Genomic DNA, 57,671 nt, shown 5'->3' with positions numbered 1-57,671 from the left:
ATCTACCAACCTAGTTTAATAATAAATCAGATCCTCTCCACCCCTTCAGCTTTACTTTAAATAGGCTCTGTTATTAGCTCGGCCACAATAACGCATTATGAGATCGAACAAAAAACAACCCTTCATGGTTTTTCTTGTCTGTAGACACAATATTTCTTTCACCGAACAAGAATAAAGGTTGAAGCTGTCCGTATGACAGGTAATATGTTCAATCGATTTAGAAAGTATATACAACTCAATGTTTCGGCCAATAATTGTTCATTATTTATATTAATTTGAGGCCATGCTAATAACATTGAGTTGAATTTGTCCCTCAATGGAGAATGAAATCAACATGACTTACGCGCCTGTAACAGACGTACTTGGCGGCAAGCTAGCGGTAGACAGTGAAGTAACTGTTCGTGGCTGGATCCGTTCACGTCGTGATTCCAAAGCTGGAATCTCTTTCCTTGCCATTTATGACGGCTCTTGTTTCGACCCGATTCAGGCCGTGGTTCCTAATAATCTGAATAATTACGAAGACGAAGTATTAAAGCTAACAACTGGCTGCTCTGTTGAAGTAACGGGTAAGATTGTTGAGTCTCCTGCGAAAGGTCAAGACTTCGAGCTAGCAGCAACTGACGTTAAAGTTGTAGGCTGGGTTGAAGACGCTGACACTTACCCAATGGCTAAGACACGTCACTCTATCGAATACCTTCGTGAAGTTGCTCACCTACGTCCACGTACTAACGTGATCGGCGCAGTAGCACGTGTACGTAACTGTCTATCTCAAGCGATTCACCGTTTCTACCACGAGCAAGGTTTCTTCTGGACGTCTGCTCCGCTTATCACTGCATCTGATGCAGAAGGCGCTGGTGAAATGTTCCGCGTATCTACGCTAGACATGGAAAACCTACCTCGCACTGACGAAGGCAAAGTTGACTTCAACGAAGATTTCTTCGGTAAAGAAACTTTCCTAACAGTATCTGGCCAACTTAATGCTGAAGCTTACGCTTGTGCACTAAGCAAAGTTTACACGTTCGGTCCTACGTTCCGTGCTGAAAACTCAAACACAAGCCGCCACCTAGCTGAGTTCTGGATGGTTGAGCCTGAAGTTGCGTTTGCAGACCTTGACGATGTAGCGAAACTGGCTGAAGACATGCTTAAGTACGTTTTCGCTGCTGTTCTTGAAGAGCGCCGTGACGACCTTGAGTTCTTCGCTTCTCGCATCGACAAAGAAGCAATCACTCGTCTAGAGCAATTCGTAGACGCTGATTTCGCACAAGTTGACTACACTGACGCAATCCAAATCCTACTAGACTCTGGTAAGAAGTTTGAATTTGACGTTGAGTGGGGCATCGACATGTCTTCTGAGCATGAGCGTTATCTAGCTGAAGAGCACTTTAAAGCACCAGTTATCGTTAAGAACTACCCGAAAGACATCAAAGCTTTCTACATGCGCTTAAACGACGACGGCAAAACAGTTGCAGCAATGGACGTACTTGCACCAGGCATCGGTGAAATCATCGGTGGTGCACAACGTGAAGAGCGTCTAGACATTCTAGACGAGCGCATGGTTGGTATGGGTATCGACCCTGAGCACATGAGCTGGTACCGCGACCTACGTAAATACGGCACAGTGCCTCACGCTGGTTTCGGTCTTGGCTTTGAACGTCTAGTGTCTTACGTAACAGGTATGGGCAACGTTCGTGACGTTATCCCGTTCCCACGTACGCCACGCTCTGCAAACTTCTAATTCGAACCTTAATCGAAGTTAAAAGTTAAGAACAAATAAGAACCTCCGCTCTTGCGGAGGTTTTTTTATATTCAAAATAAGACGAGACGACGGATACTTCAGCGTATCACCAACAAGAATTACTTATTCGCAGGCTAATCGACATCTTGGTCGATAGCGTATTTTATCGCGAGACCGCAAATAGCCATCATAACAAATGGGATTGCGGCAGTGGTGTATTCTGTCCAGGCCATATCAGCGAATGCTTTTGCCAACAATACGTGGCCGAGAATAAGCAGAAGAGCACATACAATCGCAACGATAATCAGCTTAGCTTCGTTTCCCATAGTCATTTTCAACATAACGGTATCTCCAGTATTTAATCTACCGTTATTGAATCACAACTCTCTATTTTATAAGGCGTACAATTACACCACAAACAACCCGTACAGTTACAAGCGCTACCTCTTATATCAGTACGTCATCTGATGCGCGATCTTACCAAGTAGAATAAGTGCCTGTTCTTTCTCTTCGGTAAGCTCGTAAGAGAAATTCAACCGAATCGCGTTGTCTACCCTGCCCTCCTCACTAAACAAATATCCCGATGCGACACTGATGCCTTGGGCAATCGCTAATTGATGGAATTGCTGGCTGTCAAAGTCAGGAGAGAAACGAACCCATACAAAGTAACCACCAGCAGGCTCTTCAATCTTGATGGAATGCGGGAAGTACTGTTTGATGACGCTAATAAAACGCTCTTTTCTAACCAAAAGGTTTTTGCGCAGTTTACGCAGGTGGTTATCGTAGCTTTCATGAGTGAGAAAGTGTGCAACCCCGAGTTGGACAGGCGCACTGCTTGATAGCGTAGAAAGAAGTTGAAGCTTTTGAATCGCGTCATTGAAACGTGAGTTCACGACCCAACCGACACGATAGCCGGGGCACAGGCTTTTCGAATACGACCCACAAAGCAAAACAGAATCGGTATTATCAAAGGCTTTTAGTGGCTTAGGTTTGTGCCCCTCATAATAAAGGTCTCCATACACGTCATCTTCAATAATGTAGGCTTCATGTAGTTCTGCAATTTTTACCACAAGGCGCTTCGCCTCTTCAGACAAGCTAGTTCCCGTTGGGTTTTGAAAGGTTGTCATCAGCCAACACGCTTTTACATCTTGGTTTTTTAAGGCACGTTCAAACTGTTCAATGTTCAGTCCGTTAATTGGACAAACATCCACTTCAATCGGGTTAAGCCCTAACCTCTCAACAGCCTGCAAAGCCCCGTAGAATGCAGGCGACTCAATCACCACGTTGTCGCCCGACTTAGTAACCGTTTGTAGGCTTAAATTTAGCGCTTCCATCGCGCCTGACGTAATCACAATATCTTGATGGTTAACCGTTATACCTTGCTGTAGATAACGCTGTGCGATTTGCCTTCTTAGGGACTCACTCCCAGGTGGCAGGTTGTTAATCACACTGGCGCCGGTCATCTTCCTGCCAGCACTGGCAAGGTTTCGAGTCAAAGTCGGTAATGGGAAAAGGTCAGGGTCTGGGAATGCGGAGCCAAAAGGAATAACACCCTCTGCAGAGCTAGATTTCAAGAAATCGAATAGGCGGTCGTTGATCGCTTTCTTTTCGCGCACGAATGGCAGTTTATAATCAATGCCATCCACTCGTGGCGCGACAAAATAGCCAGACTGAGGCTTAGCAATGAGCCACCCCTCACTTTCGAGCAATTGATAAGCTTGTAAGACAGTACTGTTGCTGACGTTATAATTACGGCAACTCACGCGTACAGAAGGAATTTTTTCCCCAGTTCGCCAAGTGTTATTAGCAATCTGAGTTCGAATATCCTTTGCAAGCTCTTCATAACGCGCCATCTAATTGTACTACCTAGAGAAATTCTGTGGGCCCAGATTTTATCACTAACGTTAACAACTATTGCTGCTATCCAAGTGATTACTCCTGATTTCTATAATTGTGTGAAATAGTTCACAGATAACTTTGTAAGCTTTGATAGTTTTGTACTCAAGGCGCGAGCTAAGGTCGCTCTTCGCCTCAATGATTTGATGTAACCCAAAAAACATGCGAGACAATAATGAAAAAAATAGAAGCAGACCAACTAAGTTACAAAGGAGAGTCAAACGGTGTTCATAGTTGGATAACGCCGAGTGGACAGCCATATTACTGGCACCCAGACTGGCTCCATATCGCTGAAGATGCGACAGGTTCACATCCAAAGCAGAAACTCGACGTCGAGCAAAACCAAGCACCAACTGAAAAACACGCGGTGTCGGCCATTCTTAAGCACTTAAACCAATGGGCTGCGGATAAGCTGGCGTCTCATCCTGATATTGAAACAGGCTCAGTTGAAGCTGAAATCAATCTGAAAAAGTAATTTGTTTTAAAATCATTAATTTCTTACACCCTATAGGTAATCCGTAGGGTGTTTTGTTATCAAATACCCTCTTTAGTCAATAAATCTGATTGAAATGGATTTTTTTTGGTCTTTCTGTTCACTTCGTATTGTCATAAAAATTCCATACAGGTATAAATACCCATAGATACTATCCCCTCTCAATTGACATGGATGAAGATTATGTTTGAAAAAGTGTTAGCTGCTCCCGCCGATCCTATCCTCGGCCTTACTGAAGAGTTTAAAAAAGACTCTCGTGCAGAGAAAATCAACCTTGGTGTTGGCATCTACAAAAATGAAGATGGTCAAACACCTGTGCTTAAAACAGTAAAGAAAGCAGAAGCTGCACTTCTTGAAAGCGAAAAAACCAAATCTTACCTAACAATTGAAGGTACAGCTGAATACGGTCTAGCGGTTCAGAAACTTCTTTTCGGTTCAGATGCAGAGATCGTAACGTCTCAACGCGCCAAAACAGCACAAGCTCCAGGCGGTACAGGTGCACTTCGCGTAGCGGGTGAATTCATCAAGCGCCAACTGGGTGACGTGAAAATCTGGATCAGTAACCCAACTTGGGCTAACCACAACGGTGTTTTCGCTGCTGCAGGTATCGAGACAGCCCAATACAGCTACTACAACGCTGAAACCAAAGACAAAGACTTCGCAGGTATGGTAGCTGACTTAGAGAAAGCTTCAGAAGGTGATATCGTTCTTCTTCACGGCTGCTGTCATAACCCAACAGGTATCGACCCAACAACTGAAGAGTGGGAAGTACTGGCTAAGCTAGTTGCTGAGAAGAAACTGCTTCCTCTTTTCGATTTTGCTTACCAAGGTTTTGCAAAAGGCGTTGAAGAAGATGCGGCTGGCCTGCGTATTTTTTCTCAATACAACAAAGAGATCCTTGTTGCTAGCTCATTCTCTAAGAACTTCGGCTTGTACAACGAGCGTGTGGGTGCATTCACTCTAGTTGCTGAATCTGCAGACGTAGCAACGACAGCATTCTCTCAAGTTAAGAGCATTATCCGCTCTATCTACTCTAACCCACCAGCCCACGGCAGTGCTGTAGTGACTCACATCCTTGGCGATGCTGATCTACGTGCTGAATGGGAAGCAGAAGTAGCAGAAATGCGTGACCGTATCCAAGAAATGCGTGAGCTATTCGTAACAACACTGAAATCTGAAGGTGTAGACGCAGATTTCACATTCATCGAACGTCAAAACGGTATGTTCTCTTTCTCTGGCCTAAGCAAAGAGCAAGTGACTCGCCTAAAAGACGAATTCGCTATCTACATTGTTGGTTCTGGCCGTATCAGTGTTGCTGGTATGACTAAGTCAAACATGGGGCCTCTATGTAAAGGTATCGCTGCGGTTCTTTAATCGTAAAGCGAAACCTGTATTTGTAGACCTATAGATATGCAAAAAGCCAGCGACTAAGCTGGCTTTGTTGTGTCTGTCTTCTTATTTATGAGCGGTTAAGACACATAATCTTTGCGTTACTAACACTAAGTCTCTGTGTTACTAGTTAGTACTCAAGGAAAAACTCTACACCTAGCTCATTCGTCCTCTCGCTTCCACCTTTACTCCCCTCACCATCTCGGTGCTGGTAAGAGCCGCCAATCGCAAACTTATTGGTCACTAGATAGCGCAAACCTAGGTGATAGATCTCTTCATCGAACAAATCACTGCGTTTTACTTGCACACTACCGTTTGCAATCCATCGTTTAGCAAAACCATAATTAAGCTCAGCTTCTACCCCTTGGATAAACTCGGTATCTGACTCTAATGTTTTATTACTGCCGTTAAGTTCACTTTCTCCCTTAGTAATACCAAGTAGATAAGAAGCCACAATATCGAGGTCTTTCTTAATGCTGTAACGATAGCCAACACCCGGCATTAAAGTATCAATTCGAGTGGTACTTTTATCAGGGTGGATGAAACGTGCATTATAGTCGGCCAACAACAACCAATCATCAGTCACCGCATAACTGGCACCCAATCCAAACGACGAAGCGTTGTTATTTCCACCAGCATCTTCATTTAAGCTCCCTGAATGCGCCGTGGCATAGATATGGTTATAATCAAGAATGTTCACACTATGAGTTTCTGCCCACAAACTTGGAGAAAACACAAAAACGGTAGATACCAAACTAAGCTTCCACTTCGACATTCCTATTACCCTTAAACTAAAACTCCATTAGTTGAAAGATTAGCCTATCCATAAGACTTCAAAAAGGTTTTACCTCACAGATTGATTTGTGACGGCAAATTATTATGAAATGTTGTACCATGAAATCATACAAACTAATGGATGATCATTATGGATGCTGAGTTATTAGAGATTCAAAACTTTCTGGCACAATACCCTCCTTTCACCGATCTCCCTGAAGAGATGTTGGCGAAAGTCACCAGTAGTGTGGAAATTTCTTATTATCGCCAAGACACACCAATCATTCACTTTGGTGACCAAATTCACGACCTTTACATCGTGCGAAGCGGTGAGGTTGAGGTGTATCGTCGTAAGGGTGAGCTCTATAATCGCCTTGATGAAGGTCACCTATTCGGCCAAATGGGTCTACTGACTAACAACAAAGTTCGCTTCCCTGTTAAAGCAATAGAAGACACTCTGCTCTACTGTGTCCCAGAGGCAATTTTTCAAGAACTTTATGACAACTATGACTCTTTTGCTGATTTTGTCGAAGTGGAAGACAATGCGCGATTACGCCAAGCAAACTCCAATAATAACGATGCCAACGATCTATCGACATCAAAGGTAAAAACGCTGCTCACCGGCGAAGCGCCAATGATAGAGAAAACGTGTACCATCCAACAAGCCGCCACCATGATGGCAGAAGACAACGTCTCTTCTTTACTGATCATCGACCCAGATATTGTTGAGGATGATGAGGACGATTCAACCCCTGTGATCGGTATTATCACCGACCGTGACTTGTGTACACGTGTACTTGCAGAGGGCCTAGAGCCATCAAATGAAGTTTCAAGTGTCATGACGCCGGAAGTTATCTCACTCGACCATAATGCTTACGTATACGAAGCCATGATGACCATGCTTCGCTATAACGTACACCACCTGCCCGTGCTAAAGGATAAGAAGCCGATAGGCATTATCGAAGCGACTGATATCGTACGGTATGAATCTCAAAATTCTCTGCTACTGGTAAGCAGTATCTTCCAGCAACAAAGTATCGAAGACCTTAAAGTGCTCTCGGAGCAGGTGAAAGATAGCTTTGTACGCTTGGTTAACGAAGATGCCAATGCTCACATGGTCGGCACCGCGATGTCAGTAATTGGCCGTAGCTTCAAACAACGTATTATTGAATTAGGGGAAGAGCAATTGGGTACAGCGCCCATTCCTTATTGCTTCCTAGCTCTCGGCTCTATGGGGCGTGATGAACAGCTGCTTGTGACCGACCAAGACAACGCCATCATTCTTGACGATACCTACGATGAGCAAAAGCACGGTAAGTACTTTGAAGAACTATCAACCTTCATTTGTGATGGTTTAGACCAATGTGGCTATGTTTACTGTACCGGAGACATCATGGCAACCAACCCAACTTGGCGTATGACGCGCAGAGAATGGGAAGAGTGCTTTGCGGACTGGATTGATGATCCAAATCCGAAAGCCTTGCTGAATGCTTCTATCTTCTTCGACTTAGATGGTGTCTATGGCCGTTTGAAATGGGCTGAACAGTTGAACAGTTTCATCGTAAGACGCGCACGCAAGAACAACCGCTTCCTAGCGTGTCTTGCTCGTAACGCACTCAACCGAACACCACCTCTGGGCTTCTTCAAAGATTTCGTTATGGAGAAAGATGGCCGCCATAACAACTCAATCAACCTTAAGCGTCGTGGTACTGCACCGTTGGCGGATCTGATTCGTGTTCACTCTTTGGCGGTGGCCTCTCGTTCGAAGAACTCATTTGAACGATTGGATGACATTATCGACGCAGGTATTTTGCCAAAAGGCAGAGCACAAGACCTGAAAGACGCTATGGAGTTCATCTCTTTGGTTCGTATTCGTCACCAAGCGCACGACGTTGATAACAACATTGAGCCTGATAACAACATTGAACCAGAGAATCTATCGGACTTCGAACGACGTAACCTAAAGGACGCATTCCAAATCTTAAGTAATGCGCAAAACTTCCTTAAGTTCCGTTACCAAGCTAGCAATAAGTTTAAGTAGGGCCTATGAACAAACTATTTAGATCACCTGCGGTCGATTGGCCTTTTAAATTTGCTCAAAAACTAGAGCGTTCAAAGGACAAGCGTTTAAAGAAGTTCTACAGTGAGCCACTTCCCGATCCAGACACTCCGCTGTCTGAGGTGACCTTTTTAGCTGTGGATTTTGAAACCACAGGCTTAAATTCGGCGAAGGATGGCATTATTACCATTGGACTAGTACCTTTTACGCTCAATCGTATTTATCTAAAACAAGCAAGGCATTGGACGCTAAGGCCTAAGCAAAAACTGGAAGAAGAATCTGTCGTTATTCACGGTATCACACACAATGACATCATCGATGCACCGGACTTAAACGAGGTGCTTGATGAGATTTTGGACGCAATGGCCGGACATATTCCTGTTGTTCACTACCGCCGTATTGAGCGTGAGTTCTTAGACAACGCGTTGAAAGTAAGGTTAGGGGAAGGTATTGAATTTCCAGTATTAGATACACTAGAAATCGAATCTCAAATTCAGAACAAATTGGTTGGTGGCTTCTGGCATAGACTAAAAGGTAAGAAACCCGCATCAATAAGGCTTGGACAAAGCCGACGTCGCTACCATTTACCAGATTACACCCCACACCACGCTTTGACTGACGCCATTGCAACAGCAGAACTACTCCAAGCACAGATTGCGCACCATTACAGCTCTGACATGCTTTTAAAAGATTTCTGGCTGTAGATGCTGGACATATTAATCGTAGTAAATAACGGGGCACCCTAGCTTGTTAAAACGCTCGATAACTGCGTTGAAATTTTGATTATAGAATAACTATTTATCGAAAAATCCGCTCTTGTTCTCAAGTCTTTTTCTTGCGCTATTTCGGAATGCTCACTGTAATTGGTATTAATTACCATAAGAAGTAGCAGAAGAACTACGATAAATATTTGAAACATATAAAAACGCCGCTTACGCGGCATTTTTATTCTTTTCACTTAAATAAATTAAGCATATTTACCTTCAAAATCTTTCATGAAGCTCACCAATACTTGGACACCTTCCAATGTCATTGCGTTGTATAGTGATGCTCTCATTCCGCCTACGGCTCTGTGCCCTTTTAGCGATTTCAAACCAGCAGCATCGGCCAGTTCTAAGAACTTACTGTCTAACTCAGGCTTAGCCAGTTGGAATGGTACATTCATTCTTGAACGGTTAGCCGGGTGAACGTCGTTCTTGTAGAAGTTAGACTCATCGATTGCATTGTAAAGCAGCGCTGCTTTCTCTTTGTTCACCAATTCAATAGCTTCAACGCCACCTTGATCTTTCAACCACTTGAAAACAAGGCCAGACAAATACCAAGCGTACGTCGGCGGTGTGTTGAACATAGAGCCTTTTTCAGCAAGCACTTTGTAGTTAAGAATACTTGGCAATACTTCGTTTGCGAGTTCAAGAAGATCATCACGCACGATAGCAATGCAGATCCCCGCAGGGCCAATGTTCTTTTGAGCACCCGCGTAGATAACACCATACTGTGACACATCAATCTTACGAGACAGAATGTTAGACGACATATCAGCAACGATAGGTTTATCGGTTTTCGGAAGCTCGCTGATTTCAATGCCATCGATGGTTTCATTTGGACAAAAGTGCACGTATGCCGCTTCTGGGTCAATTTGCCAATCTTTAGCCGGAACAACAGCCGCTTTACCATCAATCGATGTCTTGGCATTAAATACATCAATTTCACAATACTTACTTGCTTCAGTCACAGCACTTTCAGCCCAATAACCCGCATCAATGTAAGTCGCCTTCGTCGCGTCTCCTAATAGGTTTAGAGGCACAGCTGCGAACTGAGCACGAGCGCCCCCCTGACAGAAAAGCACTTTATAGTTGTCTGGAATATTCAGAAGATCACGTAGGTCTTGCTCCGACTCATCAGCAACTTGAATAAATTGCTTGCTGCGATGGCTGATTTCCATAACGGAAGTCCCTAAACCATTCCAATCAATAAAATCAGCCTGCGCCTGTTTCATTACCGGTTTAGGAAGTGCCGCTGGACCAGCACTAAAATTGAATACGTTATCTAATGTAAGTTCCATGGGGATGATTGCTCCTGCTAAATAATAACTAAGCAATTAATACCATGTTTTCTCCAACATAAAAACAACAAAAGAGGTCTTAAGACCTCTTTTGTTTCGTACATTATCAAATGTTTAACTTAACCCGCTAGATCACCCACCAGTAATAAGCTCAACTGTTTTTATTGAACAAAAACTGGCATAAGAAGTGCGATTAATGGGATTTCTTGTCCATTTTCAAACACTAGATTTCCATTTTCTAATTCAGCGCTGATTTCATAGCCACTATCGGTTTCCTTGATCATTTCCATCACAATCAATTCATCGATACCCTCACGGATGAATGGGTACTCTTCAACCAGTTCATATGAGAAGCTCGAGTGAATATTTCCCGTCAATGCTGGCAGAATTGTCGAAGGGTTATTGCTAATGTTCTCTGTCCCTTCAGGTACGCTAACCAACCAGTTTGATTGAAAATCCCCCTTGCCTAGAGCTAATGACATATTATTCATTGAGAGGTCGAAACCTTTAGCAAACAATATATCGATAAATGGAATGATCTTCGAAACGTCTTCTTGAGTCAAAACAGGACTCGATTGGTAGATCTCAAAAATTTTCTCAAACGACTGACTATCCAGTTTCGACATTTCAAAATCGACGTTTAAGTTATTGACTTGCCCATCATTGGTTTCAAGATTCTCGACACCCAACTTCAAGTTACTGCGCAGTCGCTTAGTCTCTTCATCTAAATGAGATTCAAAGTCGTACTGTGAGTTTTCGATGGTCATGAACGGTTGCATGGTTGAATCTGAAACCAAAAATCGCTCTACAGTAAAGCTCTGTGAACCCAACCAGTAACCTTGAGCTTGTTGGCCAGAGCCAGTGCCCTTGAGATTTGACAGTGTCGCTTCTTCACCTGTTTCAAAATCAATTTGAACAGAAGGAACAGAAAGCGTGTAATCAACCTGACCTAACACGGTAGCATGGCCAGATAACGTAGACTTAGTGACGGATACAGACGTACCATTTTCACCAGAACCTTGGTGGTTGAACTGGTCTAATTCAAAATTAAAATCTGTATTGCCGTTGAGCTCAGTGCTAGTCGTCAGAGTTAGAGGCAAGGTTTCTAAGTTCTCAAACGTCGACAACGCATTCAGACTCACTAAACCGTGGCTAACCGAACTGTTGACCACGAACTCACTCGGCAGTCCATCAAGCGCTAGTTGCTGCTTCAGGTTATCATCGGTCACTGTTAGACGAGTCTTAACATTAGAAGACAAGTATCCCCTATCGTATTCGACGATTTCAGCCTGAATACTTGAATTGTTAAGTTTTGCGACACCATCAGTAATAGCATTCTGCCCAATTTGCCCAACCGCCAGCGGCCAACAAAGTGCCAATGAGATTGCTCCGCCAATTGCACCAATTTTTCTTAACTGTTTCATGAGTTCTCTTCTACGCTAGTCTGTTTTTTTTCAGTCTAACCCATCAGTAGCCAACAAGGAACATTGAGTTAAATCAGTCTATTGCTAGATACCTCAACTCCCTCAACAAATTAACGTCTAGCTCTCATCCTTATTCAATAGTTCTTGTTAAGCTAAAAGCATCACTACTACAAAGGTTGAGCTGTGAATCAATACGCTGTTATTTGTTTGGACAATAATCCCGTTAGCATTGAAAGAATACATTCGGAGTTAGCTCCGCTGTCTTCGGTATTCGACATTTATACTGCCGAGAACATAGAAGATGCGTATCATGCATTACAAGATATCGGTGACAATCACCAGACAGTTGCCCTAGTTATTACTCATCATCACTCTCATTTTAATGGCGTACAATTTCTTATTGAAATTGAGCAACTGCCTCACAGTAGTATCGCAAGAACAATATTAATCAGTGCTTCGTCAGAGATTCAATCAATTCTGACCGCGGTGAATGAAGGTCGGCTCAACCACTGCCTGACCAAACCAGTTCAAGATAAAGTTCTATTCAAATCAGCACAAAAAGAGCTGACTTCTTTTGTAATCCAATACGACTCCGAAAACCTCCTATCCTACAGCGACACGTTAGACCAACAGCGTTTATTGAGAGCTCACATCGAACAAAATTTTCATTCGTTCCAATCCGGATTTATCCACGATTATCATCAGCTTTCAGACAATGCCCTAGCAGAGCGCGTCGTCAGTGCCTTGCAAGATATATTCTCTATCGAGGATAAAACCAAAGCTATTCGGGAGTACTCGCCGGAACATTTACTTACTGTAGAAGGTGAAGACAATTGCTTTTTATGGTTGATCATTGAAGGTCAAGCAGCGCTCTACAAAAAGGATGAGTTAGGCCAACAACGAGAAGTAGTACGACACTCCAAAGGCAATATTGTCGGAGGTATGTCTTTTGTGACTGGTGAACCTTCGTTCTCTACAGCGATAACCCTAACCCAAACACGAGTGATTAAGCTTGATAAAGATAGCTTTGCTCAGGTTATGCACTCAAATAATACCCTACTGCCGTTATTTACCAACCTGCTGTTGCGTCACTTCAATCGACGCTTACAACGAAGCATCACTAATAAGATCAAGCTACAGCAAACGTTGGAGTCACTGGAATCTGCCCACCAGCAATTGATTGAAAAAGAGAAGATGGCGATGCTGGGACAACTTGTCGCAGGTGTTGCTCATGAGTTGAATAACCCGATTGCAGCGATCTTGCGAAGTATTGAAACTCTGTCGGAACATCTCGACCATATACTCGAAAATTCATCACTTCCAGAGTCAAATAGAGGTACTGATGTATTAACGTATTCAAAGCTAGCGAAGCCACTATCTACGGCGCAAGAAAGGCTGCTTGTAAAACACCTTACATCGACTATCAATGATCGCGCTTTGGCAAAAAAAGCCGTGAGGCTCAACCTAAGTCAAGACTTTACGTTTTTAGACACTCTGAAAGACGCCCCTATTGCAGGTAAAGAGCTACTTAATGACTTAGAGCACTACCACTATGTTGGGAATTCTATTCGCTCCATCCAAGTGTGTAGTAAACGTATTGCCGATATGGTGAAAAGCTTAAAAAGTTATGCCCGCGAAGATAATGAAATTCATCACTACGCGGATATCCATGAAGGGCTTGAAGATACGTTAGTGATTTTTGAAAACCGACTCAAGCATCACAAACTCGAAAAGCACTACGATACAGACTTACCACCTTTGTTATGCCAATCGCTTGCGCTGCAACAAGTGTGGACTAACCTAATCTCCAACGCGCTCGATGCCCTTTCTGGCACTGGTAAAATTACCATTACCACTTCTCGACAGGAAAAAGGCGATGATAGCTTTTTAGTGGTTAGAATATCGGATACCGGGCACGGTATCGCCAAAGAAGACATCAATACTATTTTCACCCCAAACTTCACCACCAAAAAAGAAGGCAACTTTGGTTTAGGGATTGGGTTGTCCATTTCACAACAAATCGTTTCGGCTCATCAAGGATTTATGTTGGTGGAGTCTGAGGTAGGAAGCCATACCACCATGCAAGTGTGGCTTCCGTTCAAACAAAAAGGAGCACCTCATGAATAAGTACCTAATTTTATGTGTCGATGATGAACCAGAAGTCCTCAATAGTGTCCTTCAAGATCTGGCTATGTTTGAAGAAAACTTTATCGTTGAAGGTGCTGAATCGGTAGATGAAGCCAAGCAAGTGATTGAAGAAATGGCTCAAGACGGCATTAAACTCGCCTTAATCTTGTGTGACCACATCATGCCAGAAAAAACCGGAATCGACTTTCTCATAGAACTCAACCACCAAGATTCAACTAAGACTACACTAAAGCTTTTGCTCACAGGGCAAGCAGGCCTTGAAGATACGGTGACGGCTATCAATAATGCGGCGCTTGATTTCTATATCTCTAAACCTTGGCAAGGTGATCAACTCAGAGACACCATTACTCAGCAACTAACCGATTTTGTAATCAAAAACGACGAACAACTGTTAAACTGGACTTCCATCTTAGATACAGAACGTATACTCACCTCAATGTCGGATAAACGCACAAGTTTTGGTGAATAGCATTTAGAATTTGATGGTTAGCTTTCAAATTAAAGAGAATAACACCATAAATATGAGATCTCAGTAGCAGAGTATCACTAAAAGTGATTGTTTTTTATTCGAATAACAAATGATTGGCATTTTTATGGATTACTTTTCCGTGAGTTAGATTAAACTGTCTTGATGTTTATGGTTTGCCTGATTTTTCTCAAACCAAAGGAATTAACACTAATAAAGGTTTACGATCGTTATGCGCAAAATACTACTTACTACCGCTATGCTATTGGCTTCTAGTCAAGCGCTAGCTGTCGATGAACAACCACAAGTAATGAGCAACTTCAGCTACGATTACTTCGAAGCACGTATCGGTGCTAGCCCAGTTACATTTGGTGGTGCGTTCAGTAAGTCAATCCATCCGAATGCTCACGCTGTAGCGCGTATCGATTCAGAATTTGAAGGCGATTACGACTCTGCGGTAGGTCTTGGTTTCCACGCACCAATCAACAACTGGGCAGATCTAACAGGTGAAATGCTAGCGCGCATCGTTCAGCCTGAAAACTCAAGTTCTACTGATATCGGTATGGAGATCAACGTTGGTGTTCGCCAATGGCTTGGTCCACAACTAGAGGTTGGTGGTAAAGGTGGTTACGTTTCTATCGATGACAACGATGATTGGACAGGTTCTGTTTACGCACGTTTCCACTCTACAGAACTATTCTCTATCGGTGCTGAAGCGCGTATCAACGACTTCTACGGTGATCAGCTAATGTTCACTACTCGTTTCAAGTTCTAAGACTTAACGAGACAGCTCCTATGAGCACTTACTTTTCTTATTAGGAAGATTAAGACAGAAACAAAAAAACCGAGGACATTCCTCGGTTTTTATTTATTTACAGTAATCTTAAGCATATAAGGAGGGTTTCTTTAATGGCAACTCTTTAATAATTGCTGCTTGCGTGGCTCTTGCAACAGTTTCCAATGGATACCATCAATTGCACCCGCAAATTTCCAAAGTAGTTTTAAGTCAACATCATTTCCGTACGCTTTGCGAACCTTATTAAATACTTCAGGCGCCCCCAACCGCATAAACATTGAAACATCATCCACACCAGCCTTTTTCACCATACGTTCTAGTGTAAGTTGCATGTTAGGCAGATCTCTTAACCTGCGGCTCGCTGAAGATTTTTTGAAACTACGTTGCTGTATTGAATTATCGATTGAAGTACGAATAATGCTATCCAATTCAGGATGTTCACATGTAAACAGGTCAGTAATATCGTAATAATTTACCGTTGCTATTGTCTGTTTTTTTACATGGCGATATTTTTCACAATCAAGGTCCGTCAGTTTTTTATCTAATGAACTACCGCCTCTAATGAATAAACAACCTCCTGTTAACAAAGCGAACATAGCGTCATTTTGAAAAAGGCCAATACCTCCAAACATAGAACGTTTTTGATGTTCGCCAAATTGATTCACGTAATTAATAAATGCTGTCTCTGTCATTTCTGTTGATCCTTAATCAAATAACCCCGATTAGGTTGATCACCAGACAAGCAGCTTTTTATGCGAAAAATTTAAATCTATCTATTATAGTTAGGTGAATATTATAGTTGCGTTTTCCACCTTTAAATAAATGATACTTTGAAAAGAAAAATAAGTCTGGACCTAGTTCACATCAATCCATTATGCATTCGCTTTAATCATGATTGACATCACAATAATTTATCAAGCTAAGCTTGAATCTTGACGTTCGGTGATACATCGGTTCAAGTTTCTGGAGTTTATATGATCCAATCAGTATTGCCTCGCAGCATCGCGGCTTGTAAAATGGTATGACATACATATGGTTACTTCTTATATGAATCATTTATCGTTTTTCTGGCTACCACAAAATAAGGCTCTTCTCTTAAAGGGTCTGGAATCAGAGTTTGCTCAACTTGTTGGACATTCTATCTCAGCGGGAAAAATAACACTTCCTCCTATCCCTAACGTTGTACTGAAGATTCAAAAGCTGTGTACCCTTGAATCAACGGGGATTAGCGAAGTTGCCGAGTGCTTACTTGAAGACCCAGGCCTCACTGCTATCGTGATTCGTGTTGCTAACTCAGTCGTCTTTAACCGACGCAACATTACTTGCGTCGATATCATGACGGCGGTATCGCGTTTTGGCATATTAAGAGTACGAGACATCGTTACCGCACAGGCTATTGAACAACTCAAGCATTCCGTGGATCTAAGTAAAGAGTGTAATCAGTTGTTGGTTCAGAGTGCTTCTGTATCCAAAGAGCTAGGCGCCACTATGGTACTGGTGACTAACGGATTCAAAGCTATCTCGCCTGTTGAATATGGCTACCTTGAGCACGAGAAATCATTGCTTGTTGGGTTACTGGCCGACATCGGCTTGTTCTGCTTGGTTAATGAATACCACCTATATCTCGAAAACGGCAACTACCTAGACCATGATATTGCCCTACAGATCTTCCAAGGCCAATGCTCTGCAACCAGTAAACTGGTACTTAATCGTTGGGGTTTTGACAGTGATTTCATCGATGTGTGCAGTAATACAATCAATCAACAAGAAGCACGTGAAGTCTCTTACTTAGATATCGCGCGAATCGCAAGCCACTTGCTGATGTTCAGAAATAAGGATGAGAACATCGATGATCACGAGGTTGAACTGAACGTGACGGGTGCAGAAGTGCTTTATCAGTTAAGCAACTTGAGTAAACATGATTTTAATGCAAAGCTAAACGGCGTTATCAACACTAGCGGCTTCTAAGTGACTAGTAATTGCTAAATAAGTGCAAGATGAAGTAAATGCAATGGGGAAAGCATGTTTACAGGGATGATCTTTATATTTGCGCCACTTGTCGTGGGGTATCTGTTTTCTATTTCAAACGCTCAAACGCTAGAATTTATTAACCGCTCAACATCACGTTTGATCTACGTGATTCTGGCGTTAATGGGACTAAGCTTAGCCGCCCTTGATAACCTAGGCAGTAACCTGCAGACAATTCTTCTTTATACTGTCACTTTCTTTGCCTGCTTAAGTGTTTGTAACCTAATGGCACTGCCCGCTATTGATAAGTTGCTGCCACTCAAAACCGACAGTAGCAAGCAGAAGCTTCCCCTCTCTTCTATGGCGATGGAGTCGGCCAAGCTGATCTTGGTAGTGGGCTCAGGTCTTATTACAGGTTTAGTACTGCCTATCGGCCTTGATTGGGTAGATACAGCAAGTGAGTGGATTTTGTTTGTACTGCTGTTCTTTATTGGCATTCAGTTGCGCAATAGTGGACTAACACTTCGACAGATCTTACTCAATAAACACGGTATGGTCATCGCTGTTACAATCATCATCACCTCAATGTTAGGCGGTGTTATTGCGGCTTACCTATTGGATATTCCACTGTTCAAAGCTTTAGCGATGTCTTCTGGCTTTGGTTGGTACTCTCTGGCGGGAATCTTAATGGGTGACGCGTTTGGCCCTGTTTATGGCGGAGCGTCGTTCATGCTAGAGCTATTGAGAGAGTTGGTTGCGTTAGTGTTGATTCCAGTATTGATTCGCAGTTACCCATGCACCTCTATTGGCTATGCAGGCGCGACAGCAATGGACTTCACCTTACCTGTAATTCAAACAACGGGTGGCGTTCGATGCGTCCCTATCGCAATTGTCAGTGGCTTTATATTAAGCTTACTTGTCCCTGTTTTGATGTTGTTCTTTGTATCTCTTGCTAACTAGATCGCAGGAATAGCGTTTGTTTTAGATTAGAATGCGTCTCGAATACCGATGCCCAAGACACCATTACAGTTACCGAAATAAAAAGACACTAAGTGTCATTGTTCAACAAATAACGTTCACGGTACTCTGTAACGACAAAGTTATAAAAAGAATAAACTCACAAAAGGAACCACTATGAAACGCCTTTGCGTCGCATTACTGCTAGCTACAACTTCTACTTTATCTTTTGCAGCAGATTCAATGTCTGAGACAAATCAATGCCAAGCAAAAAAATATGATGCATACATCGATGCTTCTTTAGGTTGGTATGCTGATCTTGCTGCATTAACTTCTGAGCAATACCCAGAACTAACAGAAGTAAGTGAGTGGTTCCTAGAAGGTCGTAAGCACCACTTTGAACTTAACCGTGCTGCGGTAAATTATTATCTCGTGAATGATTCAAGCAAAGTAGCAACCGCACAGCCTGTTGAAGGTTGGTTGCAACTCGAACAGCATGACATAAAGACGCTCTCAAAACGTGATGATGAGCTTGGCCAAATTGCGAAAACGACGTTCGACGACCGCCAATCAACGCCTCATGCTCAAAACTACGAGCTACGATCAGCATTTGCAGAACTGCTTAGCCACCCTAAGCAAATCGACACAGCACTTCAACGCTACAACCAGTCGATTGCTGAGCTTGAAGCGATTAAGTGTAAATAGCCCCTCACCCAATAGGCTCTTGTGAGAAGTTGGATTTCATAATTAAGACGGGACATTGTTCCCGTTTTCGTTTAGATTATTCCGCTCGCGTCAATATTAGAAAAATAACTCGCTTGCTATGGTTACGGAACAAAAAACAGCAGATGTTAGCTTCGACAGTCTTCTACGTATCTTCACGGTACCGGAAGGCCCAGATTCAACACTCACTCAAATTGAAGACAAACTTTCACGAAACCTGAATCAATTCTTACGTGAACATATTGTGGCTGAAGAAAAGCCGCTGCGTGAAATTGAGAAAGATTTTTCAAATGCTCATATCCCAGAGCAACCTGAGTTTGTTTCAGAACATACTGAGCATCTCCTAGATTCTCTCGTATCTCATTCGGTACATACGTCGTCGCCAAGTTTTATTGGCCACATGACGTCTGCGTTGCCGTACTTCCTGATGCCGCTTTCTAAAATCATGATTGCGTTAAATCAAAACCTAGTAAAAATAGAGACCTCCAAAGCTTTCACTCCCTTAGAGCGTCAAGTTCTGGGTATGCTACATCGCTTAATCTATCAAGATAACGACCAGTTTTATTCCCATTGGATGCACAGTGCAAACCACTCTTTAGGTGCGTTTTGCTCTGGTGGTACCATCGCGAACATTACTGCGCTTTGGGTTGCACGGAATAATGCTTTGAAAGCTCAAGGTTCGTTCAAAGGTGTCGAAAAAGAAGGCTTGTTCAAAGCCATGAAGCACTACGACTATGAAGGCCTAGCCATCTTAGTCTCCGAACGTGGTCACTACTCTCTGAAGAAAGCTGCAGATGTGCTTGGTATTGGCCAAGAAGGTTTGGTATCGGTTAAAACGGATAACGACAACCGTATTTGCACTGACGATTTGAGACTCAAGATCGAGCAACTTAAGCAGAACAAGATTAAACCCTTCGCCGTGATCGGTGTGGCAGGTACAACCGAAACAGGCAATATCGACCCACTCAAAGATATCGCTGAGGTGTGTGCTGAATCAGGTTGCCACTTCCACGTGGATGCGGCTTGGGGCGGTGCGACCTTGATGTCTAACAATCATCGCCACCTGCTTGATGGTATTGAACTTGCTGACTCAGTCACGATCGATGCTCATAAGCAACTTTATATCCCTATGGGAGCAGGCATGGTTTTGTTTAAGAAGCCAGATGCGATGACGGCGATTGAGCATCACGCGCAATATATCTTGCGTAAGGGTTCTAAAGACCTAGGTAGCCATACTCTAGAAGGCTCTCGATCCGGTATGGCGATGCTAGTATATGCTTCAATGCACATTATTAGTCGACCTGGTTATGAGCTACTTATCGATCAAAGCATCAACAAAGCACGCTACTTCGCCGACCTGATTAAAAAACAAAGCGATTTCGAGTTGGTATCAGAACCAGAGCTTTGCCTACTAACTTATCGCTACATACCTGAATCAGTAAAAACTGCACTGCTTAAAGCGGAACCAGAACAACGCGTAGCACTGAATGAGTTGCTTAATGAACTCACCAAGTTTATTCAAAAGAAGCAACGTGAAACTGGCAAATCTTTTGTATCTCGAACTCGCTTAAACCCTGAAGTTTGGGCACATCAACCGATCATCGTTTTTCGCGTAGTGTTAGCGAACCCATTAACGGGCAAGGAGATTCTTTCTTCCGTGCTTGAAGAACAGCGTGAAATCTCTAAACTAGCGCCTAACTTAATGGGCAAAATCACTAAGCTCACCATGCAAATAAACGCATAGCCATTCAATTTTAGTTGCATCAAATTGAAAATTTCTTTCTTTTTGATGTAACTAAGCTGTCAGTTCATACTCAAATTGCATTCTTTTTGCTCAAACTCTCTTCCAATTCTGTAGTTTTCTAAAATTTTGTTGAGGTTTGTCATATTCTTAAGCATTCGTGCCGTGTTTTTGTATTAGTAAATAGTATGTTGGGTTTATACTGACTCTACGGTGCTAGTTAGCTTGATATCTATTTGATGCAGCAGTATTTACAATACCAAATATAAGTCTGGTTTTGTCATTACTGATATTTGTTTCAGCCATACCCCCTGGTAAAAGATATTAACTGGCAAGTTGTTCTCTATACCCTTGTGAACACTATGAATACATTAGAAAAAATACAAAAAAACCTGGAAAATTTCAGCAAGTCTGAGCGTAAGGTAGCCGAAGTAATCATGGCTTCCCCTCAAACTGCAATTCATTCTAGCATTGCTACCTTAGCTAAAATGGCTGACGTGAGTGAGCCTACAGTTAACCGCTTCTGTCGTCGTTTAGACACAAAGGGTTTCCCTGACTTCAAACTTCACCTCGCTCAAAGCTTGGCGAACGGTACACCTTACGTGAACCGTAATGTTGAGGAAGATGATGGCCCAGATGCTTATACCCATAAGATTTTCGAATCGACGATGGCTTGTCTGGACGTAGCTAAAAACAGTCTAGATGCGATGCAAGTGAACCGTGCGGTTGACTTGTTAACTCAAGCAAAACGAATTTCGTTTTTTGGCTTGGGTGCCTCTTCTGCCGTCGCGAAAGATGCTCAAAACAAGTTTATTCGTTTCAATATCCCCATTACGTGTTTTGAAGATATAGTGATGCAACGAATGAGCTGCATTAACTGCAGTGACAACGACGTCATCGTACTTATCTCTCATACTGGCCGTACAAAGAGCCAAGTTGAGATCGCGAATCTAGCTCGTGAAAACGGTGCAACCGTTATTGCTATCACAGCAAAAGATTCTCCTTTAGACAAAGCAAGCTCGCTTTCGATTTGTCTGGATGTTCCAGAAGACACTGACGTTTATATGCCAATGGCAAGCCGTGTTGTCCAAATGACGGTTATTGATGTGTTAGCGACAGGCTTTACGCTTCGTCGTGGCTCTGGTTTTAGAGAGAACCTAAAACGCGTTAAAGAGTCACTGCGTGATTCACGTTACGAGAAATACTCTCAGTTCTAAACGGCTAAGACAGGAACTGAACACAAGTTGAACTAAATAACGGAGCCTAGCGCTCCGTTTTTATTGGTTTTAATAGCGCTTACACGAGATGAATCAACTTTATACAATTAGGTAGTCGAACTGTAACCCTTCACAGTCACAAGCGCTCTAATGTAAAACCAGTAACCAATAGCACTTTGCAGCCATATTGATTAAACAGAGACAATGCTGATCCATCTCCAAAAATAACCTTTGTTGATGGAGCATCATTCATGGAAAACAACCACAATCTTTTTTATGAACATTATTTGCTCTGATAGACAAAACCTATTGTATTAAGAGGCAATTCCATCTTTATTTCCCTAATGCATTAAGGCATAGTTGGATTCAAGAATTTTGAGTCATATTCATTTAAGAATAGTTGACGTATTTTAGGTTAACGAGCCTCATTCCGTATTTAGGAGAAATGAAATGTTTGTAGTTATTTTTGGTCGCCCTGCTTGCCCATTTTGTGTCCGCGCAAAAGAGCATGCTGAAACTCTTAAAGCTAAGCGTGATGACTTCAACTATCGTTATGTTGATATTCATGCTGAAGGCATCAGTAAAGCAGACCTAGAAAAAACAGTAGGTAAGCCAGTAGACACAGTGCCACAAATCTTCATCGATCAAGACCACATTGGTGGTTGCACAGAATTTGAAGCATACGCAAAAGAAAACCTGGGTCTTTTCGATTAAGACTCTGTTTAGTTATAACTAGTTTTCTAGCATATTTCTCAGCCCGCAATTGTTTGCGGGCTGTTTTATTTCTGACCCAAGCTAAGTAGAAGTAAATTTAAAGTAAAAAGGCAAAATACCGCTTATAATTTATTTATATTTAGATACAATTCACCTCTGTAACTTACCCCTGTGTTCCACGCCAATTATTGAGCGACCACTGTGAATATCGACGTTGTTTTTTTGCTAGAACAAAACCCTATCCTTCTCATCTTTGTTGTTTTGTCGATTGGCCTTGCCATTGGCAAAATTCGGTTTGGTAGCCTCCAACTTGGCAACTCTATAGGTGTGCTTATAACTTCCCTGATCATGGGGCACCTTGGTTTTTCCTTTAACGCAGACGCTCTCACCATAGGTTTTATGCTCTTTATCTATTGTGTAGGTATTGAAGCAGGACCAAACTTCTTCGGTATATTCTTCAGAGACGGTAAACATTATCTCATTCTAAGCCTCGTGGTGCTTTCTACCGCGATCGCCTTAACCTACTTCAGCAGCCACTACCTTGGTCTTGGGTTTGGTTTATCTGCAGGTATGATGGCGGGAGCCTTGACTGCAACACCAATCTTAGTAGGAGCTCAAGACGCTCTGAATTCCGGGCTTGCAGAAATACCAAGGAACATGGATTTAGGCCTGATCATTGAAAACCTTTCTGTCGGTTACGCAATGGCTTACTTGGTTGGCTTGATCAGTATGATTATGTTCGCCCGTTTAATTCCAAAGCTTCAGAAAGTAAACCTGCACGATTCAGCAGAGCAAATAGCTCAAGAGCGTGGCCTGGGTTCTTCAGGGCAACGTAAGGTTTACCTTCCAATTATTCGTGCTTACCGTGTGGGACCAGAACTTGTTTCGTGGACAGGCGGTAAGAACCTGCGTGAGCTGGGTATCTATCGTCAAACTGGCTGTTACATCGAGCGTATTCGCCGTAATGGTATTCTTGCCCACCCTGATGGTGATGCCATTCTGCAAGAAGGTGATGAAATTGCTTTGGTTGGTTTCCCAGACAGCCACGCGCGTCTTGACCCGAGCTTTCGTAACGGTAAAGAAGTTTTCGACCGTAACCTTCTTGATCTTCGTATCGTAGAAGAAGAGATCGTCGTTAAGAGTGACAGTATCGCGGGTAAACGACTGTCGGACCTGAATTTGTCTGAGTATGGCTGTTTCTTAAACCGAGTAGTGAGAGCTCAGATTGAGATGCCAATGGACTTAAACATAGTGCTTTCCAAGGGTGATGTATTACAAGTCAGTGGTGAGAAAAGTCGAGTCCATGGCTTAGCGGAGCAAATCGGCTTCATCTCTATCCATAGCCAAATGGCAGACTTGATGGCTTTCTGTAGCTTCTTCATTCTGGGCATTTTATTCGGCTTAATCACAATGACATTCGGTCAGGTTTCATTTGGGTTAGGTAATGCTGTAGGCCTCCTTCTATCCGGTATCATGCTTGGCTTTTTAAGAGCTAACCACCCTACTTTTGGTTACGTTCCTCAAGGGGCGTTAAACATGGTCAAAGATCTTGGCTTGATGTTCTTTATGGTTGGTATTGGCTTAAGTGCTGGTGGAAAGATGTTTGAGCACATAACTCAAGTAGGCCCTCAGGTGATCGGTATCGCACTCATAGTGAGTGTACTGCCAGTTTTCTTCGCTTACTTAGTTGGCGCTTACGTCTTGAAGATGAACCGTGCTCTGCTATTTGGAGCCATCATTGGCGCACGAACCTGCGCTCCGGCTATGGACATCGTAAATGGCCACGCTCGTTCAACCATTCCAGCACTAGGTTACGCAGGGACTTACGCGATAGCGAATATTTTGATGACCCTAGCAGGTACTTTCATCATCATCATTAGCTAGCGCCTACTGCTTTAAAAACAGCCCAGCTTAGATATTTCAAATGCACTAATTCATATTTGGATTAGTGCATTTTTTATGACTAGTTTCTCTCACTTGATCTTAGAGCTCTTCGCAACTCGAATTCCCCATCTGATCTTTACCTCTTTACTCAAACAACAGACAAAAAAATAGGCGCTCAATGAGCGCCTATTTCATTTGAATCGATTGTTGGAATTAGATGTCAGCTACATCAAATTCAACCGCTGGGTTGACGTCAGCTTCGTAATCAACACCTTCAACACCGAAACCAAATAGCTTCAAGAACTCTTCTTTGTACTCTACGTAGTCAGTCAGCTCTTTTAGGTTTTCAGTTGTGATTTGAGGCCATAGGTTACGACAATGCTCTTGAATGTCGTCACGAAGTTCTAGGTCATCTAAACGTAGACGGTTCACTTCATCCACTTCTGGCGCGCTGCCGTCTTCTTTGTATAGACGCTGGCTGAACATACGGAAGATCTGTTCCATACAACCTTCGTGAATACCTTCTTCACGCATCTTCTTGAACACCATAGCGATGTAAAGAGGCATAACAGGGATTGCAGAACTTGCTTGAGTCACAACAGACTTAAGAACAGCAACGTTAGCAGTACCGCCAGTTTGGCCTAGTTTCTCATTCAGCGCTGATGCTGCACGGTCTAGATCCATCTTAGCTTTACCTAGCGCGCCATCCCAGTAGATTGGCCACGTTAGTTCAGTACCGATGTAGCTGTAAGCAACTGTCTTACAACCGTCAGCTAGAACACCCGCTTCAGAAAGAGCGTTGATCCAAAGTTCCCAATCTTCACCGCCCATTACAGTAACAGTGTCTTTGATCTCTTCTTCAGATGCAGGCTCAACACTTGCTTCAATGATCGCATCTTTGTTGGTATCAACCGCTGTTGATGTGTACGTTTCGCCGATAGGTTTTAGAGCTGAACGAATCACTTCGCCAGTCTCTGGCATTTTACGTACTGGAGATGCCAGTGAGTACACAACCATATCGATTTGACCTAGATCTTCTTTGATCAGATCAATTGTTTTCTGTTTCGCTTCGTTAGAGAAAGCATCGCCGTTAAGGCTTTTTGAATACAGGCCTTCTTCTTTAGCTAACTTGTCGAACGCTGCTGAGTTGTAAAAACCAGCTGTGCCAGGTTTTTTCTCAGTACCGGCTTTCTCGAAGAAAACACCGATAGTTGAAGCGCCGCCACCAAATGCAGCCGCAATACGTGAAGACAAGCCGTAGCCACTTGAAGAGCCAACAACGAGTACACGTTTAGGTGCGTTTGCGATTGGGCCTTGAGCTTTTGTGTAAGCTATTTGTTCTTTTACATTAGCTTCACAACCGACTGGATGTGTTGTAGTACAGATGAATCCGCGAATTCGAGGTTTGATGATCATATTCAACTTCCTTAAAAAATCAGGTTAAGGATAAGAGTTTCGTGCGCAAATGGCATCTAATTTCTGTAAAAATGTGGTGAAAATGCAAGTGGTTGGATCACTCAGCTCATATTTGCTGACTAAGTCACCATTTGTTAACGCGTCTATTGCGATTTCTACGACAAAAACAAAAAAGGCACCTTATTAGGTGCCTTTTATCATTTCTTTCTCTAAGCAACGCTATTTAGCTTAGGTTTTAACTCTTTTCGCGTCAAAGTTTCACTAAAGTCATGACTGAAGTGGTCAACTTGAATTGCTGTATAACGTAGTTTATCAGCAGCAACAATTTGGTCGACTTCTTCTTGAGTAAGTACACCTGCTGCAAGTGCTTGAGCCAGTTTGTCTGCCAGCAAGCCTTTACGAGCCACTTTGCCCTCTTTCACTGCTTTGAAGATCTTACGCTCTAGAGGCTTAATGCTGTACATCGCATTGAAAGCATTCTCCATAAGGCCAACACTATCATCCTCTTCCTTGCCGATGTAGCAAAGGTGAGTTAGACGTTCACGGTGTGCACCAGGAGTCATCAAGCTTTCAGCCAGTTGTACCGTTAGGTTATCACTTGGTTTTTCAAAGTGGTTGCCCACAGGGAAAACGAGACCTTTCAGCACTTTCCCAACCATCTTGTTCGGGAAGTTTCTGTACGCTTCTTGTAGAGATTTAGCCGCGTTGTGGAAACAGTGTTGAACCGCGTAATGTACGTAGTCTAGGTCAGCTTGTTGACGACCTTCGTCTTCATACTTCTTAAGCGCAGCAGACGCCATGTATAAGTAACTTAGACCATCACCCAAACGTGCAGAGATAAGCTCTTTACGTTTCAGTTCGCCACCTAGTGTCAGCATTGCGAAATCCGCACTTACAGCAAGCGCACGGCTTAAACGAGTCAGATCTTGGTAGTAAGGCTTCGTTGGGCCACTCATGTCGGCTTTAATGAACTTAGAGCCCGTTAATGCCGCACCAAAAGCACCGAACGTGTTTTTAGTTGCGTGTGAGATGTGCTTGAACAACAATTTATCGAAATCCTTCGCACCTTGCTTCTCATCAGGGTTCGCTGCTGCTTCCATTTCGCTCAATACGTATGGGTGACAACGTGTCGCACCTTGACCGAAGATCATCAGATTACGAGTTAGGATGTTCGCACCTTCTACTGTGATAGCAACTGGAATACCTAGGTAAGGCGCAGCCAAGTAGTTCATTGGTCCATCTTGAATTGCACGACCCGAGTGAATATCCATTGAATCATTCAGAATCGTACGCGCCATCTCTGTCATGTGGTATTTAGCGATAGCCGTTACGATACCCGGCTTCTCTTTCATATCGAGTGAAGTAGTTGTCAGCGTACGAGTTGCTTCTAGTAGATACGTTAAACCACCAATACGGCCTAGGCTCTCAGCAACACCTTCGAACTTACCAATCGACATGCCGAACTGCTTACGAACATAAGCGTATGCGCCGGTCGTTTTCGCTGTTAGGTGGCCCATCGCCGTGCCCAGTGCGGGTAATGAGATACCACGACCTGCAGACAAACATTCCACCAGCATACGCCAGCCTTTACCTGCGTAATCTGCGCCACCGATTAGCCATTCCATTGGGATGAATACATCGTGACCGCGTGTTGGACCATTCATAAACGCAAGGCCAAGTGGATCATGACGCTCGCCAATCACAACGCCTTCATGCTCTGCCGGGATTAGCGCACAAGTGATACCGATGTCTTCCTTGTCGCCAAGCAGCTTCTCTGGATCGTGCAGTTTGAAAGCCAGACCAAGTACCGTCGCCACTGGTGCTAGCGTAATGTATCGCTTATTCCAGCTAAGCTTGATGCCTAGTGTCTCTTTGCCTTCGTGCATTCCCATACATACCGTACCGACATCAGGGATACCACCCGCATCAGAACCTGCTTCAGGGCCGGTTAATGCGAAACATGGAATATCTGTACCGTCAGCAAGACGCGGTAGCCAGTAGTCTTTCTGATCTTGAGTACCGTAGTGAGACAACAGCTCACCAGGACCAAGAGAGTTTGGAACCATGACTGAAACCGCAGTACTGATACTGCGAGTCGCAATCTTAGTTACGATAGTCGAGTTGGCGTGTGCTGAAAATTCACGACCGCCGTACTCTTTCGCAATAATTAGCGAGAAGAAACGCTCTTTGCGTAAGAAGTTCCACACCTCCTCAGGAAGGTCTCGATCTTCTTTTACGATTTGGTGGTCATCGAGCATAGCAAGCAACGTTTCAAGTTCATTATCCATGAACGATTGCTCTTCTGCTGTCAGCTGAGGTTTTGGATATTGGTGCAGCTTAGTGAAATCTGGTTTACCAGAAAACAGCTCTCCATCCCACCAAACACTACCCGCTTCCATCGCTTCTTTCTCGGTGCTAGATAGTGGTGGTAGTACTTTTTTAAAGAGTTTAAAAGCTGGGTCACTTACCCATTTTTGTCTTAGAGAGCTCATAGTTCAGATCCTTTTGTTCACTATTTTGGTTGTGAATGTTTCGCTTTTTATTGTTTTATTCTTCTGCTGACATGCCAGCGGCCAAGTATGGAATAAGAATATCGACCACTGCTTTGGCATCTATTCGCTTACCGTAATCATTCTCTGCAATTTCAACGAGAGCCTGACTGGAAGCCATGGTGAAAACACAAGTCCCTAGGGTGAAGTGCAATCGCCAAAATAACTGTTCTTGAGTGAGGCTCGGGTTAGCTTTCATTACTGAGCTGGTAAACAGAGTCAGTACTTCGCTGTAGCGAGTTGTAATGAACCAACGCAAGTGCCCTTGCACATCCGTATAGCCTCTGCCGATAAGTAACATAAATCGACTTGTGCCATTAGGCCTAACATCATTAAGGGCTCTTAGTGGTTGCCTTAAAGACTCAAACACATCATTCATAGAATACGTTTCGTCCAAGTTTAAGTTCACCAAAGCGTCTTGCAGTGCTGGCATAAATGCCTCTAAATAACGATTGAGAACTGCACGAACCAGAGTTTTCTTATCGCCAAAGTGGTAATTGACCGAAGCTAAATTGACATTGGCTTTACCTGTAATAGTGCGTAAAGAGGTGTCATTGAAACCGTGCTCAGCAAATAAGCCTTCAGCTACATCTAAGATTTTGTCTTTGGTTGTACTTCTTGGTGCCATTTCAATCACTCGTATTAAACAACTGTTTGAAATATACGCCCAGTACATTTATTTAACAAGCAAGCAACATCACATTTTCACAAATTGGTCGTACCAGTTGGTAAGGTTCAACACTAACCAATTGAATAAACGTGTTTTTACAAAAAAAGAAAAAATTAATGAATTTTCGTGGAACTGAAATCGAAATGGAAGGTCATAATTATATAGAAAACAGAGTATTTAGAAGTTTAACAGGCCGTCAAACTTGCTTCTCCCTGGTTTCTTAATTACTGCATTTTCCTTATTAACTCCTATACTTGTATCCGCCCAAACCACGTTGGTTTGGGCTTTTTTTTTGCCTATAATTCAGGCGATTTTTGTTCGGCTACTCCTGAACGCAAAAAAGCCCCCGAAACCGAGGGCTTTCATTACGTCAAGCCATAGAACATTCCACGTGCCTATTAGGCTGCATCGTTTTTGATAAGTTCACTTAGCGCAGAAAGGCTATCAAAGTTGTTATCAACAACATAGTCGCTTAATTGATCCTTTACAGATTCTAAAACGATAGTTTGGTCGCCACTATCATGCTCAATGCTCATAACCAAGTTATCACCTTGTAGAGCGACATCTATTTCCGGAATCAGCTCATGAATAGAGTCATTGCCTGTAGCATCTAAAATATCACGAAGCTCAAGCAAGTCTTCACCGACACTGAACTCTTTGACCACATCGACGCTGTTGTCGAGAGCTGAGTCTAACCACTCGAAAACATTTTCTTCATCATTTCCAATCAAGATATCGTTGCCCAAGTTAGCAGCAAAATCTGACGATTCAGGATCGCTAATCACTTGGTGAGGGGCCGCACCTTCGACATTGAGCGTTACAGTCTCAACGCTACTTACCTCACCTGTCGAATCAATGACTTGATAGTCAAAGCTATCTTTTGTGACTTCTAAATCACCACCAATGTATCTAAGCTCCCAGCTTCCTTTAGGATTTGAGAACTCGACTTTCTCTATTGCCTGATTAGGAGACGAGTGCGTGAACTCGTAGAACAAGCGATCAACACCAAGCTCCCCGGGTTCTTTCTCATACTCTACCGTTTCATAGCCCCCTTCAACAAAGTGGAAAGTGGCTCTCACAATGTTAGGATTATCTTCCTCAAATACAGGGCCTAATCCATCCAGACCAAATCGAACTTGAGAAATCGGGTTTTCTGAAAAATCTAAGGTAAGAATCTCACCTTTATTAACACCACGACCATCACTATCTCCAATCCCATACCCTACATGGCTCTCTTCTGCGTTGTATTGTTTTAGCGGTTTGTCATCAGGGTTATTAATCTCAACAAAGATGGAGTTGCCATTAGTAAGTTCGACTTCTCGTCTCATGCCACCAGAACCTACCACTTCTCCTCCCCAGTTATAAAAACCATCTTCAGACACAGGAGTATCCGCGGTTGGTTCATCTTTTATACCCAGTAGGAAGTCAGCTCCTGCCCCCGCTACATAACTGATACCGGTATGATCAAATTGAGTGACACCGACATCGCTTTCCACCACCTCACGAGTGACACCATTACTACTTGTATAGAGAAGCGTTCCTGTCATAGGAAGATCTTTAACTATGATGTGTAGATCAATACCATTGTAATCATCCTCAACATCAGAAATTCGATCTTGATAAGCTATCGCTGAATTGAAGGTAATGTTCGTCTCGACACCACAATAATCAATAACATCTTCATTATTGTCATAACCACCTACCGACGTGTCTACAACTCCTCCATCCACTTTATCCTCACAGACCTGACCGCTTCCAGGTGTATCAATACTGAAGCTTGTCGCCTCAGGTGCATCATTAGTACCGTTGATAGTGATTTCTATAACGTGCTCAATACCATCAGTTGAAGTGACAGTGAACAGCTCTGTAATTGTTTCTCCTGTGTTGAGGAATTGAACTAAATCATTTTTAACGGAATACGTCCAATCACCACAGGCTGTAATGGTCAAAGTACCGAGCGCACTACCACTTGTAGAGCCAACAGGTTTAAATTCACCGGTTGGATTAAAAACAGGATTATCATTAGTGTCTGGGTCACTAATAGTCAGCGACCCCGTCGTGTCAAGAACGTTCAACTCTTCATCCACCACACCCACGTCTTCAGTGACGCTGCCCATGTCACTGTTTCCTTCTCCTACAGTGATTTCGGATGGATCTTCAGCTCCGTTAATAGTGATCGTCACTTCGCTTGTCGTGCCGTCTTCAGCTGTCACCGTGTATACTTCAGTGACAAACTCATCATCGTCTAGGTGTTGCACGTCATCATTATTAACAGCATAGGTCCAGCTGCCGTCAGGTTCGATGGATAACGCACCGAATTGCGATACATTAGTCGAGCCCTCAAGCTTAAATTCACCATCAGGTAAAAAGGTAGGAGAGTCACTGTCTACATCGGTAATCGTAACCTGACCAGACGTCACCAGTTGGTTGGTAATTTCATCAACATTAATGTCCTCGGTAACACAGCCCAACCCACCAGTCGCAACAGCAGCATCATCGGTACCAATAATGGTAACAGTAATAATTTGTTCACCTCCATCAGAGGTTTGTACTGTGGTCGTATCTTGTATCTGTGCCCCATTTCCAAGCGCATTGAATGGACGGTCAGCAACGAATACCCAAGTACCGTCCTCGTTAACGGTAAAAGTACCGAACCCGCTGTCACCTGTAACCTCTTTTTCGGCGAAAGATACACCCGGTTGGTTAAGCGTTAGTGACCCACCAGTTTCTATAGGTTCATCTTGTTCAAACTCAATCGCATTGGTATCTCCCGATATTAGAGCCAACGCAATAATGTCAAACAACGCGAGACTTTGGGTCTCTGATAACCCTTGAGACTCAAAACCTTCTGTTTCAAAGTTAGTTTGAGCGAGAGTCTCGGTACCAGTTCGTTCTATTCTTCCGCTGTTGGTTAAACTCGAACCTTGCTCACCGGCTGCGGTATCAAACTCCTCTCCTAACTCAGTTGGGTCAAACCCCTCTCCAATCGCACGTTGAACCTGTGCAATTGCGTCATCAATATCTAAATCGTTCTGTTGTTCTTGAGCATCAAAAAATCGAGCTGAAACACTTGGCACACTTGTATCGTCAGTACCTAGGCTTATGACAACATCACTCGTAGCTGGTTGTTCACCCGGAGCCAATCGACGTAATTTTCCTTGTGCGTCAAGCACAACACTTACGTTGGCAAGGCCTAGAATATTTAGGTTGATATTTCCCATATCTAAATTCCTACTTCTACCCAGAACATACCAAACGCGGGTCCAACCCCACTTTTCATTATGGCTGTCTCGTACTGTAAATTTAGTACCCCCACTATTGATAATCCACTCATTAGTCAAACAAAGTTCGCAAGTTTTAAATTAATCAATAACCATAGCGACTTACATTCAAAAATAAATCAGCAAACTTCGCATTTTTTTTCACATGTCCTAAGCTTCGTTTATACAGCCTGTCTCTCAACGAAGCAGAAAATACTGCTCCGAGAATGGTCAAAACATATAAAAGTAGAAGGAGAGCTACTTTGAAATTGTTTAAACTATCCATCATGTGTTGCTTAGTTGCTACAACACCGCTTGCCGCTCAAACTCTAGAACAGTCTGTTGCGATCACCTTGGCAACGAATCCAGAGATAAAAAGTATATTCAATGAGTATGTGAGCGTAAAAAAACAAAATGACGCCTCTGGTGGCGCTTATAAGCCTAGTATCGACTTAGATGGAGGTATCGGTTACGAAGGTATAAACCCAGCACCAAATAACGGACCTGATACGGATCTAACCAGAAAGGAAGCAACGATATCCCTAACTCAATTATTATGGGATGGTTCCGCGACTCTATACGACATTGATCGCACCGCCGCTGAAGCCGAATCGGTTCGCTTACAATTGCTCGCAGACGCCGAAGACAAAGCACTTGAGGTGACCCAAATCTATCTAGATGCAGTGAAAGCGACTGAGGTATTAGCCCTATCGGAAAGTAACCTAGCCATACACAAAAAAATCTATAAAGACATCAAAAAACGAGCTAATTCTGGTATAGGCTCAACGGCAGACGTTTCCCAAGTAGAAGCTAGGATCGCAAAAGCTCACGGTAATTTATTGGCTGCGCAAAATAATTTGATTGATACCCATACCCAATTTAGACGAATTGTGGGTCAAGAACCGCTAGGCTTAGTTTACCCGAGAGCTGATATCTCTATGCTCCCTTTGTCATTAACAGACGCCATCGTTGACGCTTTGGATAAGCACCCAGTCATCAAAGTCGCTTCTGCAGATGTTGATTCAGCATACTTCCAATACAAGCAGTCGAAGGGAGTGAATTACCCAACTTTCTCTATTGAAGCATCTCAATCATGGCGTGATGACGCTGGTGGGGATGAAGGTTCGAGCCAAGAAACACTGGCAATGTTAAGAATGCGATACAACCTCTATAATGGTGGTACTGACAGTGCGAACTCTGAATCGGCAGCTTACCAACTGAACAAAGCCAAAGATCTAAGAGACCGTGCTTATCGACAAGTAGAGGAAGGCCTTCGCCTATCTTGGAGTGCATTGGACCTGACGTTGCAACAAAAAAACTTCTTATCTGACCATGTAGATTCAGCTTCAGAAACCGTTATCGCTTATGAGAAACAGTATCGAATTGGCAAACGTACGCTCCTTGATCTGCTTAACACCGAAAACGAATTATTTGAAGCCCGTAAAGATTACTTAGATGCCCATTACTCTGAACAGTACGCTAAATATCGTGTAATGAACGCTACCGGTTCTCTATTGAATGCTCTACTGGTCGATATACCAGACGAGTGGACAACGGCCGTGGAGTATTAATGATGAAGACACCTTACTTATTACTTTCTGCTTTAACATTAACGTTATGCGCATGCTCTAACCAAAATGAAGAGACCTACATAGAAACGCCGGAAGCAGAACAGATTTCCGACCTGCAAGACGATGATAACGATGGCGTAGTTAATGCTCGAGACACTTGCCCTGGCACACCTGAAACGTCACTCGTTGATAATGAAGGTTGTGGAGAGACAGTTCGCTCTCAAGATGTCAGACAGTTGAGAATCCTGTTTGCCAATGATTCGTTTGAAGTTAACCCGGTCTTCTCTGATCAAATCACGACCATGGCTGAATTCTTAGAAACCTATCAAAGTGCGTCTATTGAGATTCAAGGTTACGCCAGCAAAGTGGGGGCTAGTGAATACAACTTAGAGTTATCGAAAAAACGCGCTCACCAAGTTGAAGATGAATTGCTATCAAATGGTGTCGACCCGAGTCGAGTGAGAGTTATTGGTTACGGTGAAGAGCGTTTAGAAAAAGACGGTGATGACCCTATGTCTCACGCACTAAATCGAAAAGTAACGGCGACGGTAGTGGGGCTAAGTGAACAAATCGTCGAGGAGTGGACAATATTTACCACACTAGAAAAGTAGCGAGACACTCTAGCCTCTAAATATTGTGGACTTGGTTTTAAGACCAACAGCACCAAGCCAAAAATGCCTGACACAACTAAATGCTAGAGAACTCATTGCTAAAGAATAAGATAAAAAGCCGTGATAGGGTTACCCTACACGGCTTTTTTGTTTGTTGTCACATGAATCATCGTGAGACTCGGTTCTTGTTACTCGGTGAACCGATTAAATTCCCACTTGCTGTTGGTTTGTTTTCGGTAGAGAAAAACGCAGTAAGATATAACCCAAAATCGCAGCAGTCGTTGACCCCATCAAGATACCGAGTCGAGCAAACGTATCAAACTCCGCGTTCGTTGGACCAAACGCCAGTGAAGAGATAAAGATTGACATTGTAAAACCAATACCGCACAACACAGATACTGCGAAGATATTCGTAAAGTTCACACCTTCAGGAAGCTTAGCGATACCAAGTTTCACCGCGCCCCAGCTAAATGCAAAGATGCCAAGAGGCTTACCAATCAATAGACCCATAGCGATACCTAGAGGCAACATACTTGTTAGGCTTGAGATTGAGATGCCTTCCAAAGAAATACCTGCATTTGCAAATGCAAAAATTGGCAAGATCGCGAAAGCTACATATGGGTGCAATGCATGCTCTAAATGTTTCAGTGGAGAATGCTCCCCTTTGTTACCTTTCAGCGGGATCGCAAAACCAATGACTACACCTGCCAATGTTGCGTGAACCCCAGACTTCAGTACTGCGAACCAAAGAATTGCCCCAACAATTAAATACACACTCAGCTTAGTTACATGTTTGTTGTTTAACATGAACAGCACGCCAGTTGCGATAAAACCAATAGTTAGTGCAAGTGTTGATAGGTCGCTTGAATAAAACAGTGCAATAATGACAACAACACCCAAGTCATCAATTATTGCCAACGCAAGTAAGAATACCTTCAAGCTTACTGGCACACGGTTGCCTAGTAGAGCCATGATACCCAATGCGAATGCGATATCAGTTGCTGCTGGGATAGCCCAACCCTGTAATGCTTCTGGATTACCAGAATTGAATAACACGTAGATAAGTGCAGGAGCTAGCATACCACCCACAGCTGCGATAGCTGGGAAGATTGCTGTTTCTTTAGACTTTAATGCGCCTTCTAAAAGTTCGCGCTTCACTTCTAAACCGATGAGAAGGAAAAACACAGCCATTAAGCCATCGTTAATCCAGTGAGACATAGACATACCAAGAACGTAACTGTGAAGTACACCTTGGTACATGTCGTTCAGTGGTGAGTTTGCTACAAACATTGCGATCGCCGCAGCGATGACTAGTATGATGCCGCCAGCAGATTCCATTTTAAAGAAGTCACGAATGACGTCGGTCATGATTTCGCCCTTATATTTATTATTTAAATAAACGAATAACAAAGAATAGCTATGAGTTTATATCCAAGCTTTAACGATAGATAATCACTTCTCCGGATGTTTAACTTCGGTTTTTCCTACAAATACTAAACAATACGTCGTATATTCCATAATGTTATTATTCCCCATTAAATAAGTATAGATGAGATAAACGAAGCTGTATTCACAATTTTTTACGCCGGACGGAAATCATTAACATAAAAAAAGGCTATCAAATGATAGCCTTAGGTGTTTTCTAGTAGCCGGTTAACTGCATAAAGCCTTTCGCTTCATGGCTGCCACTCGCCATTATTGGTCCTTCCCAATAAGGTATAACAAAAGGTAACCACATATCTCTGCGTTGGATACGTGTCGTAAGGTTGATATCGTACTGTGGCACGTTGATTATCCACTGTAATGGCATTCTTCTGCCATTCAATAACGTCGTGTTCTGCAGAGGCTTAATAGAAATATCAGAATCCGTTAATTGGTAGACTTTACCTGAACGTGTGGCTAATGTTCCAAATACATAAGGTAACTGTTGGTTATGGCGATAGCGGCTAATACTCAGTGCTGTACCATCATCAAGGTTGAAAACAAACCAGTCCCAGCCTTGCTGCCCGACGCCGAGCAAGCCACTGCCCCACTCTTTGTGTACCCATGCCGTACCTTTAACTTCCTTGGTAACACCATCTAGGTTCAACACCCCATTCAATGATAAAAAGGGGGCACTAAAGTTGTAAGACGCAACAGGCAGTAAGTCGTGTTTTTTCTGATACCCATGCTCATCATTGAGCACATAAGGCCCTTTTGCCACGGTATCCAATTCAAGACCAAATGTATCCGTTTTGACTTGAAGACGACCAGGGAATGGTGTGTTCCCCAGTGAACGCCAGTTCCAGTTATCAATCCAGATTCTAAACGGGCGATTGGTCATTCCAGCTTGGCCAATACCACCTCGCGCCAAACGCTGCTCTTTCCAGACTTTAGATTCAGAAGAGATCACTACATTTGAAATATAGATCTGTGGGCTTTGCCATCCCGGAGTCTCGCGTTCATCTGTTGCTATACGAAAGAAACTCCATTGAACCGAGTACTTTTTACCATCTTCCCCTATCAACGATGCAAAGTAGTGCCACCATTCGTGTTGAAAATCTGGATGAAATGAGAAATCTCGCGGTAAAGAAACGTCTCTATCTGGCAGCACTGGCTCAAATACATTGAAGTACTCACTAACCAGCACCGAATTGACTTCATTGACTCCCTTTTCACCGGCATCAACAAAATATGAGTAATAGGCCCAAATACCGACAAGAGCACCGAAAAAACTGACTAATAAAAGAGAAGAGACAACTCGATGTCTTAGTTTAGTGGTGCGATTCCGTTGAGACATATTAAAGCGCATCCCTAAGTGATTTCATCGGCGTGTTCCGAATCATTCTCATAACAGGTAAAGCTCCAGCAAGCATTAATGCTGTCATTGCCCACGCAAATGTCACCAAATAATCCCATGGAATCACTTGCAGCTCGAGTGACCAACCAAAAGATTGCTTAATAACAATATCAACAATCAAACTTGCTAAAGCCAAACCAAGCGGAACGGCTATCAAAGAGGAAATGAGTCCAAATACAAACAATTGTAAGCTACCAGTTAAAATCAGTTCTTTTGCAGATACACCTAAGCACCGCTGTAAAGAAATGTGCCTTTGACGCGACACCTCCCCTGCGACAGTAGCAAAAAAGATCCCGAAAACCGCAATAACTAAAGTAATGTTACCTAATGTGTCGGCAATCGCGAACGTTCTATCAAACACTCGCATGGCTTGGCTGTGGATATTGTTATTGTCGAAAATACGTTCTGAGCCTAATCGAAATATACTCTCTAATCGGCTACGTAAACCTACAGAATTCACATCATCTTCTAATATAACGCCAAGCCCTACATTGCCTCTGCCTGCAAATCCATACAACCAGTTTCGATGTGACATCATTACCTGATGATAAGGATTGCCATAATCGTAATACACACCAACAACCTGCCAACCGGAACCTAGGCTGTCATAAAGGTCAATGTAGTCACCAGGACGAATGCCCAACTTTAAAGACATCGACTCGCTGATCAACACGCCTCTAGAATGGTGTAAATGGTACCAATAATTTGGTATACCTAACTTAATCGTCAGTGCTTCCAGTTCACCCTCAGAGGAGCCAGTACTCACCATTTGAATACTACCGACAGGTGAAGCGAGATCTTTCTCCCAGCGCCACCACACAGACTCTACTTCAGGTTGTTCTGACAACCAACTACTCATACGAGCTGCTGCATTGTTGGTTGGGTAGATATATAAATCCGCCGCCAAACGTTGTGTTAACCATTTGTCGGTGGTGTCCCTAAAGCTTCCAACCATGGTCTCAACACCAATATTGGCCGTTAATGCCAACATAAAAGCCATGGTTGCAACACCACGATAGCTCATGCTTGAGGCAGCATCAGCGAAGAACCAACGAGCACGAACCCAACGTAAAGAATAAGAGAGGCTATTAAATAGCTTCCACATCAAGAAAGGTGTAAACAGAGCCACACTAATCAGCATCAGAGCGATAATAGCAAAACCCGACTCTTGGGTCTGGGGAGCTTGATATACAGCAACAGCCGCCACACAAAAACCACAACCAATCAAGGCCTGCCAAGTAAACTCAGTACCAGCAAAACGCATCAATGAAAGCCGAGAGGTCAAACGAATAGGTTGAGACTTAAGTAAACGAACCAACGGCCAAGCGCAAGCTAAGAATGCACCAAGCAATGCCATTAATAAGCTATAGCCACTCCAACGCCAATTCCAGCTTAACGTTAAACCAACATTAGCATCATAAAGGTCGCCCAAACTTGAAGAAACAGCGGGTAACAATTGGTTAGCGAGCATCACGCCAAATATATTGCCGCATATCCAGCTCAGTAGAACCAAAAGCAACAACTCTAAACAAAGTGCTTTTGTTAACTGCCACCCTGAAACACCGGTTTGTCTTAGAATACCGACTAACGGTTGACGCTGAATAAAAGAGAGCGACATCGCTTGGTAGAAAATAAATAAACCGACCACAAAAGACAGCATCCCCATCGCGATCAGGTTCATATGAAAAGCACTGGTCAGAGACTCAAGCTCCGCCTTCGAACTACGAGAAATAGTCAACCCATTCGGTAATATATCTTTGAGTCGTTCAAACTTCTCCGTTGGCATGTCTGAGCACGCAATCACCGAAAGCCCAGAACTGCGTTTGAGCATTCTAAGCAAAGAAATATCCGCTATGAGACGAGTACCGTTGATCAGGTTATTTTGGTCAATGACGATTGGCCCTAACTCAGAGCCATCTATAAGATGGATATAATTCCCATTCGTCCACCCCATATACTCAGCAAGATCATTACTAACAAGAATTGGGTATGGTGGCTTCATTAGGTTTAAAGTCGTGAGGTCTTTTAAGGCAGTATCAGGCTGAAGTTGGAGCATAGACACGGGGTCTAAACCAGTCAGCATAAAGTTCGCCCCGTTTTCATCAGTGATACGATGATAGTCAAAAGGAGAGCACTGCTGAAATCCATCACGGCGAAGCTGAATATAAAAACCTTGTGGAATTTTATTGGCGTTGTGTTTTGGTCGAATACGGTAAGGAAGAGGATTTGAAAACAGTCGCTCGCCATGGGTATAGCTTTGTTTGGCATGTTGGTTGATTGCTGTAACACCAACCAGTAGTGAGACGCCAAGGGTTAAACCAAGCCATACCAAGATAATCTGAAGAGGGTAACGTCGATAGTGACCAAGTAGCGCTTTAACTACGGGCCATAACATGCAATTGCCCTCCTTGCAGACGGATTCGACCATCCATGTGTAACGCCACTTTTTCACTGTGAGTGACAAGCAACAGTGTACATTCTAATCGACGAGTCAACGAAGTCAGTAAACGCATCACCGCTTCTGCATTTCTCTCATCCAAACTACCCGTTGGCTCATCAGCCAATAAGATTTTGGGTTCCATATACAAAGCTCGAGCAATCGCTGCACGCTGTTGTTGACCACCAGACGCCTCTTCTGGGTAACGCCCGAGTAAAGGCATTAAATCGAGAGCGGATAGAATTTGTCGCCACAAACCTTTATCTTCAGGTAAGCCTTTTAGTTGTCGGCAAAAGCGGATGTTGTCGGCTATGTTAAGCGTTGGAAGTAAATTGAATTGCTGAAAGATGTGACCGATATTATTTCTGCGATATGCGGTACGATTGCGCTCAGTCGAATCATGCATATTGAAGTTAGGAAAAGCGATTTCACCAGAATCGGCAAGGTCTAAACCCGCAATAAGATTCAGTAACGTACTTTTACCGGAGCCGCTTTCGCCCATTAATGCCAACTGGTCACCTTGGTTTAACGTTAACTCTGCACCTTGCAAAACAGGGTGAAATTCCCCCCCATCGACATAGCCTTTACATAGGTCTGACAGCTTTAACATTAAACCGCTCACATTAGTTAGAATTTGGAAGAAGAATCTACACTAATTCCCTGTTAGGAGGAAGTATTTTGAAAGATAGATCACACGCCAATAATAAAGTGATGTGATAGATGCGCTCTACTTCAATTTTCTATTAAATTTTTAATCCATTTCCTTGTTTTTACCCGATAGAGCGAACCGCCCCATTTAATCACCTCTTCAGTTAAGAACAGTAAATACACCCACTCAGGCGTGAACTTCAGATAAATAGCGGCGATCGCTGCCAGTGGAATACCGATAACCCACTGAGCAATCAAGTCTTGATAGAGACAAAACTTAACATCCCCTCCTGCTCTCAGTACCCCTACAATGACCGTCATCGGAATTGAGCGAAGCACAATTCCTACGCTTAGAATCAGAATGAACTTTTCCGAAAGGGCTCTGGTTTCCTCAGTCAAAGCGCTAAACGAATTCAGTATTGGCGTTTGCATAAAGTAGAGAAAAATCGCAACAACAATACTGGTCAAGAAACACAAAATCGTTAAGCCCAAAGCTTGATAGTAAACTGCTTCATTGTGCTTAGCACCAAGTTGATTTCCAACCAAAACCGCAGCCGCATTCGACATGCCAATCAATAGGCTCAATGAGATAGACTCAACCGGCGTCATGACTGACAGTGCAGCCAAACCTTGAACGCCCGATTGTCCCATGATTGCGTGATAAGCAAAAAGGCCACCAGCCCAAGCTAAGAAATTAAACGTCGTCGGCAACGATAACTTCAGAAAACGAACCACTTTTTCAACGGTCGCTGCCGCTTTAATATCGCAGAATTTAAAGGCTAATAAATGCTTAGAGAAATAGAGGTAACCAAACAAGGTCGCCACTTCAATAGCCCCACTCATTACCGTCGCAATCGCTGCGCCTTTTATACCAAGAGCAGGAAAGCCCAAATGACCGAAGATCAGTACCCAGTTTAAGAACACATTAGAAAGGATGCCAATACCACTAAAGAAAGTACTGAGACCCGGTTTATGCATCGCTCTTAAGCCAACAGCCATGCTGCTAACGCACGATACCGCCAACATGCTAAATGAGGTAATAACGATGTATTCCATACCCAAATTAATGACTTCTTGAGAGTCCGTGGTCACGCCCATGATTTGCGCAGGGAAAGAGACAAAGAAAACAATAGTCAGTAACGCAAACAACGTCGAGACCAACCACGTTAGTGCCGTGCTTTCTCTCACACCTTGTTTGTCGCCCGCTCCCCAATATTGTGCGGTCAACAATGCGCCACCCGTGGTCACACCCACCAACATAATGGTGGTCACGAACATCGCTCGGCTTGCAACACCGACTGCGGCAATGTCTGCTTCTCCAAGCTGACCCAACATCAACACATCCACTAACCCTCGGCTTGAAAACATAATGCTCTGCAAAGTGATAGGCAAAGCAATCGCAATAAGCCTACGAACAAAATCACCGCGAGTGTGATGAAGAATGGAAGAGAGCAACATAGAGATACCTAAACGGAACGTATTGATGAATAAAGATAAATATCGCGCTATTATATCAATGTTCGGTTTTTAACCACAGAGATAAATGGAGTAACAATGAAGAAAGTACTGGTTTTAGGCGCTTCTGGATATGTTGGTTCACAACTCCTCCCTCTCCTGCTTGAACAAGGCTACCAAGTCACTGCAGCAGCAAGGCATATTGACTATTTAAAGGCAAGAACCCAACCTCACGACAACTTATCACTTGAATACCTTGATCTCGCCGATCAAGCGGCGACGCAAGCATTAGTGCCTGATTTTGATCTTATCTTCTTCTTAGTTCATGGGATGGCAGAAGGCCATGATTTCATTGATTACGAACTCAGCTTAGCGCGTAACTTTATTTCAGCGCTTGGGCCGAAGAATCAACACGTTATCTATCTCAGCTCTCTTCAGCCTCAAACCGGTGACTCAGAACACCTTCAAGCCAGAAAAAAAACCGGACAGCTACTTCGAAAAGGCCCCGTTCCAGTAACTGAACTCCAAGCAGGTGTGATTATTGGCCCCGGCTCTGCTGCATTCGAGATCATGCGAGACTTCGTTTACAACCTACCCATCATGATTGCGCCAAAATGGGTCGACTCGAAAGCCAACCCTATCGCCTTAAAGAACCTTAATCATTACCTACTCAAACTCGCACAATACACACCAAGTGATAATCAAATCTTTGAGGTGGGCGGTCCAGACATTGTCTCTTACCGCAACCAGTTTGCACATATTGCCAAAACGGCCGATCGACCACTGAGACTTTGGGCTACATCCCTGCTAACACCTAAAATCGCCTCCTATTGGTTAGGCGTGGTAACTTCTGTCCCTTCAAATATAGGCAGAGCACTTCTTGCAGGCTTAAAGCATGACTTTATTGCTAGTTCGACGACCATAAGAGAAATGTACCCTCAGAAGCTTATATCGTTCGAGAGTATGGTTGAGCAAGCCATTCACGCTGAAGGAAATTTCGTTAAAAGTAATGTCTGGGGCTTCGATAAAACCGCGTTCAAACGATGGCAGGCTGGGTATGGCTACTACCCCAAGAAAACCGGTGCAAGCATCACTTCAACCGCGTCACTGGAATCACTGTGGGATGTCGCACAGCAGATAGGAAGCCCGAAACAAGGTTACTTCTTTGCTAACGCTTTATGGCGCACACGAGAATGGCTAGATGTTCTGTTTGGTGGCGGTGTCCCTATTCGACAAACACCGCAGGGACCAACACTAAAAGTCGGTGACAAGATCGATTCATGGAAAGTCATTCGCTGTGAAGAAAACCAGTTCTTATCTCTACTTTTTGGTATGAAAGGCCCAGGGTTAGGGAGACTGGAGATTGCGCTATCTGACCAAGGTGACTGCCGCGAACTGAACATATCAGCTTGGTGGCATCCAAAAGGCTTTTTAGGATTGTTATATTGGTTCGCAATGATGCCAGCCCATCTGTTTATCTTTAAGGGCATGGTGAAGGCGATTGAGATGCAAGCACAAGAGCAGGATTAGAAGCGGATACAGGATTAGAGTAACGGGATGAGAAGAGATTAAAAGCAGATTAGAGATTCGAGTGCCGAGATGCGAAAAGACTTAACAGCAAATTTGCGACACGCGCTATGAGAGGCAAAAAAGAGCGGATAATTCCGCTCTTCGTATCTCTCATCTCGTATCCCGAATCCGCTACTAGCCAATAAAGCTAATTGGAATCTCAGCCAATTGATTGCCTTGGTTTGCAGGATAAACGATATATTCACCGTGGTACTTCACCGCAGACTTGTAGTCCGTCACTTTGTGAAGCATAAAACCCGCTTCCATCGCCGCTTGAATAAACTCAGCGTGGTTTCCGCGAACAAACCAGTTCATTGGCTTAACCATCAACTCGCCGTCGAAAGAGTCGTCACACTGTTTGCCACACAAGGCAAATGAGTGCTCACCATCGGTAAAGAATTGGATTTTTCCACCAGTGGTTAGCTCGTCTTCGCTTGATACGCTCCAACCCATCTCGTACATCTTGTCCATAAACGCTTCAACATCGCTGTCTTTTAGCGCTTTCGGCTCCTCGCCTTCAGGGAAAAACTGACCGTAGAAAGCAGAGATACGTTTGAAGGTAAAGGTTAAATCAGAGTTGTTACCCTTTGAGCGCCCCTGCTTTTGCCAGCGAACTAAGTCCGGCACAATCACGCGATCGTAAGATTGAGCCTTAATCGCTTTGGTTACCCAACGAACAAGGTAAAGGTTGTTTGCAATAGGTGCGTCAATCGCTTTACCTGACTTATGCAGAGCGTATAACTCACCTAGCGCATCATTCACTAACTTCTGAATTTCAATATAGTATTTTGACATTATGCCTTCTTTCCTAATGTCCAATATAGTAATGCTGACATTACTGCACACGCAGCCATTACCATAGCCATAGACCCAGCACTGTCACTTGGTAGCATCGCAACGATCGCTCCAACGACAGAACCAGTACCAAATCTTAATGTTCCCGCAAGCGATGAAGCCGTGCCTGCCATGTTTGGATAACCACTTAGCAATAGACCCATGGAGTTACTACCAATTGTAGAAATAGTGCCAATAAACAGCATCACAAACGGCACAATACCCCAAAGCCCGAGATCCAATGCCCAACCGGCCAGTAAACCCACGCCAGCCAGTAATTGAATGACTAGCGCTGTTCTCAGCATGGTATGAGAACCGACCTTTTTAACGATTCGACCATTGATTGTCGTCATTAGAATCATCGCAACAATGTTCAGGCCAAACAGATAACCGAACAGGTCAGGACGTACGCCGTAGATATCAATGTAGACAAAAGAACCTGCGGTTAAGAATGCAAACATCCCAGAGAACGAGAACGCACCCGAGAAAATCAGGCCCATAGCGGTCGGGTTTTTACATAAACGAGCGTAATTGCGAATCGTCGTTTTAAAGCGCAGTGGCTGGCGATTTTCAACAGACAGTGTCTCAGGGATTTTGATTATTACCGCGAGGATCACAATCACCGCAAAAATAGCTAAGACCCAAAAGATTGAACGCCAGCCGAACCACAATGCCAAGTAACCACCAATCATAGGTGCGATAAGTGGCGCAACCGTCATCACCAAGGTAACGAACGACATCGTTCTGGCGAAATCTTCACGGTCAAACATATCACGCACAACGGCTTGGATAATGACCGCCGCCGCCGCTCCTGAAAAACCTTGAGCAGTACGAACTAACGTTAACGCTTCAATGCCATGAGTAGTGGCACTCACAACAGACGCAATCGCAAAGAGGAAGACACCAATCAGTAGAACTGGCTTTCGACCATAACTGTCGGCTAACGGGCCATGTAACAACTGACCTAACGCAAAACCTGCGGTGTACGCTGTGAGTGTGATTTGTACTTCACCCGCTGTTACGCCGAGATCTTTGGCGATCGTTGGCATTGCGGGCAGGTACATATCGATGGCGAGTGGTGTCAGTGCACCAATCGCACCCAGAACCAAAAATAGCATCCAACCTAACTGAGGAGTTTGTGGTTGTGAATTTAGGGTCTGTTGGGTAGATGTTTGCATAACTCTCCGACTAAGTACGAGGTTTATGTGAGCAGGAACATTCGCACAACAATACACGAATATGGGCATAACAATAACAAATAGGAATAATGGCTGAAACTTTCCTAGTACCAGTCAACATCATCAGCCGACGCTATCCTTAGTCGGCTACATCTTACGACAGAAAAGACTACTTCCAGATAGAGTCGACTTCTTCTTGCGTTAGGTAACGGTATTCACCTAATTCTAAAGATTCGTCCATCTCAATTTCGCCAATACGCTCACGGTGTAGTGCTTCTACCTTGTTACCAAGCGCCGCAAACATACGTTTTACTTGGTGGTATTTGCCTTCGTGAATCGTTAATAGAACTTCACGCTCTGCACGAACATCAAGATGTGCAGGAAGTGTTAGGCTATCTTCACTCTTAAGCTGAATACCTTCTTTGAACTTCTCAACGTAGTCAGCTTCAACAGGATCAACCAACCACACACGGTACGTTTTTTTGCATTTATGCTTTGGCGATGTAATACGGTGGGACCACTTCCCATCATCAGTAATCAACACAAGGCCAGTAGTATCAACATCGAGACGACCAGCAAAGTGTAGCTTGTCCATTTTGATTTCATCAAGCAATTCAAACGCGATACGATTTGCGCCATCTTCATGCGAACAAACAAAGCCTTCTGGCTTATAAAGCATGATGTAACGTGGGCCGTGAACATGCAGTTCATTCCCTTGCCATTCTACCACGCACTCTTCAGTTACCTTAAGTGAGCCGCTTTTTTGAATGACATCATTCACTGTCACTGCTTTTGATTTTAATAAGTGTGTTGCTTCTCTTCGCGTGACGCCTAATGCATCGCACAGAAATTTATCTAAACGCATGAATACCTCAACTAATCTAAGTCAGGTATTATAGTCACCTTTGCTCAATTAGTTGAGCTATTTCACACTATTTGTTTTTCATTTTACAAGATGCGATATGTATACACTCCGCCCGTACCAAGCTGACTCCGTAAAATCAGTGATTCATTACTTCAGAAAACACCAAACTCCAGCGGTTTTGGTATTGCCAACCGGGGCAGGCAAAAGCCTTGTAATTGCTGAATTAGCAAGGCTTGCGAAGGGCCGCGTTCTGGTGCTGGCTCACGTTAAAGAACTGGTAGAGCAAAATCATGAAAAATATGAAGGTTATGGGTTAAAAGGCTCAATTTTTTCTGCTGGTTTAGGCCGCAAAGAGACCGACCAACAAGTGGTATTCGCGTCGGTTCAATCCGTGGTTCGTAACCTCGATTCATTCTCCAATCAATTTTCACTTTTAGTTATCGATGAATGCCACCGTGTGCCTGACGAAAAGAATAGTAGCTACCAGAAAGTAATCACTCACTTACGTGAAAATAATTCGGGAATTAAGGTCCTTGGATTAACTGCGACCCCTTATCGTCTTGGTATGGGATGGATTTATCAATATCACACCCGCGGACAAGTGCGCTCAGACGAGCCACGTTTCTTTCGAGACTGTATCTTTGAGCTGCCCATTCGTTACTTACTTGATGAAGGCTTCTTAACCCCTGCCCGCATGATAGATGCGCCAGTATTGAGTTATGACTTCTCGCAATTAAAGCCAGCAAGCACGGGCCGTTATAAAGAAGCCGAGTTAGACATGGTGATCGAGCAATCAAAACGCGCTACACCGCAGATTGTCGACCAGATCATTCACCTAGCCCAAGACAAGCTCGGCATCATGGTATTTGCCGCCACCGTTCGACACGCGCAAGAGATCATCGGTTTACTGCCGGAAGGTGAAGCATCGATTGTCATTGGCGACACACCTACGTTAGAACGCGACCAAATCATCAATGACTTCAAAGAACGTAGAATCAAATTCTTGGTCAACGTGTCAGTTTTGACAACAGGTTTTGATGCACCGCATGTCGATTTAATAGCCATATTGCGCCCCACAGAGTCCATCAGCTTATATCAACAAATTGTTGGCCGAGGCTTACGTTTAGCTCCAGGCAAAAAAGAATGTTTAGTGCTGGATTATGCAGGCAACAGTTACGACCTTTATCAACCAGAGGTAGGCGATCCAAAGCCGGATTCCGACAGTGAGATCATTACGATTCCCTGCCCTGCTTGTGGCTTCAACAACAATTTTTGGGGCAAACTAGACAGTAATGGCTTCTTACTCGAACATTTTGGTCGTAAATGCCAAGGCTACTTTACCGATGAAGACACAGACGAACGCGAACATTGCGGCTACCGTTTCCGTGCAAAATACTGCGGTGAATGTGGTGCCGATAACGACATTGCTGCGCGAATTTGTCATGAGTGCGATGCTACTCTGGTTGACCCAGACAAAAAGCTTAAAGAAGCACTCAACCTAAAAGATGCCTTGGTGTTTGAGTGTTTGGAAATGGATCTCAACGTGCTTAAAGATGACAAAGGAAAATCACAACTTAAAGTCACCTACCGCGGCGAAAACCAGGCACAAGTGCATGAGTTTTGGTCATTAACTACCAAGAAACAGAAGCAGAACTTTAAGGATCAGTTTGTTCGCCCCCACCTTGCCGACAGACACAGGCCATTTGAAGAGTCCTCACCTACAAAAGTGGTTGCTCACCAACATAGATTCCGCCCGCCTCAATTCGTGATTGCACGCAAAGTTGGGCGCTTTTGGAAAATGAGAGACAAGATATTCGAAGGTGAGCTTCAGCAGCGCTAATACCTCATTTTTTGAGAACCTAAAACTCATAATTAATCAGGTTCACTTTCTGTTCAGAATTACTTTTTTATACTGAACGCTATCAACCTTCTCTAGGATTCGCTATGTTTAATAAAGCTATGATTTCTTTGTTTTCTTTAAGCTTAGGCTTACTGGTTTCTGTTGGCGTATGGGCTGATTCAGCTCATAACGGCCATGACCTTGTACAAGATGTCCATAAAGCAGGAACCCGTATCGAATTTGAAGAAGATCAAGATGAAGTCTATGACGCTGTACGAGCAGGCTATATTCGTCCTTTCTCAGAAATGTACGCAGCGGTCGAAAATGATCTGCACGGCAGAATTATTAAAGTAGAGCTAGAAGAAGACGATGACGTCTGGGTCTATGAGCTGAAAATCAATTTTCAAAACAACATCATCAAAGTTGAATACAATGCTGAAACATTAGAAATGCTGATGATAAAAGGTCGCAACTTTAAAGAAGCTATCAAAAACGACCATCACGAGTAAGCGCTGAAAAGTTAGCCAGCGACATCAGCAAGATTTAGCCTAAAAATAAGAAGAAGAACCAGTCATGAAAATTTTAGTCGTTGAAGACGAGCCGCGTTTGGGACAACAGATTATTGAAACACTCGAGGAAGCCGACTGGGTTCCAGAACTTTCTCGAGATGGTATCGATGCACTTTACCGAGCAACATCAGAAGCATGGGACGCGATCGTTCTTGATTTAGGTTTACCAAAGCTTGATGGGCTAACAATATTAAAAGGCATTCGAGATGAAAACATCAATACACCAGTTATTATCTTGAGCGCTCGTGACACCCTAACTCAGCGTGTAGAAGGATTAAACGCAGGGGCCGATGATTACATCACTAAACCTTTCGAAATGGTTGAACTAATCGCTCGGATTCGAACTCAACTACGTCGAGCATCTGGTAGTGCTTCGCCTATCCTTCAGATTGGTGACTTAAGCTTAGACACTCGCAGCTCTAAAGTGCTTTGGCAAGGGCAAGCTGTAAGCCTGACAGCATTAGAATATAAAGTTGTTGCTTACTTCATGCATAATCAGAACAAAGTCATATCTCGTACTGAGCTCATCGAACATATTTACAAGCAAGACTTCGACCGTGACTCAAACACTGTCGAAGTGTTTATTGGTCGTATTCGTAAAAAAATCGCACCGAAGATAATCAAAACGGTTCGTGGGCTTGGTTACCAATTAAATGCCGAATAACCCTCTCAATATAAGTGGACAGTCTATTCAGATCATCGTAATGCTGACGAGTATAAACTGGCTGGTAATGAATGAATTTAAAAAGAAAAACACTTAAAAACACCAGCCTAAAAAGCCGCTTGCTCCTTGCTGCGGCTTTTTGGCTAGGTGCTATGATATTAGCAGCAGGTATCGGTATACCAAAACTGGTTAACGACTACCTCGTCGATGACATGAAACAACAGCTTGGCTTAACCATGGATGAGCTAACAGCCAATATCGAAACCAATAATCATGGAGCACTGATAATGGCTGAGCGCCTTTCAGACCCCAGATTAAACCAACCTTACAGCGGTATCTATTGGCGCGCCTCAACCCAAGATCAAATCATTCGTTCTCGCTCGCTATGGGACAAAGACCTCACTATAAAACGGTCACCGATACATACGTCAGTCAAAGGGCCTAAAGAGGAGAAACTGATCTATATTGAGCAAGATATCTACCTCCCTGAACTAAGTGACCCTGTCACTATAACTATAGGTATGAATGACAACTCATTAGAATCGACACTCAATCAACTCACAGGGCAAGTGTGGCTTATATTACTGCTATTGTTCGTTGGTGTTTTATTGTTGATAGGTATTCAAGTCAGTTGGTCTCTACTTCCTCTGAATAAGATGCAACGAGAGTTAGCATTACTAAGAAAGGGGGAACAACAAGGCTTAAGCGATAATTACCCAAAAGAAGTGTCGCCATTAGTGTCTGATCTCAATGCCTTGCTCTTCCATTATCAAGAATTGTTGGAGCGAGCTCGTAACCACGCAGGCAACCTTTCTCACGCCTTAAAAACACCACTATCGGTTCTCAAAAATGAAATAGAGAGGCTTCCCGATGATGAGAAGAAACTCTTACAGGAACCTATCCATCAAATTCAAAGCCAAATAGATTATCACCTTGGCCGTGCACGTATGGCAGGCGCAATGAACATCCTTTCGGTTAAGTCGTCGCCCTGTGAACGTGTCGAGGCAATTGCGATGGCGTTTGACAAAGTCTATGCCGACAACAACGTAACCATGGTCAACGAACTGGATTTAGAACTTGATGTTGCAGTTGAAAAAACCGACCTCGATGAAATGCTCGGAAACCTGCTCGAGAACAGCTATAAATGGGCACGTAGTATTATTCGAGTGCACGCCAAGGATCTTACTGACGGCAATGTTGAATTAATTGTAGAGGATGACGGACAAGGTATCCCTGAAGAAAAACTCGAACAGGTAACGAAGCGAGGTGTTCGTCTTGACGAAACCACACCAGGAACAGGACTTGGGCTTAATATTGTGAATGAGATGGCTCACAGTTATCGAGGTAGTCTAACACTCCGCAAAAGCTCTATGGGTGGCTTAAGAGCCTCTCTAATCCTAAAGGTTTCTCAGACTCGTTAGAACCTCGATACCGGTTATTGAGTAAGTTGATAGCTATTACTGTCTAATTCTACCTTTAACCAAAGAGGGTGAATTCTATTTTCCAAATTGCCCAACATTTGAAAGACGGACCAAACATCATCGACATAAACGTACACTTTATCGACAAACAAATTTTTTAGCTCTCTAAATGAGCTATCAAAAGGATCTTACTTGCTCAATTAATTATGTGATGTTAGTATCCGCGCTCGCTTAAGCATGATCTCGTTTATGCCTAAGCATTGCCACACACTCAAGGTCGCATTGAGGTGTGAAGTTAATTTTTACTAATTTGAGAGTAAAACTATGAAATTTGAAGCAGTAGTACGTACTGAACTAGGTAAAGGTGCGAGCCGCCGCCTACGTCACGCTGGTAAATTCCCAGCTGTAATCTACGGTGGTGAAGCAGCAGCTGTAGCTATCGAACTTATTCACGATGACGTGATCAACCAAATGGATAAGCCTGAATTCTACGAAACAATCACTCTACTGATTGACGGCGCAGAAGTTAAGGTTAAACCGCAAGACGTTCAACGTCACGCGTTCAAGCCTAAAGTTGAGCACATGGACTTCATCCGTATCTAATTCCCTACCAAGGAATAAGATTGGATAAATCCAAGCCTTCTGCATAGAAAAGATAATCGATCTTACCAGTCGAAAAATCTAGAAATTCGAAACCCCGATGCTACCAACATCGGGGTTTCACCGTTTTTGAGCCCTCAAAAACGTCGTAAATCTCGCGCAATACACTGAAAAGAATTAACTTTCCCCTCCCCCACTTTATCCCAACTTTGCTGGGTGGATTAAGGGTGGACGAAAGGTGGTACTAGTACCTAAAACCTGGAAAAATTGAAGTCGGTGCCGATATTTACTGTGGTAGGTTGCCGTCCATTTGCAGCCCTAAAGGGAGTAACCTAACTCCCCGACTTAGAGAGAATGCATCAAAGATAAACTTAATTTCCCTTAGAGATGCTTAGGAGTGCTGACACATCAAATCAAACCTTCCCCCAACCGGTTATGATTCATCAACAATCGCTTTGATGACTTCATCTAGCTATGAGTACAAAATAGCAGAACGGCTACATTCTTTATTTCATAAAATATTTTTCCAATCCGATTCTTTGATATCTATATGATCTCCATAAAGTGTCACTTATCAGCATGAATCAAGGCACCACGTTAAGGTGATTCACGTTGACTATATGAACAAAGCGAAAACTAAAAGGACTAGATAGAACATCGAATACTGGTTATACATCTAGCATTAGAACCACACACCAGCACAATAATCAATTTGTAGTTCATATACCTGCCGACTATTAGTGTATCAACGCCCCGTGTTAAGTGCTCTGCAAATACGAGCCAAAATGATAGCGAAGCGACACTCAGCCAACTGCTTTCCATGCAAACGATGGAGAAGAAGAGATATCAAGACTCATCGAAACTTGTCCTCAATACCAAGCCAAAAATGAGATACTACAAATCATGCTGGGGATAGGAAAAATAACATTAGCGCCTCCCATCAGTAACGTTCCAGAGCTTATTATAACGAAGCTCCTTCGTGTACTTGTAGCTTCATTAGCCCATTTACTGCGCCTTTCTATGTCTTGCGAAGGTGACAACTAAAGCCACCAACGCCAGTAGCTGAAAAAGCCAAAATAAAGGAATAAGTCCAAATGGCTCAACTAAAAAACCTTTTTCATCTACGGATGAGCCGATGATGTTATAAACAATTAAACACAAAATACCGCAGATACAGAAAAGGACGCTTATTTTATACTTACGGAGAAAATTCATCGGAACCTCAATATTTGAACATCTAAATGTTGGACATTCTTTAAAGGTACATGGTTCCCACCTATAAGTGTAATAAGGCAGACAAGTTATAACGCGCATAAAGGTGCGAGCAACACTCCCACTGCACTTAATTTGTACACCGTAAGCACGGAACTAAAACCAAAAATGCCAAGCGTTGGGAATCCGTCTAAAATGAGAAAGATGGTTGTTATCTTAAATTCAATACTAAGAGACGGTGTAATATGGGATAAAGATAACGTCAAAAATTAGCTATTGACGCCATAGCCTCTTGTTATGTTCGTACTTTTTTCACCTCTGAACTCAATAAAACAATGTGAGCAACCGAGATTGCAGCGATAATAAGTGGAATAAATACCGAAACGAGTGATAGCAAAATGTATATTTGAGACATCATTAGTTTTTCCCCAACACTGCCACTATGCGTCCAACCTGCTAAATGACCATCAGCAAAAAGCCCAAAAGAACCATAATAGTAAATTGGATACATTAACGCTGACTCTTTCCAATAACCTTTCTGCAAGTACCTAATTGAAACTCCAGAAATCAGGAATGCTAGTAGGCCACCAAACACTATAAACATAAAATCTGAAGGATATTTGAACGCTGTCCCCAAAAAGCTCCCTTTTGAAACTAAACTCGCGATAATCATTCCCAAAATGAACGTGATCATAGCGTTTGTTAATCTTAACTCTTTCATATTGCCCTCCGCTCGAACAGTATGAAATAGTCTCAGAAAGAAAATGTATAAAAAAGACTCAAGCTCGACTCATATCTCTTTTTTAACGATGAGCTAACGCTAAACTAAGTAGTGAGCAACGCAATACGAAGCCACCGCATGGCACCTTAAACACATAAATCAACGCATACTAAAAATGCAACACGTTGCGAATCTGCCTTAAGCGCTTTGTTATAACTCAGTTTCGTCGATGTACTCAATCTGCTTATTCACAGAAACTGCCAAAACTATTGCGAAAATAATGGCAATAGAGATTCTAAGAAACGCAGATGGAATGAGAGATTGTGTAGAAATGACAAATGGGCCAGCGAAACCACCGGATATTGCTCCTAGATAAGCTCGCCTCCTACTCCATTTCATCAGCGAGCCACATTCAATACAACGATACTTCGTCCAATGAGAACTAAAGAAAAACTAGCTAAATGCAACATTTTTCCGACACTTGGGACATTGTCTAGACTTCATAACTGCCTCGTAAAGATAAACCAAGCTCATATGAAACAACCCAATTAAAGAAACATCAAATACACTTGCTAGACTTTCGAGCGAGCTCATGAGTTATAACGCCCAATTAAGGTGTGAAGCACGCTACCACTGCACTCAATTATTACACCGTAAACACAAAAGCCGATTCAAACCAAAACCGCCTAGCGTGCGAATCCGTCTTAAAGCGTTTGTTAGGTATTAATAGGCACGAGCTTATACGAAACAAGTGCGCTAACTACCATAATTGTTCCTAGTAGCGTAGGTTCAAGCTTAAAAAAGGAGCTTTTAATGCGCTCCCATTTTTTAGCTCTTTGACCATAGTGGTTGGTTAAGTCATATACTGAGATACTTTCTTTTTCTGATTTGTTAATCCAATCACGTATCGCTCGATATCGAATAACGTATTTATACCAATATTGATGTCTCATCATTCCTTCAAGAAACCAATATAACAAAGCAGCTAGAACCGCTAAAAAAGTGATTCTTGGATCTTTGATTGTAAAAGCCAATCCAATAGCTCCTGCCCATAATGTTATGAACCAGTTTCTATTTCTGAAAATTAGGTCATCATATTTGTCGAAAGTGCCTTGTATAAGGGTCATTTCAACCTTAAGAATCTCAAGTCTATCTTTATTATCTGGTCTCATTGTTATCTCATTTAATACTGGTGTACCCCACAAAAAGTAGACAGTACATAACTACATACTTTCGTACTCAGCGGGACTGACATGCCCCAACGCTGAGTGTCTTCTTTTTCGATTGTAGAACATCTCGATATATTCGAAGATCCCCATTCGGGCTTCTTCGATAGTTTGATAATCTTCTGCGTAAATCAATTCGACTTTCAGTCGACTGAAGAACGACTCCATTACCGCATTGTCCCAACAGTTACCCTGACGACTCATGCTCGGCACGCCTCCATGCTTTCGCATGAAGTCCTGATACTTATAAGCTCTGTATTGTACACCACGGTCTGAGTGGACTAAGACGCCTTTCGGTGGCTTGCGTGACTTAAACGCCATTTTCAAAGCGTTGGTGATGAGCAGCTCTGTCATGTTGGTATCTAATGACCAGCCCACAATGCGTCTCGAATGAAGGTCTAACACTGTCGCGAGGTAGAGCCAACGGCTCTTTACCCAGATATAGGTGATGTCGGTGACCCACTTCTGATTGGGACTCTCGGCTTCGAAGTCTCTACGCAATAAATTATCGGCGACATTCGTCATCGCCGCGACGTCTTTACTGTATTTAAACCCTTTTCCATTGCGAGCCTTAATACCCTTTTTCGCCATAATATCAGCAATATAGTTCACACTGCAGGCATCGCCTGCTTTGTTTAACTCTTCAGCTAAACGAACTGAACCATACCTCGCACGATACTCGGCAAAGGTACACATAACTAACTGTTCAAAGCGACTTCGACGCTTTGCTCGCTCGCTAAGCGAGCGACATAACCATTTGTAATAACCACTCGGGGAAACACCTAATGCACAACACATGAGAACAACGGCATACTCACCCACATAACTTTCGATGAACTCGTACTTCACTCTTGCTGCTTCGCGAAGTACGCCGAGACCTTCTTTAGGAATTCCATTTCATCTTTAAGTCGTTTGTTCTCGCGCTTAAGCGCTCGCAGTTCTTCGGATTCTTTCTTGGAATAATCAACACCATCTAAAGTGTTAAACTGTTTATCAGACAAGCGGTTAAATTGACGTTTCCAGTTAGCAATCTGTTGGGCGCTGACGCCTAACTCTTTCGCAACGGACGCGGCTGTGCGACCTGGAAGCTCGGACAGACGAACTGCCTCTTTGCGGAATTCTTCTGTGTACGCTGGATTACGATGTTTAGCCATAAATCACCTCTCAATTAGACCCTAGATCTAACTTAATAAAGTGTCTACTAAACGTGGGGTACTCGGACACATAACGCCGCATTAAGGTGTGAGCAACGCCACCACCAAGCCTGAACCACTGCGCCATAAACACAAAACCCACCTTGAGCTGAGAATGCCAAGCGTTGCGAATCACTCTTAAATGCTTTGTTAGCTGGTTGATCTCAATGCTTCACTCCACTTTTTATCAAGTTGATCATAGCCAAGCTCTATTCTTTCCTTAAAGTTATCTCGATTTGACTGTAAATTTAAAATAAAGCTATCAATTATTGATAGATGTTCTTCCAACTGTTTAATTGACATCTTGGCACTCTCCAGTTTGAACTGTTCCATCATTACAGTCGCATTGTTATGTAAAGGCTCCAGTATCATTTCCTCAATGCTTTGTATATATGACTGCATGTCAATATTTGAAATATCACTCAATTCAAATTTTTGCTTTAACGTAATACAATCAAGTTTCATTTTATACGCAGTATCAAGTGCCTCTAAATGCTTGCGCTCAATACTAAGTACAAGTTCTCTTCGTTGATCTCTACCCCTACAAACATGTGTGTAATACAACGAGATAAACGCAATAACTATAGAGAAAAACACACTAATTATCGCGATATAGTCTGCAGTTGTCAGAGTTTTAAAATGTATTGAAACTGACTCAAACATGTAATTGTCCTTTTTTGTATCACAAAAACCAGCTAACGCTTTGTTAAGGTGTGAGGCGCGCAATACCGAAGCTCCCGCATACCACCTTAACCACTAAACCAACGCATAGTAAAAATGCCACGCGTGCCGAATCACTCTTGAACAATTTGTTATGCAATTTTTTAGAGCACCCTAGCCATAAGCATTTTTTGCAATTTATCTGGAAAACTATCCGCTGGAGTAAGATCATCAAACAACCATTCAAAATACTCATCGAGAATATCGACCAACTCTCCAATAGTGTAATATGCGTTCGCTACTGAGATTCCAGGCTGAGGTCCAAACACGTAAGTAAAATGATCCCTAATTTCTGGTTTGTGGACCTCTGTAACAACCTTTTTTTCATCGTTAGGTTTATCCAATCGGAAATGTTTTGAACCATTTGCTAGATCGCGCGTGGCATTAACTAGTTCCTTCATTTGTGACGGCGCTTTATTAACCTTTTTATAAAACAAGTTAGGTCGATTTTGTTTATCGTTTTTAATCCAGTCGTGGTGCAAGTGCCATGCAGTGACCACAAAGTTGAAGAAATCATAAGGGTGATAACTTTGAGTAACCCGTTGCCGCTCAAATTTTAATTTTTCACGTAGCTCGTGAACTGTCTCAATACCTACTTTCAAACGAAGTCCTCAAATTGCATAACGCTAAGCTAAGTGGCTAACAAACCTGTCACTTTACTCAATTTGAACACCTTAAACACGTAACGAAACCGAACCAAAAATGCCGAGCGTTTGTTAGTCCGTCTTAAGCGCTTTGTTAGTTTGCCACCACGATGAAACCAGAGGTTTAGCGCCAAGGTGCTGAATTGGCTATGAAACTACTGGCTTTGAATACAAAAGTAAAACGAACAGCTTAGAATTTAAATACAGCCAACAAAACGCACTTGGCGAAGAAGCGACATACGACAAATGGGCACGGTTTGCAGCGCTTTAACTGGCAAAGGATTCGTTCGACCAACCTGACAACCAAATATGACCAAGCCATTTGTTAACGAATGAGCCGCCAAGACAAAGAAAACGCATCAAAGAACTAGCAACAATGTAAGAACCAGTAAGTGACTCACTCGCCGCAAACGCTTCCAACATAGTGCCACCGGAAGGTTCGTGAGGTTGGAAAACGAACAGGTGAATAGCTAAGGCTCTTAAACCACAAACGCTTTTCTGCTCCTTGCAAAC

49 protein-coding genes and 1 pseudogene are annotated in these 57,671 nt (G+C 43.1%); 24 read left to right on the top strand and 26 right to left on the bottom strand.

Going from position 1 to position 57,671, the window contains the following annotated elements; all coding sequences use genetic code 11:
• Positions 1 to 334 precede the first annotated feature (334 nt).
• The gene (gene asnS, locus OCT63_RS07180; RefSeq protein WP_046224613.1) at positions 335 to 1,735 is read left to right on the top strand and encodes an asparagine--tRNA ligase; all 1,401 of its coding nucleotides are present in this window, start codon (positions 335 to 337) and stop codon (positions 1,733 to 1,735) included.
• Between the two features lie 134 nt (positions 1,736 to 1,869).
• Here asnS and OCT63_RS07175 read toward each other — a convergent pair whose 3' ends face one another.
• Positions 1,870 to 2,076, bottom strand: coding sequence for a hypothetical protein (locus OCT63_RS07175; RefSeq protein WP_136980240.1), 207 nt, complete (start codon positions 2,074 to 2,076; stop codon positions 1,870 to 1,872).
• A gap of 111 nt (positions 2,077 to 2,187) precedes the next feature.
• The gene (locus tag OCT63_RS07170) at positions 2,188 to 3,588 is read right to left on the bottom strand and encodes an aminotransferase-like domain-containing protein (RefSeq protein WP_269983454.1); all 1,401 of its coding nucleotides are present in this window, start codon (positions 3,586 to 3,588) and stop codon (positions 2,188 to 2,190) included.
• Positions 3,589 to 3,806: 218 nt separating this feature from the next.
• On the opposite strand from OCT63_RS07170, the gene OCT63_RS07165 reads away from it, so the two are divergent.
• Positions 3,807 to 4,106, top strand: coding sequence for a hypothetical protein (locus OCT63_RS07165; RefSeq protein ID WP_161686466.1), 300 nt, complete (start codon positions 3,807 to 3,809; stop codon positions 4,104 to 4,106).
• Between the two features lie 201 nt (positions 4,107 to 4,307).
• Positions 4,308 to 5,498, top strand: coding sequence for an amino acid aminotransferase (locus tag OCT63_RS07160; RefSeq protein WP_269983453.1), 1,191 nt, complete (start codon positions 4,308 to 4,310; stop codon positions 5,496 to 5,498).
• 145 nt (positions 5,499 to 5,643) lie between these two features.
• Here OCT63_RS07160 and OCT63_RS07155 read toward each other — a convergent pair whose 3' ends face one another.
• On the bottom strand, positions 5,644 to 6,288 hold the full coding sequence (locus tag OCT63_RS07155) for a hypothetical protein (RefSeq protein WP_269983452.1): 645 nt from the start codon (positions 6,286 to 6,288) through the stop codon (positions 5,644 to 5,646).
• Positions 6,289 to 6,438: 150 nt separating this feature from the next.
• Here OCT63_RS07155 and OCT63_RS07150 point away from each other — a divergent pair, with 150 nt between their 5' ends.
• Positions 6,439 to 8,328 carry a DUF294 nucleotidyltransferase-like domain-containing protein gene (locus tag OCT63_RS07150; RefSeq protein ID WP_060467924.1) on the top strand — a complete coding sequence of 630 codons (1,890 nt, stop codon included), beginning with the start codon at positions 6,439 to 6,441 and terminating at the stop codon, positions 8,326 to 8,328.
• A gap of 5 nt (positions 8,329 to 8,333) precedes the next feature.
• Positions 8,334 to 9,050: a 3'-5' exonuclease gene (locus tag OCT63_RS07145; protein ID WP_060467925.1), complete on the top strand. Its 717-nt coding sequence runs from the start codon at positions 8,334 to 8,336 to the stop codon at positions 9,048 to 9,050.
• 263 nt (positions 9,051 to 9,313) lie between these two features.
• On the opposite strand, the gene serC is transcribed toward OCT63_RS07145, so the two are convergent.
• The gene (gene serC, locus OCT63_RS07140; RefSeq protein WP_269983451.1) at positions 9,314 to 10,408 is read right to left on the bottom strand and encodes a 3-phosphoserine/phosphohydroxythreonine transaminase; all 1,095 of its coding nucleotides are present in this window, start codon (positions 10,406 to 10,408) and stop codon (positions 9,314 to 9,316) included.
• Between the two features lie 161 nt (positions 10,409 to 10,569).
• Positions 10,570 to 11,832 carry a DUF945 family protein gene (locus tag OCT63_RS07135; protein WP_269983450.1) on the bottom strand — a complete coding sequence of 421 codons (1,263 nt, stop codon included), beginning with the start codon at positions 11,830 to 11,832 and terminating at the stop codon, positions 10,570 to 10,572.
• A gap of 183 nt (positions 11,833 to 12,015) precedes the next feature.
• Between OCT63_RS07135 and OCT63_RS07130 the strand changes: the two genes are divergently transcribed.
• From OCT63_RS07130 to OCT63_RS07120, 3 genes are all read left to right on the top strand, one after another.
• On the top strand, positions 12,016 to 13,959 hold the full coding sequence (locus tag OCT63_RS07130) for an ATP-binding protein (protein ID WP_269983449.1): 1,944 nt from the start codon (positions 12,016 to 12,018) through the stop codon (positions 13,957 to 13,959).
• On the top strand, positions 13,952 to 14,449 hold the full coding sequence (locus OCT63_RS07125; RefSeq protein WP_269983448.1) for a response regulator: 498 nt from the start codon (positions 13,952 to 13,954) through the stop codon (positions 14,447 to 14,449). The genes OCT63_RS07130 and OCT63_RS07125 overlap by 8 nt, the downstream gene beginning before the upstream one ends.
• A gap of 229 nt (positions 14,450 to 14,678) precedes the next feature.
• A complete protein-coding gene (locus tag OCT63_RS07120) occupies positions 14,679 to 15,221 on the top strand; it encodes a hypothetical protein (RefSeq protein ID WP_060467931.1) in 543 nt (180 codons plus the stop codon).
• A gap of 131 nt (positions 15,222 to 15,352) precedes the next feature.
• Here the strand turns inward: OCT63_RS07120 and OCT63_RS07115 are convergent, their stop codons facing one another.
• Positions 15,353 to 15,934 carry a TfoX/Sxy family DNA transformation protein gene (locus tag OCT63_RS07115; protein WP_269983447.1) on the bottom strand — a complete coding sequence of 194 codons (582 nt, stop codon included), beginning with the start codon at positions 15,932 to 15,934 and terminating at the stop codon, positions 15,353 to 15,355.
• Positions 15,935 to 16,289: 355 nt separating this feature from the next.
• Between OCT63_RS07115 and OCT63_RS07110 the strand changes: the two genes are divergently transcribed.
• From OCT63_RS07110 to OCT63_RS07080, 7 genes are all read left to right on the top strand, one after another.
• A complete protein-coding gene (locus tag OCT63_RS07110; RefSeq protein ID WP_269983446.1) occupies positions 16,290 to 17,210 on the top strand; it encodes an HDOD domain-containing protein in 921 nt (306 codons plus the stop codon).
• A 54-nt stretch (positions 17,211 to 17,264) separates the two neighbouring features.
• Complete coding sequence (locus tag OCT63_RS07105) at positions 17,265 to 18,170, top strand: lysine exporter LysO family protein (protein ID WP_161686460.1); 906 nt, start codon at positions 17,265 to 17,267, stop codon at positions 18,168 to 18,170.
• Between the two features lie 174 nt (positions 18,171 to 18,344).
• A complete protein-coding gene (locus tag OCT63_RS07100) occupies positions 18,345 to 18,872 on the top strand; it encodes a hypothetical protein (RefSeq protein ID WP_161672656.1) in 528 nt (175 codons plus the stop codon).
• Between the two features lie 118 nt (positions 18,873 to 18,990).
• Complete coding sequence (gene panP, locus OCT63_RS07095) at positions 18,991 to 20,634, top strand: pyridoxal-dependent aspartate 1-decarboxylase PanP (RefSeq protein ID WP_161686458.1); 1,644 nt, start codon at positions 18,991 to 18,993, stop codon at positions 20,632 to 20,634.
• A 359-nt stretch (positions 20,635 to 20,993) separates the two neighbouring features.
• A complete protein-coding gene (locus OCT63_RS07090; protein ID WP_017057557.1) occupies positions 20,994 to 21,848 on the top strand; it encodes a MurR/RpiR family transcriptional regulator in 855 nt (284 codons plus the stop codon).
• 450 nt (positions 21,849 to 22,298) lie between these two features.
• A complete protein-coding gene (locus OCT63_RS07085) occupies positions 22,299 to 22,562 on the top strand; it encodes a GrxA family glutaredoxin (RefSeq protein WP_009847069.1) in 264 nt (87 codons plus the stop codon).
• 201 nt (positions 22,563 to 22,763) lie between these two features.
• Complete coding sequence (locus OCT63_RS07080) at positions 22,764 to 24,446, top strand: aspartate:alanine antiporter (RefSeq protein ID WP_017057558.1); 1,683 nt, start codon at positions 22,764 to 22,766, stop codon at positions 24,444 to 24,446.
• A gap of 213 nt (positions 24,447 to 24,659) precedes the next feature.
• On the opposite strand, the gene fabV is transcribed toward OCT63_RS07080, so the two are convergent.
• From fabV to OCT63_RS07060, 4 genes are all read right to left on the bottom strand, one after another.
• Positions 24,660 to 25,862 (bottom strand): enoyl-ACP reductase FabV, encoded by a 1,203-nt coding sequence (fabV, locus tag OCT63_RS07075; protein WP_161749065.1) that lies wholly within the window; start codon positions 25,860 to 25,862, stop codon positions 24,660 to 24,662.
• Positions 25,863 to 26,071: 209 nt separating this feature from the next.
• Complete coding sequence (locus OCT63_RS07070; RefSeq protein ID WP_161686456.1) at positions 26,072 to 28,354, bottom strand: acyl-CoA dehydrogenase; 2,283 nt, start codon at positions 28,352 to 28,354, stop codon at positions 26,072 to 26,074.
• A gap of 55 nt (positions 28,355 to 28,409) precedes the next feature.
• On the bottom strand, positions 28,410 to 29,039 hold the full coding sequence (locus OCT63_RS07065) for a TetR/AcrR family transcriptional regulator (protein ID WP_060467937.1): 630 nt from the start codon (positions 29,037 to 29,039) through the stop codon (positions 28,410 to 28,412).
• A 440-nt stretch (positions 29,040 to 29,479) separates the two neighbouring features.
• Positions 29,480 to 32,302 (bottom strand): VCBS domain-containing protein, encoded by a 2,823-nt coding sequence (locus OCT63_RS07060; RefSeq protein WP_161686454.1) that lies wholly within the window; start codon positions 32,300 to 32,302, stop codon positions 29,480 to 29,482.
• 302 nt (positions 32,303 to 32,604) lie between these two features.
• Here OCT63_RS07060 and OCT63_RS07055 point away from each other — a divergent pair, with 302 nt between their 5' ends.
• Positions 32,605 to 33,912, top strand: a complete 1,308-nt coding sequence (locus OCT63_RS07055) for a TolC family outer membrane protein (RefSeq protein WP_269983445.1) — start codon at positions 32,605 to 32,607, stop codon at positions 33,910 to 33,912.
• Complete coding sequence (locus OCT63_RS07050) at positions 33,912 to 34,523, top strand: OmpA family protein (RefSeq protein WP_269983444.1); 612 nt, start codon at positions 33,912 to 33,914, stop codon at positions 34,521 to 34,523. Before OCT63_RS07055 ends, OCT63_RS07050 begins: the two co-directional genes overlap by 1 nt.
• A 204-nt stretch (positions 34,524 to 34,727) precedes the next feature.
• On the opposite strand, the gene nhaA is transcribed toward OCT63_RS07050, so the two are convergent.
• The 5 genes from nhaA to OCT63_RS07025 all read right to left on the bottom strand — a co-directional run bounded on the left by nhaA (position 34,728) and on the right by OCT63_RS07025 (position 41,905).
• A complete protein-coding gene (nhaA, locus tag OCT63_RS07045) occupies positions 34,728 to 35,891 on the bottom strand; it encodes a Na+/H+ antiporter NhaA (protein ID WP_269983443.1) in 1,164 nt (387 codons plus the stop codon).
• A 274-nt stretch (positions 35,892 to 36,165) separates the two neighbouring features.
• Positions 36,166 to 37,314, bottom strand: coding sequence for a lipocalin-like domain-containing protein (locus OCT63_RS07040; protein ID WP_269983442.1), 1,149 nt, complete (start codon positions 37,312 to 37,314; stop codon positions 36,166 to 36,168).
• Complete coding sequence (locus tag OCT63_RS07035) at positions 37,304 to 39,757, bottom strand: ABC transporter permease (RefSeq protein ID WP_269983441.1); 2,454 nt, start codon at positions 39,755 to 39,757, stop codon at positions 37,304 to 37,306. The genes OCT63_RS07040 and OCT63_RS07035 overlap by 11 nt, the downstream gene beginning before the upstream one ends.
• Positions 39,738 to 40,409, bottom strand: a complete 672-nt coding sequence (locus OCT63_RS07030; RefSeq protein WP_269983440.1) for an ABC transporter ATP-binding protein — start codon at positions 40,407 to 40,409, stop codon at positions 39,738 to 39,740. Before OCT63_RS07030 ends, OCT63_RS07035 begins: the two co-directional genes overlap by 20 nt.
• A 122-nt stretch (positions 40,410 to 40,531) precedes the next feature.
• Entirely contained in the window at positions 40,532 to 41,905 is a 1,374-nt protein-coding gene (locus tag OCT63_RS07025; protein WP_161686447.1) for an MATE family efflux transporter, read from the bottom strand.
• A 96-nt stretch (positions 41,906 to 42,001) separates the two neighbouring features.
• Between OCT63_RS07025 and OCT63_RS07020 the strand changes: the two genes are divergently transcribed.
• Entirely contained in the window at positions 42,002 to 43,432 is a 1,431-nt protein-coding gene (locus OCT63_RS07020) for a DUF2867 domain-containing protein (RefSeq protein ID WP_161686445.1), read from the top strand.
• A gap of 174 nt (positions 43,433 to 43,606) precedes the next feature.
• Here OCT63_RS07020 and OCT63_RS07015 read toward each other — a convergent pair whose 3' ends face one another.
• From OCT63_RS07015 to rsuA, 3 genes are all read right to left on the bottom strand, one after another.
• Positions 43,607 to 44,266, bottom strand: a complete 660-nt coding sequence (locus OCT63_RS07015; protein WP_060467946.1) for a DUF2913 family protein — start codon at positions 44,264 to 44,266, stop codon at positions 43,607 to 43,609.
• Entirely contained in the window at positions 44,266 to 45,483 is a 1,218-nt protein-coding gene (locus OCT63_RS07010; RefSeq protein ID WP_161686442.1) for a Bcr/CflA family multidrug efflux MFS transporter, read from the bottom strand. The genes OCT63_RS07015 and OCT63_RS07010 overlap by 1 nt, the downstream gene beginning before the upstream one ends.
• A gap of 169 nt (positions 45,484 to 45,652) precedes the next feature.
• Positions 45,653 to 46,348, bottom strand: a complete 696-nt coding sequence (rsuA, locus tag OCT63_RS07005; RefSeq protein WP_161686440.1) for a 16S rRNA pseudouridine(516) synthase RsuA — start codon at positions 46,346 to 46,348, stop codon at positions 45,653 to 45,655.
• Between the two features lie 97 nt (positions 46,349 to 46,445).
• Here rsuA and OCT63_RS07000 point away from each other — a divergent pair, with 97 nt between their 5' ends.
• The 6 genes and pseudogenes from OCT63_RS07000 to OCT63_RS06975 form a co-directional block, all read left to right on the top strand.
• Positions 46,446 to 48,188: a DEAD/DEAH box helicase gene (locus OCT63_RS07000; protein ID WP_161686438.1), complete on the top strand. Its 1,743-nt coding sequence runs from the start codon at positions 46,446 to 46,448 to the stop codon at positions 48,186 to 48,188.
• Between the two features lie 104 nt (positions 48,189 to 48,292).
• Positions 48,293 to 48,697 (top strand): PepSY domain-containing protein, encoded by a 405-nt coding sequence (locus tag OCT63_RS06995; protein ID WP_060467950.1) that lies wholly within the window; start codon positions 48,293 to 48,295, stop codon positions 48,695 to 48,697.
• A gap of 64 nt (positions 48,698 to 48,761) precedes the next feature.
• Positions 48,762 to 49,421, top strand: coding sequence for a response regulator transcription factor (locus tag OCT63_RS06990; RefSeq protein WP_017057576.1), 660 nt, complete (start codon positions 48,762 to 48,764; stop codon positions 49,419 to 49,421).
• Between the two features lie 71 nt (positions 49,422 to 49,492).
• Positions 49,493 to 50,842, top strand: a complete 1,350-nt coding sequence (locus tag OCT63_RS06985; RefSeq protein WP_161686436.1) for an ATP-binding protein — start codon at positions 49,493 to 49,495, stop codon at positions 50,840 to 50,842.
• Positions 50,843 to 51,166: 324 nt separating this feature from the next.
• Positions 51,167 to 51,445: a 50S ribosomal protein L25 gene (rplY, locus tag OCT63_RS06980; RefSeq protein WP_161672672.1), complete on the top strand. Its 279-nt coding sequence runs from the start codon at positions 51,167 to 51,169 to the stop codon at positions 51,443 to 51,445.
• An 831-nt stretch (positions 51,446 to 52,276) separates the two neighbouring features.
• Positions 52,277 to 52,402 (top strand): annotated as a pseudogene (locus OCT63_RS06975) (IS110 family transposase); the annotation flags it as partial.
• 45 nt (positions 52,403 to 52,447) lie between these two features.
• Here the strand turns inward: OCT63_RS06975 and OCT63_RS06970 are convergent.
• The 8 genes from OCT63_RS06970 to OCT63_RS06930 all read right to left on the bottom strand — a co-directional run.
• Positions 52,448 to 52,657 (bottom strand): DUF3955 domain-containing protein, encoded by a 210-nt coding sequence (locus tag OCT63_RS06970; protein ID WP_060467953.1) that lies wholly within the window; start codon positions 52,655 to 52,657, stop codon positions 52,448 to 52,450.
• Between the two features lie 292 nt (positions 52,658 to 52,949).
• Complete coding sequence (locus OCT63_RS06965; protein ID WP_161686434.1) at positions 52,950 to 53,375, bottom strand: hypothetical protein; 426 nt, start codon at positions 53,373 to 53,375, stop codon at positions 52,950 to 52,952.
• Positions 53,376 to 54,091: 716 nt separating this feature from the next.
• Entirely contained in the window at positions 54,092 to 54,547 is a 456-nt protein-coding gene (locus OCT63_RS06960; RefSeq protein ID WP_161686432.1) for a hypothetical protein, read from the bottom strand.
• Between the two features lie 51 nt (positions 54,548 to 54,598).
• Complete coding sequence (locus OCT63_RS06955) at positions 54,599 to 55,450, bottom strand: IS3 family transposase (RefSeq protein ID WP_161688637.1); 852 nt, start codon at positions 55,448 to 55,450, stop codon at positions 54,599 to 54,601.
• Entirely contained in the window at positions 55,447 to 55,755 is a 309-nt protein-coding gene (locus tag OCT63_RS06950; protein WP_017054517.1) for a transposase, read from the bottom strand. The genes OCT63_RS06955 and OCT63_RS06950 overlap by 4 nt, the downstream gene beginning before the upstream one ends.
• A 189-nt stretch (positions 55,756 to 55,944) precedes the next feature.
• The gene (locus tag OCT63_RS06945) at positions 55,945 to 56,457 is read right to left on the bottom strand and encodes a hypothetical protein (RefSeq protein WP_269983439.1); all 513 of its coding nucleotides are present in this window, start codon (positions 56,455 to 56,457) and stop codon (positions 55,945 to 55,947) included.
• Between the two features lie 161 nt (positions 56,458 to 56,618).
• The gene (locus tag OCT63_RS06935; RefSeq protein WP_161688576.1) at positions 56,619 to 57,116 is read right to left on the bottom strand and encodes a hypothetical protein; all 498 of its coding nucleotides are present in this window, start codon (positions 57,114 to 57,116) and stop codon (positions 56,619 to 56,621) included.
• Between the two features lie 309 nt (positions 57,117 to 57,425).
• On the bottom strand, positions 57,426 to 57,671 hold a 246-nt coding region (locus tag OCT63_RS06930), incomplete at its 5' end, for a hypothetical protein (RefSeq protein WP_269983438.1).

The sequence above is a fragment of the Vibrio sp. RW genome (genome assembly GCF_027587105.1).
GTDB classification, from domain to species: domain Bacteria; phylum Pseudomonadota; class Gammaproteobacteria; order Enterobacterales; family Vibrionaceae; genus Vibrio; species Vibrio toranzoniae.
The sequence above is the reverse complement of the archived record's forward strand: the minus strand, read 5'-3'. Positions and strand labels throughout refer to the sequence as shown.

Coding starts and splice junctions, on each gene's coding strand:
- OCT63_RS07040 (WP_269983442.1), bottom strand. CDS start 37,314: ATGCGCTTTAATATGTCTCAACGGAATCGCACCACTAAACTAAGACAT.
- OCT63_RS07165 (WP_161686466.1), top strand. CDS start 3,807: ATGAAAAAAATAGAAGCAGACCAACTAAGTTACAAAGGAGAGTCAAAC.
- OCT63_RS07110 (WP_269983446.1), top strand. CDS start 16,290: ATGAATCATTTATCGTTTTTCTGGCTACCACAAAATAAGGCTCTTCTC.
- serC (WP_269983451.1), bottom strand. CDS start 10,408: ATGGAACTTACATTAGATAACGTATTCAATTTTAGTGCTGGTCCAGCG.
- OCT63_RS07170 (WP_269983454.1), bottom strand. CDS start 3,588: ATGGCGCGTTATGAAGAGCTTGCAAAGGATATTCGAACTCAGATTGCT.
- OCT63_RS06970 (WP_060467953.1), bottom strand. CDS start 52,657: ATGAATTTTCTCCGTAAGTATAAAATAAGCGTCCTTTTCTGTATCTGC.
- OCT63_RS07135 (WP_269983450.1), bottom strand. CDS start 11,832: ATGAAACAGTTAAGAAAAATTGGTGCAATTGGCGGAGCAATCTCATTG.
- OCT63_RS06990 (WP_017057576.1), top strand. CDS start 48,762: ATGAAAATTTTAGTCGTTGAAGACGAGCCGCGTTTGGGACAACAGATT.
- fabV (WP_161749065.1), bottom strand. CDS start 25,862: ATGATCATCAAACCTCGAATTCGCGGATTCATCTGTACTACAACACAT.
- OCT63_RS06945 (WP_269983439.1), bottom strand. CDS start 56,457: ATGTTTGAGTCAGTTTCAATACATTTTAAAACTCTGACAACTGCAGAC.
- OCT63_RS07090 (WP_017057557.1), top strand. CDS start 20,994: ATGAATACATTAGAAAAAATACAAAAAAACCTGGAAAATTTCAGCAAG.
- OCT63_RS07085 (WP_009847069.1), top strand. CDS start 22,299: ATGTTTGTAGTTATTTTTGGTCGCCCTGCTTGCCCATTTTGTGTCCGC.
- asnS (WP_046224613.1), top strand. CDS start 335: ATGACTTACGCGCCTGTAACAGACGTACTTGGCGGCAAGCTAGCGGTA.
- OCT63_RS07120 (WP_060467931.1), top strand. CDS start 14,679: ATGCGCAAAATACTACTTACTACCGCTATGCTATTGGCTTCTAGTCAA.
- OCT63_RS07060 (WP_161686454.1), bottom strand. CDS start 32,302: ATGGGAAATATCAACCTAAATATTCTAGGCCTTGCCAACGTAAGTGTT.
- OCT63_RS06985 (WP_161686436.1), top strand. CDS start 49,493: ATGAATTTAAAAAGAAAAACACTTAAAAACACCAGCCTAAAAAGCCGC.
- OCT63_RS07010 (WP_161686442.1), bottom strand. CDS start 45,483: ATGCAAACATCTACCCAACAGACCCTAAATTCACAACCACAAACTCCT.
- OCT63_RS07035 (WP_269983441.1), bottom strand. CDS start 39,757: ATGTTATGGCCCGTAGTTAAAGCGCTACTTGGTCACTATCGACGTTAC.
- OCT63_RS06965 (WP_161686434.1), bottom strand. CDS start 53,375: ATGAAAGAGTTAAGATTAACAAACGCTATGATCACGTTCATTTTGGGA.
- OCT63_RS06950 (WP_017054517.1), bottom strand. CDS start 55,755: ATGGCTAAACATCGTAATCCAGCGTACACAGAAGAATTCCGCAAAGAG.
- OCT63_RS07050 (WP_269983444.1), top strand. CDS start 33,912: ATGATGAAGACACCTTACTTATTACTTTCTGCTTTAACATTAACGTTA.
- OCT63_RS07020 (WP_161686445.1), top strand. CDS start 42,002: ATGAAGAAAGTACTGGTTTTAGGCGCTTCTGGATATGTTGGTTCACAA.
- OCT63_RS07160 (WP_269983453.1), top strand. CDS start 4,308: ATGTTTGAAAAAGTGTTAGCTGCTCCCGCCGATCCTATCCTCGGCCTT.
- rplY (WP_161672672.1), top strand. CDS start 51,167: ATGAAATTTGAAGCAGTAGTACGTACTGAACTAGGTAAAGGTGCGAGC.
- nhaA (WP_269983443.1), bottom strand. CDS start 35,891: ATGACCGACGTCATTCGTGACTTCTTTAAAATGGAATCTGCTGGCGGC.
- OCT63_RS06995 (WP_060467950.1), top strand. CDS start 48,293: ATGTTTAATAAAGCTATGATTTCTTTGTTTTCTTTAAGCTTAGGCTTA.
- OCT63_RS07155 (WP_269983452.1), bottom strand. CDS start 6,288: ATGTCGAAGTGGAAGCTTAGTTTGGTATCTACCGTTTTTGTGTTTTCT.
- OCT63_RS07105 (WP_161686460.1), top strand. CDS start 17,265: ATGTTTACAGGGATGATCTTTATATTTGCGCCACTTGTCGTGGGGTAT.
- rsuA (WP_161686440.1), bottom strand. CDS start 46,348: ATGCGTTTAGATAAATTTCTGTGCGATGCATTAGGCGTCACGCGAAGA.
- OCT63_RS07100 (WP_161672656.1), top strand. CDS start 18,345: ATGAAACGCCTTTGCGTCGCATTACTGCTAGCTACAACTTCTACTTTA.
- OCT63_RS07115 (WP_269983447.1), bottom strand. CDS start 15,934: ATGACAGAGACAGCATTTATTAATTACGTGAATCAATTTGGCGAACAT.
- OCT63_RS07065 (WP_060467937.1), bottom strand. CDS start 29,039: ATGGCACCAAGAAGTACAACCAAAGACAAAATCTTAGATGTAGCTGAA.
- OCT63_RS07000 (WP_161686438.1), top strand. CDS start 46,446: ATGTATACACTCCGCCCGTACCAAGCTGACTCCGTAAAATCAGTGATT.
- OCT63_RS07070 (WP_161686456.1), bottom strand. CDS start 28,354: ATGAGCTCTCTAAGACAAAAATGGGTAAGTGACCCAGCTTTTAAACTC.
- OCT63_RS07025 (WP_161686447.1), bottom strand. CDS start 41,905: ATGTTGCTCTCTTCCATTCTTCATCACACTCGCGGTGATTTTGTTCGT.
- OCT63_RS07030 (WP_269983440.1), bottom strand. CDS start 40,409: ATGTTAAAGCTGTCAGACCTATGTAAAGGCTATGTCGATGGGGGGGAA.
- OCT63_RS07175 (WP_136980240.1), bottom strand. CDS start 2,076: ATGTTGAAAATGACTATGGGAAACGAAGCTAAGCTGATTATCGTTGCG.
- OCT63_RS07145 (WP_060467925.1), top strand. CDS start 8,334: ATGAACAAACTATTTAGATCACCTGCGGTCGATTGGCCTTTTAAATTT.
- OCT63_RS06960 (WP_161686432.1), bottom strand. CDS start 54,547: ATGAGACCAGATAATAAAGATAGACTTGAGATTCTTAAGGTTGAAATG.
- OCT63_RS07015 (WP_060467946.1), bottom strand. CDS start 44,266: ATGTCAAAATACTATATTGAAATTCAGAAGTTAGTGAATGATGCGCTA.
- OCT63_RS07125 (WP_269983448.1), top strand. CDS start 13,952: ATGAATAAGTACCTAATTTTATGTGTCGATGATGAACCAGAAGTCCTC.
- panP (WP_161686458.1), top strand. CDS start 18,991: ATGGTTACGGAACAAAAAACAGCAGATGTTAGCTTCGACAGTCTTCTA.
- OCT63_RS07150 (WP_060467924.1), top strand. CDS start 6,439: ATGGATGCTGAGTTATTAGAGATTCAAAACTTTCTGGCACAATACCCT.